Genomic DNA, 57,671 nt, shown 5'->3' on the forward strand with positions numbered 1-57,671 from the left:
TCTTTTGATGCACTTTTAGTCCAAACTTGTTCACCTGGGTCTTCAAAGTCAGCATCTTGGTTGTAATCTATCCAAACTGCATATCCTTCGTTATATGTAGTTCCAACCCATTTAGGCGTAACTGTAACTGTATAAGCACTACCTTTCTTTAAATCTGTAGATAAACTTGTAAAATCCTGATAGCCATTCCCTCCATTAGAATTGTTATTAATACTTTCTAAAGTAACATTTTGAATATATTCATCGCTAACACTATCTCCTTTTAAATTACAATATGTTGGCACAACAACACTTCCTTCGTTTTTAGCAACTTCTATTAAATATTCCAGTCCAAGTTTGGCAAATTTTGCCGCATGGGTTGCGTTTGCAGTTACAGAACGATTAAAAGTATCGTTTATAGTATGAATATAAGGATTGGAATCGCTAAAAGAAGCTTCAAAAGGGAAAGCAGCATCATATCCTTGCTGAGCCCAACTATAATGATCTGAACATCCATAATTACAACGCGTATAATCATATGTAAATTGATGGTTTCCAGAAGAATTATATTGATCCATCAATTGTGCTAAAAAAGAATTAAGTGTACTACTATTATAACTATCATCAGAAATATAAACATCTTTAGTAGAACCTTTATAATTCGTCATATCAAACTGAACATATGAAACCACATTTACATTTCTGTTTTTATAATCTTGGGCTATTTCTTTAGAACCTCTTAATCCAACTTCTTCAGCTGCATAAGCCATAAACTCAATAGTTTTTTGTGGTTTGAAATTCATTTCAAAAAGCACTCTAGCAACTTCAGTTATTGTTGCTATTCCTGAAGCGTTATCATCAGCCCCTGGAGCATTCGTTTCTCTTTCTGGGCTTACCGAATCTATGTGTCCTCCTAAAATGACAAATTCATTAGGAATGTCTTGCCCTTGAATTGTCATAATAACAGAAGGCATTGTGGTACTATTATGATTTACTAACTTTACTGAAACATCTGATCTACTAGCAGCCATAGTTTCCCATTTTTGCTTTAAATCTAAAACAGCCTGATTTGCTTGTTGTGTTGTATGGTATCTAGTTCCATAATTTTCCAACGTTAAAATATGGTTAGCTATATTCGTATTATCCACTAGAGCAATTGCTTGATTTACTTTTGTGTTTTCAGAAATACTATACGTCGCTTTTTTTTGGTTTTTGCCTCTTTGTGCAAGCTTACGAATTGTTTTTAGAGCATCCTTTTCTGATGCTTCATAAATAAATCCTGGTCCATGAGTTAAAATCATATGATGTAATTTTTCTGCAGCATCGTTTCCTAATTTAACTGCACTAAAACCATTTAAGGAGGAAATTACTTTGATGTCGTTAGGGGCAACTTTTTGGAGTTTTAAAGCATTTTGGGTTTCGATTGTTCCGAAAAACATTTTTTCTTGACTATAAATGTTGGAAACTCTAATGCATAACAATACTAACGAAATTAATAAGTACGTTTTTTTCATTTTTACGGGGGGTTAAATTAATTTTTACGTAATAATATGCTCTAGCATATTACAAAATCTAAGTTACTCAAAATCAACACTCAAAAAACATTTTACATCAAAAAAATATTTTTAAAGCCAATTGTTTTTTATTAAATCATATATGAAAACGATTAAATTTATCTAAAACATTTTTTTTACGGATATTTATAAGCTAAATATTTATAAGGAACTAATGTCTTCTAAAAGTAGAATAACAAGAGCGTTTTTAAATGCAAAAAAATTAGACCTAACTGGACAATCTAAATATATTTTGTTCTCAGATTGTCATAGAGGTGATAATAGTTTTGCTGATGATTTTGCACACAATCGAAAAATATTTCATTTTGCCTTATCTCAATACTTACAAAAAGACTTCACTTATATTGAATTAGGTGATGGAGATGAATTATGGGAAAATAAATTTGTAAATATTTTTAATGCAAATAAAGATGTCTATTTACTTTTAAAAGAATTCCATCAAAAAAATCAATTACATTTTATTTGGGGAAATCATGATATGGATTATAAAAACCCTAAAAAAGTAGCAAAAAATTTAAACTACTATTATGACACAATAGATGGAAAAGACAAAGAGCTTATAAAAAATGCCTCTTATTCAGAAGCTATTAGACTTGAGCAAAAAGATGGGAAATCTGTTTTTTTATTACATGGACATCAAGCAGATTGGTTTAATTATGTTTTTTGGAAGCTTAGTAAATTTTTAGTTAAAATTTTATGGCGTCCATTACAGTTAATTGGCATAGATGATCCTACAAGTCCTGCTAAAAACTTTAAAGAGCTTATAAAAGTTGAAAGTCGCTTAGAAGAATGGATTAAAAACAATAACAATCAAATGATTGTAACTGGTCATACACATCGTCCAAGGTTTCCTTCTCCAAATGAATTACCACATTTTAACGATGGAAGTTGTGTACACCCAAGGTGCATTACTGGACTTGAAATAGAAAATAAAGAAATTACACTCATCAAATGGCATGTAATTACCAATGAAAATGGTACTATGCAAATTGTAAAAACTATTTTAGAAGGACCAGAAGCAATATCACAATACATTTAATACTGAATTAACATAAACAAGAAGCCAAATAACCTTTATTTAAATTCTACTTAATGTTAATACAAAAACTAATAGATATATTTGGAATATCTTATGAGATACTATAATTAGTCATTAGGTATTTATTAGTTTTTGTCAACTATTTATCTGGCTAACTGCCTTTGGCCAAGGCAGTTTTTTAATTTAATATCGTATTAACAATAAATTAACATTAGTATTGGTTATTTGCAGCGACAAAAACAAATAAACAACAACTAATGAATTTTAAAACAGCACTTACTTTTGTAAGTATGCTTATACTATCACATGTATATGCGCAGCAAACAAATGCTCCTAAATTTGGAAAAGGACTATTCAATCTAATAGGAAAAGATAGTACTTGGTCAATGAACATTGGAGCGAGAATGCAATTTTTAACTACTGCTCAATGGGATTCTGATTCCGACGGTTTATCAAACCCTGCTTCTTCTTTTTTAGTTAGAAGAGCAAGACTGAAATTTAACGGTTTTGCTTTTTCTCCAAAATTAAAATACAAAATGGAATTAGGATTATCAAATAGAGATATTGGTGGTGCTTCAGAATTTACAAACAATGCCCCTAGATATATTTTAGACGCTCTTTTAAAATGGAACTTTTATGAAAACTTTGAGTTATGGGTAGGACAAACTAAACTACCTGGTAACAGAGAGCGTGTTGTATCTTCTGGAAATCTTCAAATGGTAGACAGGTCTTTATTAAATAAGAGATTTAATATTGATAGAGACATGGGATTACAATTAAGACATCATTTTAATTTATCAGATAACTTTATAGTTAAAGAAGCTTTATCCATAGCACAGGGAGAGGGAAGAAATGTAACTACAGGAAATCTAGGAGGGCATCAATATACTGCCCGATTAGAGTTTTTACCTTTCGGGAATTTTACTAGTAAAGGAGATTATAAGGGAAGTGATTTAAAAAGAGAGAATGCTCCAAAATTAGCTATAGGTACTAGTTACGACTTTAACAATAACGCCGTTAAAAATAGAAGTAACCAAGGATCGTACATGAAAAATGATACAGGTTTTTATAAAACAAACATTACAACTTTATTTATAGACGCAATGTTTAAGTATAAAGGATTCTCTTTCATGGGAGAATATGCTTATAGAGATGCTAAAGATCCTTTTGCCAAAAACTCAGACGGTACTTTAACTGGTGACATTGTACAAGTTGGTAACGGATTAAATTTACAAAGTGGTTATTTATTTTCTAAAAACTGGGAATTATCAGGACGTTACACAAACATTAAATTAGACAAAACTATTACAGGTAAAGACGCTGAAAACCAATACACCTTGGGCCTTTCAAAATATATTGTAGGTCATAAATTAAAGGTACAAACCGATGTAAGTTACTTAGATGCAACTAATAACACTAACGAATTAATGTACCGTTTACAAGTAGACATTCACTTTTAAAAAAAATAACGTAAACCTAACATGAGCACTCAAATAGTGTTTGTAGATTTGCAAAAAAATTAAAAACTAAAAAATGGGAGATCCATATATTTTAATGCTAGTCGCTTTAGCTGTTTTAGCTATTGTTGATTTAGTTGTAGGTGTTAGTAATGACGCTGTTAACTTTTTAAACTCGGCTATTGGTTCTAAAGCTATTAAGGTTAGAAACATTATGATAATAGCTAGTGTTGGTGTTTTTATGGGAGCTATTACTTCTAGCGGAATGATGGAAGTTGCACGTAAGGGTATTTTTAACCCGAATATGTTTATGTTTCAAGACATTATGTTCATATTTATGGCAGTAATGATTACTGATATTTTATTATTAGATATCTTTAATTCACTAGGAATGCCAACATCAACTACCGTATCTATTGTATTTGAATTATTAGGAGCTGCTGTTTGTGTTTCTTTAATTAAGATCTCAGCAAGTGATTCTCAATCTATAGGAGATATTTGGAATTATATCAATCATAAAAAAGCAATTCAAATTATAAACGGAATACTACTCTCCGTTGTGGTTGCTTTTTCTGTTGGTGCTATTGTACAATTTATTTCAAGATTAATTTATTCTTTTAATTTTGAAAAAAGAGCAAACTATATAAATGCATTATTTGGAGGATTTGCTATTACAGCAATAACTTATTTTATTATTATAAAAGGAATGAAAGGAACTCCTTTTTATAAAGATATTAAGCATTTAATTGAAGGTAATACTGTATTAATTATAGCAGGAAGTTTTGTTGTTTGGAGTTTAATCTCTCAAGCATTAATTAGCTTCTTTAAAATAAATATTTTAAAATTAATTATTGGTGTAGGAACATTTTCTTTAGCTATGGCTTTTTCAGGAAATGACTTAGTAAACTTTGTTGGTGTACCAATTGCCGCATGGAATTCTTATGAAGCATGGTCTATTTCTGGTGTATCACCGGATGCATTTTCAATGGGAATTTTAGCTAAAAAAGTGCCGTCTAATGTTTATTTACTATTATTAGCTGGTGCAATTATGGTGATAACATTATGGACTTCAAGTAAAGCTCAAAACGTAATTAAAACGGGTATTGATTTATCTCGTCAAGGAGATGGTCATGAAAAATTTCAACCAAACCCTTTATCTAGAATTGTTGTAAGAGCAGCAATGGGAATTAACATGGGAATTAGTAAAATTGTTCCTGCTAAAACATTGGCTTTTGTAGATTCGAAATTTCAGAAACCTGTTATTGAATTACCAAAAGATAAAACGTATGAAATGCCTGCTTTTGATTTAGTAAGAGCAGCTGTTAACTTAATTGTTGCAGGTATCTTAATATCAATTGCAACTTCTATGAAACTACCTTTATCTACTACTTATGTAACGTTTATGGTAGCCATGGGTACTTCTTTAGCTGATAGAGCTTGGGGACGTGAAAGTGCTGTATATAGAGTAGCTGGTGTAATTAATGTAGTAGGAGGATGGTTTTTAACTGCCTTAACAGCTTTTGTTGCTGCTGCAATTGTAGCTTACTTAATTAGCTGGAACATGGTTATGATTCCTGTATTATTATTAGTTGTAGCGTTATTAATTGGTAGAAATACATTAATTCACAGAAAAAAATCGAAAGAGGTTAAAAAACAAATGCATATTGAAAGAGCTGAATTAATTACTATTAATGGAGTAATTGAAGAAAGTGCTGATCATATTGCTGAAGTTGCAACTCGTGTTAATAAATTATATACAAACGTTGTTAATGATTTAGCAAACCACGATTTAAACAAATTACGTAAAACTGATAAACACGTTGGTAAGTTAAATGATGAAATTGATGGTTTAAAAGATGGTGTTTTCTACTTTATTAAATCCTTAGATGATACTTCTGTACAAGCAAGTAGATTTTATATTTTAGTGTTAGGTTATTTACAAGATGTTGCACAATCTATTAGTTACATTTCTAGAGCAAGTTTTAAACATGTTAATAACAACCATAAAAACTTAAAGAAAGGTCAATTAAAAGACTTAAAACACATCGACAATACACTATCTAAATTATTAGATGATATTAGTAAAACTTTCGAAAATAGAAGCTTCGATAATTTAGAACATATTATTACCGAAAAGAAAGAATTATTAAAAGATGTGGCTACTTCTATTGAAAAACAAGTTGCTCGTATTAGAACTGATGAAACAAGTCCAAAAAACACTACATTATACTTTAGTGTTTTAATTGAAACACAAGATTTAGTTTCTGGTCTTATGAGTTTATTAGAAACATATGAAGAATTTCATATTAGTACTAAAAACATATAAAGATTAACTTTATAAAAATAAAAAAACCGAGCTTAAAAGCTCGGTTTTTTATTACGCTTATTACTTCTTTATTGCACGCATTAAGCCTTCTTGAGCTACAGATGCAACTAACTTACCTTCTCTTGTATAAATATTACCACAAGCAAAACCACGAGCTCCAAATGAGTTAGGGCTTTCTATTGAAAACAACATCCAATCGTTAAAATCAAAATCACGGTAAAACCACATTGAATGGTCTAAACTTGCCATTTGAGTATTTCCAAAATTAGCTACACTAGCATTTGGATTTAAACAAGCAGTTAGAATATTATAATCGGAAATATAGGTTAGTATTTGTTGTTTTAAAGCTAACGATAAATCAACAGAACCACCTTTTAACTTAAACCATACATCAACAACCGGAGGCAAATTTTTCATATCAAGAGGATTTGCTATTTCCACAGGTTTAAAATCTATTGGACGCTCAATACTTAAAAAAGCTTTTAGTTTTTTAGGCAAGAAGTCTCCAAACTGATCTAACATATCTGTCCAACTAAACAATTCTTCAGGTTGTTTTATATCTTTTTTAATTGGCATTTGATGCTCATACCCATCTTCTTTTTTATGGAATGAGCATGCCAATATAAAAATGGTTTTGTCTTCTTGATGTGCAGTTACTCTTCGCGTTGAAAAGCTTCCTCCATCCCTTATTACTTGTACATTGTATGTAATTGGTTTTTCTAAATTACCTGCTTCTAAAAAATAAGAGTGTAATGAATGTAAAGTTCGTTGTTCTGAAACAGTTCTATAGGCTGCATTTAATGACTGTGCTAATACTTGTCCTCCAAAAACATTTGGACTTCCTATGTCTTTACTTATTCCATTAAAATTATTACCTCCAATATCTTTTAAGGTTAGTATATTTAATAACTCTTGTGTATTTTTCATTATTACAAATTAACTTGCGCTCTTAATTCTTTCTTTTTAAATGGTTGCTTTTGTTTAAATTCTGAAGGTTGAATTCGTTTTAAGAATAAACTTAATATACGATTGGGTATGGTATTTTTATGTCTTAAATAAATAGTTAAATCTTGAGGTTTTGCACCAACTGAACTTTTTATTTCACTTGCTGTTCTACCAAAATTAATTGTATCAACCTTTTTGTCAATTCCTAATTGTATATAATCATATAACATTCTTTGGTATACCGCATACTCTCTATTATACTCATAATCTATTCCAACAAAATGTGCATCTAATGACTTTTTATTAAAGATTCCTGATAAAAAACCTACCAATTTATCTTCTAACCAATAGGCTTTTAAAAAATAATTTTCTCCTAAATTTTCTTTTAAAGATCTATAGGTTTCTAAATTAAAATCCCCCAAATTAAAGCTCGATTTTGCTGAAACTGTTTTATAGAGATTTGTCATTTCTGGCTGTAAATCTTTAAGTCTATCTTCCGTAACATCTTCAACTTTTAAAGAACAACTTAGCTTTAAGGCTCTTCGCGCTTTAACCCTAAACTTAGTTTTTAATGCTGCTAAATAATCATCTAAAGAATTCCAATTTCCGTCTAATTCCAAAACCATATTCGGATCTACTTTAAACGAATTATAGCCTTCTTCATGCAACTCGTGCGTAATATATAACGATTCTTTTTCAAAATCTTTAAGCATAAACGCATCTGCTGAATTCTTCGAGTTAGAATTTGAATAGTTAACTACTGCTTTTGCTATTTGTCGCAAAACTTCCTTTTTATCCTGATCGTTTTTTATAAAAACACCATGTTCTCCACTTACAAATGTATTTCCACAAGTAAGCACTTTAAAAGGTTTTTCTGGAGATATAATTCTTAATTTTCTCCCCATACACTTTACCCAGTCAACTATAGACTGCATATCGTTTTGAACACTATCTAAATAGAAATCTACTATTTGAACATTCGCTAAAGCAACTGCTGCGTTTTTATCATCAAATAATACAATATATGCAAAATGTATTTTTGGATTGTTTTGTTCTAAAGCAACTAAGTATTGTGGAGCAAAATATAAATTGTCTGTACATCCTAAATCTTCCCATACCTCTTTAGATATTTCTTTAATTGAAGAAAAATATTGAGTGTTTGAATTATGCTGTTTACTACAAGATAAAATATTCACGTATGCCCCTTTAATTTTAGTGTAAAATACTAAAACTTTATTTAATAAACTCTATTGCACATTCGTATTCCAAACTGGGATATTAAAAATCTTACTTATTTTAACTACATCACTTAAAAGATACTGTTTATCTCCATGATTTAATAAATTAAATCGTTTCCCCTCTTTAGTTACCAAATTTGCTTCATAACAAAAATACCCTCCTGATGAGTTTCCGGGTATAAATTTTTCAAGTACTTGAAGTGCATATGCATGCTTAAAAGGTATAATTTCTGCTCCAACAACCATCTTTCTTTTTTGGGTATGAAAGTACGCTTTAGCTCCTGTGCTAATTAAAAGAAAAACTCCAACCAATATAAATATCCCTCCTGAAGTGAAAAATGTTTTACCTCCTTGCATAAAAGTCATTGCTTTTTTAGAAAACTCAAAAAATTCAACAAAAGACCATACTGTATAATTTGCTCCTACTAAAAAGAATCCCCAAGCTACAAATTTCATATACGAACTAGAGCTAATTTTATAACCTTTCCTAGTTTTCTTAAGATGTTCGCTTAAAAAATTACTTCCAGATCCTTCTGTAGCTTCCCATGATATTTGCTGACCAATTACATCTTGTGCAAAATCACCAAAATTGAAAGTTATTTCTTTATTATTAGGTGATGTTTTTTTTCTCTTAACTAAATAACTAGACCCAAACATTCCTCCAAACATGAATATAAAAACAACGAACATTCCTCCTATTTTATAAAATAAATATCGTTGCTTACCAAAACTTAGTTTCTTTACATGCGTTGTAATTTCTAATCGTTTTATTTCATTTAAATTCCTTCTTGTAGGTTCTTCTAATTGCTTTAAAGAATCTAACTTTATAATTTGTTCTTGTAACTCTACTTCTTGCTTATTATATGCTTCGTATTTCTTTTGTAGTTCTGGCATAACAACAAAGAATACGATACCTATTGGAATTAATACAAAAAGCCAAGAGTTATTAAAATTAAACTTTTTCATAGTTATTTATTGAGAATAAAAAAGCCATTACAAACAGTAATGACTTTTTTTAATATTGGTTATTTTTTTATTGACAAAATGGAACTGTAAAAGTACCTTCTACTGTATTATTTGTATTTGAATTTGCTCTAACTTTTAATGTAAGCTCGTTATTTGCAAAACTTACCATTTCCACAGTTCCGTTTAAGAAATTTAATGGTGTTTCTCCTTTCTTTGAAAAAACAATATTTTTTTTGAAAACACCTAATTCTATCTCTATATCGGTTGAGATTTCTAATTCATAATCAGAAATATTAGAATCACAAGCTGCAACTAGGTTAGTAATATGAACTGAAAGACTATTTATTCCAGATTTAAAGGCTTTACCCCCTTTTGCTGTAAAACTAGCTCCAAACACTTTTCCTTGTAAAGGTGTATTGGGTAAATTGTCTGAATTACTATCAGAACACGCTACAAAAGCGAACATAGCCATGGCTACAATAAGTTTAATTCCGTTTTTCATTTTTAATTTTTGAATATTTCCGTGAAAGTACTTAAAAAATAAAAAACCACAAACAAAAAATGTTTGTGGTTTTTCATGTATTTATTTAGGTTTTATTAACCTACGATATTTATAATTTTTCCTGGTACTACAATTACTTTTTTAGGAGTTCTTCCTTGTAATTGTGCTTCTGTACGCTCATCTTCCATTACTGCTTTTTCAATTTCTTCTTTACTTAAATCTAATGGTAATTCTAAAGTAAAACGCATTTTACCATTAAATGAAATTGGATAGTTTTTAGCACTCTCTACTAAATGTGATGCTTCAAACTTTGGAAATGCTACAGTTGAAATAGATTCAGTATGTCCTAACTTACTCCACAACTCTTCTGCTATATGAGGTGCATACGGTGAAATCAAAGCTAATAATGGTTCTAAAATAGCACGTTTATTACATTTCTGTGCTGTTAATTCGTTTACAGCAATCATAAAAGTAGAAACAGAAGTATTAAAAGAGAAATTCTCAATATCTTCTTCTACTTTTTTAATCGTTTTATGTAATGTTTTTAATTCGTCTTTTGTTGGCTCAGCATCAGAAACGTTAACACCGTTTTCTCCAACATATAATTTCCATAATTTCTTCAGGAAAGAATACACTCCTGAAATTCCTGATGTTTTCCAAGGCTTCGTTTGCTCTAAAGGCCCTAAGAACATTTCGAATAAACGTAATGCATCTGCTCCAAATTCTTCACATATATCATCTGGATTAACAACATTATACCAACGTTTTGACATTTTTTCTACCTCACGATGACATGAAAACTCATTATCTCTTCCAAAAACAAATTCAGCATTTTTAAAATCATCCCTCCAAGACTTCAACTTATCTATATTAACAACAGTATCTCCCTCTAGTGTAGCTACATCAATATGAATTGGTCTAAAAGACAATGTTTTTTCGTTTTCTATATTAAGACCTGCTTCTTTTAATTTTTTTAATTTTCTAGCATCTAACTTAGCATCTACACTAGTAATTACATTTGGCCCTTGAAAATAATCTGAAGAAATATAAACATTATGTTTTTTTCCGTCAAACAACGCTTCATAAATTAAAGCAGAAGTTCCTAAGATCATTCCTTGGTTAATTAGTTTTTTTGCAAACTCATCAACTGGTAATACTCCTTTATCAAATAAGAATTTTTGCCAAAAACGTGCATATAGTAAATGTCCTGTTGCATGCTCAGACCCACCAATATATAAATCTACTTCTTTCCAATAATCAACCGCTTCTTTACTTACAAATTCTCCTTCATTCGTAGAATCCATATAACGGTTAAAATACCATGAGCTTCCTGCCCATCCTGGCATTGTATTTAGCTCTAATGCAAAAATAGTTTTGTTATCTATTAAATCATTGCTAACTACCTCAGCAGTTTCAGCATTCCAGGCCCAAACCTCAGCATTTCCTAATGGCGGTTTTCCGTCTTCTGTTGGTAAATATTTTTCTACCTCAGGTAATACTATTGGTAAATGTTTTGCTTCAATCATTTGAGGCATTCCATTTTTATAGTATACTGGGAATGGTTCTCCCCAATAACGCTGACGGCTAAATACCGCATCTCTTAAACGATAATTTATTTTTCCGAAACCAATACCGCGCTTCTCTAATTCATAGATTACGGTTTTCATTCCTTTCTTATAATTTAAACCGTCTAAGAAATCAGAATTTGCTAGTTTAATTCCGTCTTTAGCATCGTTTGCTTTTTCAGAAATATCAACATCAGCAAAAATATTTGGAATTTCTAACCCGAAGTTTTTAGCAAAATCATAATCACGTTGATCTCCACAAGGAACTGCCATAACTGCTCCTGTTCCATAGCTTGCTAATACATAGTCTCCAATCCAAATTGGCACTTGTTTACCCGTAAATGGATGTAAAGCATAGGCTCCTGTAAATACTCCTGAAATAGTTTTTACATCTGCCATACGATCACGCTCAGAACGTTTTGCTGTTGCTTTCACATAAGCCTCTACTGCAGCACGTTGGTCGTTTGTAGTGATTTTTGCTACCAATTCGTGTTCTGGAGCTAGTGTCATAAAACTTACTCCATAAATTGTATCAGGACGTGTTGTAAACACATCTATTTTATAGTCATTCTCTATAAACCTCTCTGATACCTCAACAACCGTTTTTTCAGCAGGTTTTGCAAACTGTATTGTATTATTAATTTTAGAGATTACCCCTAAAACATTTTCTAACACCTCTTCATTTGTAAAGCGAACTACATTGAAACCTTCACTCGTAAAATAAGAAGTTCGTGCAGCTTCATCTTCTTTACCTGAAAACTCAACTATTAAATTTTTGGCTAGGCATACATAATCTACTAAAAATGTACCTATCGTATATTTTTTTCTAAATTTTGCTGCTCCTTTTTTATTTTTTAATTCATTCCAAAGTACTTCTTCTGCCTTTGAAAGATTTAAACGCATTTCTTTTAATGCTTCTAATTCTTTAAATGATAATTTTACGTTTCCATCAGGTGCTTCTAGAGCATCTACTTTAAAAGTTACCATGGCTCCTTGACTTCTTCCAATCCAATTCGTTTGAGAATCTTTTAATGGTTGCGGCCAATCTATATTTTGTAATCCATCTAATAAACGCTGTGCATACGCAGAAATACGCATTGACCATTGTGTCATTTTTTTACGCATGACTGGATGTCCTCCTCGTTCTGAAACACCATTTACTATTTCATCATTTGCAAGTACAGTTCCTAGGGCTGGACACCAGTTTACTTCTGTATCTGATAAAAATGTTAAACGGTACTGCAATACAATTTCTTGTTGTTTTTCTGATGAAAAACTTCTCCATTCTTCTGCTGAAAAAACTGTAATATCTTCATCTGAAACTGCATTGACATTTGCATTTCCTTCTGCTTCAAATTTTGATATTAAAGTTGAAACATCTTCTGCCTTGTCTGTATCTTTATTATACCAAGAATTAAATAATTGAATAAAAATCCATTGTGTCCACTTATAATATTCTGGACTAGATGTTCTAACTTCACGAGACCAATCGAAAGAAAATCCAATATTATCTAATTGACGACGGTAGGTTTTTATATTAGTCTCTGTAGTTATTGCTGGATGTTGTCCTGTTTGAATTGCATATTGTTCTGCTGGTAATCCAAAAGAGTCATATCCTTGCGGATGCAATACATTAAATCCTTTATGACGCTTATAACGTGCATATATATCACTAGCAATATATCCTAATGGATGTCCTACGTGTAGTCCTGCTCCAGATGGATAAGGAAACATATCTAAAACATAGTATTTAGGTTTGTCCGATTCATTACTGGCCTTAAATGTTTGGTTCTCTGCCCAAAACTGTTGCCATCTCTTTTCTATTTCTTGGTGATTATATTGCATTGTCTCTCTTTTAAGAAGCTGCAAATTTACGGTTATTGTTTGGAAGATTAAAGTAAAAAAATTGCTTAAACCATTATAGTGAAATACTATAAAATGAACAAAAATTGCACTCTTGTTAATCTTTGATTGGAAATAGTTTATTTTAAATAAATGAATGTTCTTTGCAACTTATTAAATTCATTATTTTGAAGAACAATATTTTAAAAGCTCATATTGCACTATTAAGTGCTAATATTATTTATGGCGCTAATTATTTAATTGCTAAAGGTGTGATGCCCAATAAAATTGGTCCTTCTGCTTTTGTGTTTTTAAGAATTTTAGGTGCGGGTATTCTTTTTTGGGTCATTAAGTCATTCATTAAAGAAAAAATTGAAAAGAAAGATTTTCCTAAATTAATTTTATGTGGATTATTAGGGGTTGCTGCAAATCAATTACTATTTTTTCATGGTTTAAATTTAACCTCTCCTATTGATGCTTCTATTATTATTACAGCGGTACCCATTGTTGCTGTTGTTTTTAGCGCAATATTGTTAAAAGAAAAAATAACACTTTATAAATTACTTGGTATTACTGTAGGTGGTATTGGAGCTATATTATTAATTTGGTATGGAAATCAATCTAAAGGAACTAGCTCTTTATTAGGAAACCTTTTCATTTTTATTAATGCTATTTCTTATGGCTTGTATTTAGTTATTGTAAAACCCTTAATGAAGAAATATAATTCTATTACTATTATTAGTTGGGTGTTTTTATTTGGTTTTCTTTTTATGTTTCCTTTTGGTATAACTGATATTGTTACTGTAGATTTCTCTGCATTTACCACCCAAACATATTTAGCTATTTCTTTTGTTATTATTGGAACTACCTTTTTAGCATACTTGTTTAATATTTATGCTTTAAACTATGTTTCTCCTGCTGTAAATGGAAGCTATATTTATCTACAACCTGCTGTTAGTTTTATTATGGTAAGTATTTACGCTTATGTTTTAGGGTATACTGAATACGCCCAAGACATTAACCCCGTTAAAATAGCAAGCTGTTTTCTTGTTATTATTGGAGTGTATCTAATTAGTAAGACTCCTAAAAAAATATAAAAAGACAATTTATAATATTAAAAATCCCTAATAAGACTATCAGGGATTTTGTTTTAAAACGAACTATTAGTTTTTATCCTTTTACTGGTACAGATATTATTGTATTTCCCCAACCTAAATGCATTTTAGCTTCATTATTTTCTCCATCAAAAACAATAGAGAAAACTTCTATAGGATTAGATGATTTAGCTGTTGGCACTTTTACTCTTGCTACATCTTCTTTTTCGTTATAAAAATAAGAACCCCAAACATTTTTTGCTGTACTTAAAATTATTGTCCATTCTTTTTTTCCTGGTATTGTAAACAATGTATACGTTCCAGCTTTCACTTCTTTTCCTCCAAAATTTACATCTTTATAAAATGTAATTTCTGCAGCCTCATTTGCTCCAGTACGCCAAACTTTTCCTTGAGATGCTAATTTATCTAAACTACGTCCTTTTAATTGAGGACGACTATAAATTACCTTTACTAACTTATCTGAAACTCTATAATTATCTGGATATGCTGCTGCATCCATTGGGCTTTTATCTAATTTTGAGAAGTTTTGTGCATTAATTGTACTTGAAGAAACTAAAGCAATTACTAAAACTAAAATTGTTAAGATTGATTTTTTCATGAAATATTTATTTAAGGTGAATTATTAATCGTTTGTCATCAAAATTATATAACCTTACGTTAAAATTTATTAAAATTATGTGAAATTTATTCATTTAAAAGTGTGCTAGGCTTTTTTGATATAAACTCAAAAGCTACAATTACCAATAAGCTTATTCCAAAAAGAGGTAATATTACCCCTAACAAGAGTAGTAAAACAAAAATAATTGGTTCTACCTTAAAACTATTAGGTACTTTGGGTATCCCTAAACTTCCTTTTTTCTTTCTTAACACATATGATAATATTGCTGCAACACTCATAAAAGTTAACATAATGGCTACTCCAAACATCAACCACCAATTCCAAACTCCAAACTGACCTTGGTGAAATGCCATTACCCACATTCTTCCTCTCATTAAAAAACCAACATCTTTCCAATTGTGTTTCTTAACTAATTCTCCTGAATACTGATCAAAATGCAACATTTTTTGAGCTTCTAAATCAAATGTTTTGTTAGATACACTAAATGTACTTTTAGAATTTTTAGGTAACCCTATACTTACAACCCCTTTTAAGTTTTGCTTCTTTGCAATCTCAGTCATTTTATCTAAAGATAAAGTCTTACCAGAAACTACTGATACTAATCCTTTTCCATTCCAAGTTTTTGGATAACCTGTATTTGTTAGTTTTTGTAATTGTTTAAAATTAGCTCCAAAAACATCTGTCCATGGCAACCCTCCAGCTATTGTAAGAAGTAACAAGCCTGAAATCCAAAACCCTAAAACTGCATGCAAATCTCTAAATAAAATTCTTTTTCCTTCTTTTAATCGAATTATAAAAACTCCTTTTACCCCTCGTTTAAACGGCCACCAAACATATAATCCTGTAATTATAAGCACTATCATCCAGCAAGCTATTAACTCAATTATCTTTGTTCCTACTTTCCCTCCTAATAATTCTCCATGTAGTTTTCGAACCGTATACATCCAAGTATCTTTAGGTGAAAATGTACCTGAGACCTCAGCTGTATAAGGATTAACAAATAGCGATTTTTTATGACTAAATCTTCCTGAAATAAATTCTGTAGCTATTTCCTTATTTGAAGACAAGATCATACTATTTGGTTTTTTCTTCATTTGGTTTTTTGCTACTTCCCATTGTTGTTGATAAGAGATAGTTTTACCACTCGTCGCTTTTACTTTTTCTAGACTTTCTTTTATTTCATTTTCTACTTTAGGATTAAACAAATAAATAGCTCCTGTTATTGATAATACTAGTACAAATGGCAATGATATAATTCCTGCTATGAAATGCCATTTCCAAATCCATTGATTCAATTTTCTATCTTTCATTTTGAATATTTTTTTAACCTCATTGTTTTTTAAAACCACGAGGTTAATTTTTGATTATCTCTCTGCGATTAAAAATTATACTTTACACCAAAATGAAATGCTCTTGGATTACCAATACTATACGTGTTTTGTTTACTCCATCTACTGTAAGAAGCTCTTACAGCATATAGTTCATTGAAAATATTTAAAGCTTGCCCCCATATTTCAAATTGTTTATAAGTATAATTTGCTCTAAAATTGAAAATGCTATGTCCTTGATATGTAGAAGTACCTAATACATCATTAGCAAGATTATCTTTACCTATAACTGCTTGTCCTTCAAAACTTGTATTATACTTTCCTATTTGTTCATGCTCTAATGTTAAAAGCAAGTCTGATATTGGTTTATAATTTAAAGAAGTTGTACTTATGTATTTAGGAGCCGTTTGCATATTTGTGTTAGAATAATCTATATTATTCTCAAAAAACGAAAGGTATTTATGTGTTGCGTAGCTTCCGCTATAATTAACGTAGACATTATTTAGCACATTATATTTCATTCCTAACTCTATACCCTTTGAACGAGTTTTCCCTGCATTTTTCTGAATAAAATCCCCTGAGTTATCTCTAATTGAAACTAATCTATTGATACCATCTAATTGATAAATTGCTAGATCTAATTTTAATTTTGAAGGTATTGTAAAGTATGCGCCTATTTCATAATTATGAAACTCTGCTGGTTTTAACGTAAATGCATTTCCTGTTTTATTCTTTCCGTTTCTAAATAAAGTTCCCACTTGTGGTGGAGTAAATCCTTTTGAATAGTTAGAATAAATCCCTGCTCTTTTTGTTAAGTTTAGATTTACGCCTAACTTAGGTGAAAAATTTGTATAAGTTATTTTTGTGTCTTGAACACCTGAATTTGCTTCATCTAAATTATCATAATCGTACGTAAAACCATCATAACGTAGTGCCCCTGTTAATTTAACTTTGTCTAATGGTGAAATTTCAAATTGCGCATATCCAGCATAATTGAATATATCTGCTTGGTATTTTAAAATGTAATCTCCTTTTTTAACTGAATAATTTGTGTTTTGAGCAGTTACCACATCTACAATGACATCTATATTTTCTGCTTCGTAATTTTGAGGAGAAAAATCAGTAATTGCGCCAATTATTAAACTTGAATTTGCAAAATTAAAATCTGTTTTATGTTGTACTAAACCTACATAACTTTTAAATTTATTAGAATTAATTTCTCCTTTACCAGTTCCATCTAATACGCCACTTACTCTATTTTGTTTAATTCTATATGATGGTATTTGATTCATTTTATTATTCCTATAAATAAAATTGAACGATGTTTTATTAGAATCATTCCAATGTTTATCTAGTGTTGTACGAAACCTAAATGCTTTAGCTTCTCTTTCTGTAAATGTCTGATTACTTTCATAATTACCATCAGTATAGTTCTTTTCTGAAATAGACCCAGACATATCTGATCTATAATCGATATATGTAAAACTGTTTGTCCATTTCAAACTTTCAGAAAAATCATTTACATTTTTAAATGAAACTGCTGTCTTCTCATAATCGGAATGTCCAACTACACCATTATCTCTTCTTATATGATGACCTCCTACGTAAAAGCCATATTTTTCTTTTATAGTCGTAGAAGCTTCTAATTCATATTTTGTTAAGCCCAAATCATTTATTTGCATTCCTATTGAACCTCCAAAATCTTTTCTTGGGTTTTTAGTTATAAAATTAAAACTCCCACCAATAGCTTCACTACCATAAATACTTGATGCTGGTCCTTTTAATACTTCAACTCTCCCAAACGTTGTATTGTTCATTTCTAACAACGCATTATGATTAAATACCGCTACTGGACGTATTGGTAAACCATCTTCAACATATAAAAACAATGATTTTGTTGATATTGGAGAACGCGTAGCCATAAAGTGTTGTTCATTACTAGACGCTTTTGAAGTACTCATAAAGACTCCTGGTACTTGATTTACCAGTTGCTCAATCCCAAAAGCCTTAGTCTCTTTTATCTGATTTTCTGTTAATAACCCTATAGATGCAGAAACTTCTTGTCTTTTTTGGGTTTCTCTACTTGCTGAAACTATTACTTCCTCTAAGCTTTCAATAGCTTGATTTAAAACAATAATGTTATTATTACTTAATACTATTTTTTTTGTTTCGTAACCTATACTTGATATTTGAACGCTCCCTTCTTTTAACTTTATAGAAAAGTTTCCTTCAAAATCTGTTATGGTTCCTTTATTTTTATTTATTAGTGATACAATTGTAGCTCCTACAATTGGATTATTTTGATTGTTTACTACTTTACCTTTGAATATAGTCTGTGAAAAACCGTTAAATATTGGCAATAACAATCCTAGGCATATAAATAATGCTTGTTTTTTCATAATGAAAATAACTTAATATGTTTAATTAAACTCTATAAAGAATATTGTAATCCCGCAGTAATTGTTTCCTTATTTTTTAACTGAATTCCATTTAGGTTTTGATATAATGGTGTACTAAACTCAAATCCAAATCGAAGATTTTTTAATGAACCTTTAAAAGCATATATATTAAAACCTAGCCCTCCATTAACGTACTTCCCTCCTGAATTCATAGTATCAGCTGTAGTAACCATCATAGGGTTTAAATTAGAATTACCTCCATTAATTGAACTCACTATTAACCCTTCTAAACGAGCTGAAAAGCTTAACCACTTATGAGTCTTAACGGCAAACCAAGAATTTAAGCTGTAACGATTTCCTAAAGAATACTCATATTCATTTTTACCAAAACGATAGGTTGCTTTTAATTGACTTCCCCAAGAAACAGTTTCTGCTTGCCCTAAGTATGTTAAACCTAAATCAGCATCGTACGTTCCACTTCCAATTTGCATTGGGTATGGCAATTGATTTTTATTTGGATTAGACATTGGTGTTACACCCTTTGCATTTAGTTCTCCTGTTGGAATAGAAATACCAACATTAGCATGTAGTGAACCTCTATTTTCATTAATAAACTTATATAACATTCCTAATTTTACATCTCCTAAACCTGATGAAGAAGTAGAAAAAGGCATTAGCATTCCTGTCATCATATTACGCATTTGCAAATCCATATCGTTTTCAATATAATTTACCATTGCCATTAATGTAATTTTATCTGATGGTGCATACATAGCTCCAAGCATATGCATTTTCATAGGCATTGAAAGTGGCGTAACCATATAGCCTGCATTATGAGTTTGAGAATTTGTAATTGCTTCACTTCCTTTTTGCAGTCCTTCCATATTCATATACATAAACCGATAAGAAAACATTACTTCTCCTTTATGATGGTAATGATCTCCCATTACACTTATTGGTGCATGCCCGTCTGGTCTATTAGACTTCCATTCGTTATTGTTATGTGTATTCTCTTGTGCGTTTATTATTTGTGATAAGGATATAAGTATCCCTATAAAGATGATTTTTGATAATTTCATCAGTTGTATTTTTAAATTTTACAATATTATTTTAGTCCATTTACTTTTAAAGTAAACAGTTTTTTATTTAAAAGCCTGTATGTAAAATCTATGTAGTAGGAGGGTGAAAGATTGTGTTTGAAAATAAATAAGTATACCTATTACTATAAGAATATAACTTTTTCATATTCTTAAAAAGAGGTTTTTCTTTTTTTACAGAAAGTAATTCAACAAAACCTATTGGGTATTCTTCTATATTTATTCGTAGCGATTTAAAATCATCATCTTGCTGCTTCTCTAGCTTTTTCATTAATTGACATTTACCATTACATCCTAGATCTGGTTTATCTTTATTAATACATAATACCTTTGATATATAATCATAATTTATTGCATACTCTACAAACGGAGTTATCGGACGTAACATCGCAATTGTGTACAATAAAACAAATATATATATGCCTAGTTTATGTAGCAAAATGAGTTTAAATTCTGAAAGAGCAAAGATACTTTAAGTTGTTTTTTTTCTCAATAAAAAAGGGTATTATTATTATTTTAATTTATTCTAAATAAATTAGTATATTTGCCCCATATTTTAGAAAAATGATTGTCTTTTATACTGAAAATAAAAAGGTTACACCAATTGTCCCTATTCAACAAGAAACTATCTGTTCTTCAGTTTGTTCGTCAAATTGTATAAAACCTAAAAATAAATGTTGCAATAAGTACCAAAAAAAAGGCATCAACTGTAAGCGATGCCCTTTAACTTTTGATGTGAAAATCGCTTCTTAATTAAGCTACTTTTAATAAAAAATAACTCTTTTTTCCACGTTGTAATAACACATATTTATTTGCAATTAAATCTTTTGCTGTAATTACAAAATCTTCTTTTACTTTTTCTTTATTTACAGAAACCGCATTTTCTTTTAACGCTCTACGTGCATCTCCATTAGATTTCAAAAAGCTAGTTTTCCCTGCCAATGCGTCAATCATTGACAACCCTTCAGAAATGTCAGATTGAGAAACTTCTGCTTGAGGTACACCATCAAACACATCTAAAAATGTTTGCTCATCTAACGACTTTAAATCTTCTGCTGTAGATTTTCCAAATAATATATTTGAAGCTGCTATTGCCTTATCATATTCTTCACGTCCATGAACTAATACTGTTACCTCTTCTCCTAAACGCTTTTGTAAAACACGTGCATGTGGTGCTTCTTTATGCTCTTCAACCAAAGCATCTATTGTTTCTTTATCTAAGAACGTGAATATTTTAATATACTTTTCAGCATCTTCGTCTGACGTGTTTAACCAATATTGGTAAAACTTATATGCCGATGTTCTTTTAGCATCTAACCAAACATTTCCTCCTTCTGATTTTCCAAATTTAGAACCATCTGATTTTGTAATTAATGGGCAAGTAATTGCGTATCCTTTTCCACCACCTATTCTTCTAATTAATTCTGTCCCTGTAGTAATATTCCCCCATTGATCAGAACCTCCCATTTGTAAGGTTGCTGAGTTTTCTCTAAATAGATGTAAGAAATCATACCCCTGAACCATTTGATATGTAAACTCTGTAAAAGACATTCCTTCTTTTGATTCTGAACCAATACGGTTTTTCACAGAATCTTTTGCCATCATATAATTTACTGTAATATGTTTACCAACATCACGAATAAATTCTAAGAATGAAATTTCTTTCATCCAATCATAATTATTTACTAAAACAGCTGCGTTTTTAGCATCAGATTCGAAGTCTAAAAAATGCCCTAATTGAGCTTTTACACACTCTTGATTATGACGTAATGTTTTTTCATCTAATAAATTACGTTCTGATGATTTTCCTGAAGGATCACCAATCATACCTGTTGCACCTCCAACTAACGCAATTGGTCTATGTCCACATCTTTGATAGTGTGCTAATAACATAATAGGAACTAAATTACCAATATGAAGTGAATCTGCAGTTGGGTCAAAACCAACATATGCACTACGCATTTCCTCTAGTAAATGTTCTTCTGTTCCAGGCATGCTATCATGTAACATTCCTCTCCATTGTAACTCTTCAATAAAATTTTTCATCGTCATAAATTTATCAGTCAGCAAAGATAACTTTATCAACCAAAAAAAGCTAAATTCGCTTTATGATTTTAGTTACTGGTGGAACTGGCCTTGTTGGCTCACATTTATTATGGTATTTAGCTCAAAAAGACAGTGCTATTAAAGCTATTTATAGAACCGATGAAAAACGAGAATATGTAAAAAAAATATTCTCATACTACACCGAAGATGTTGATGCTATTTTTTCTAGAATTGAATGGGTACTTTCTGATATTACTGATGTTTTTTCTCTTGAATCCGTTTTTAAAAACGTTACAGAAGTATATCATTGCGCCGCATTAGTCTCTTTTAATCCAAAAGATTACAGGAAAATGCGCCAAGTAAATATAGATGGAACAGCTAATATTGTTAATTTTTCCATAGAGAATAATATTAAAAAATTCTGTTTTGTAAGCTCAATTGCTGCTGTTGGCGACTCGATAAATAACAAATCTATTACCGAAGAAAATGAATGGTCTGATAATAGTGATAACAACGATTATTCTATTACTAAATATGGAGCTGAAATGGAAGTTTGGAGAGGTAGCCAAGAAGGATTAAACGTTGTAATTGTAAACCCAGGTGTTATTTTAGGTAGTGGGTTTTGGAATGAAGGTTCAAGTAAATTATTTACACAAGTTAACAATGGCTTCAAATTTTATACTGAAGGTGTTACTGGTTTTGTACACGTACAAGATGTTGTAAAAGCTATGGTTTCTTTAATGAAATCAACTATTAAAAATGAGCGCTTTATTCTCGTTTCTGAAAATAAATCTTTTAAAGACATACTATTTACTATTGCTGATAACTTGAATAAAAAAAGACCTTCGATCAAGGCTAGTAAATTGTTAACATCTATTATCTGGAGAATAGATTGGTTTTTAACAAAGCTTACAGGTAAAAAGCCATTATTAACTAAAAACTCTGCTAAATCTTCCCATAATAAATCTTATTATTCATCTGAAAAAATAGAAAGAGATTTAAATTTTAAATTTACTCCGATTAATAAAGTTATTATGGATGTTTCTAAAAATCTTACTCTTTAATTTTAACACCCTTTCCGTCTTCTTTTTTCTTATTGTTTAATAGTTTTTGATTTTTATCTACTAACTTAGAAGAGAGCTTCTTATTTGGTTTTTTATTCGTTTTATTATTTAATGAATCTTTAATTAAACGCTGTTCTGTAAAAACTTTCTGAAGAGAGTCTATGTTATGTTGAACTTTTTTAAGCATATCTGTATATTCTTCAATTTTAGAAGTATAATAATCGTTACTTACATCAAAACGAGTACTATCAATCTTATACTTTTCATATACCAAAGCCATATAATTCTTCTCTCTCTTCAAAAATTTATTTTTTACATTTTTAGCAGATGAAGCTATATACATGTCTGTTAATAATGCAATCATAGAGTCTTTAGATACTAAGTTTTTAGGTTTTTTATATATAGTATTACTCGTACAAGAAACTAAAAACAAAAGAATCGCTATGTAAAAAAAATGTTTCATTTATCTATTAAATTCTAATCTAGCCCCTTTAGTTTCTTCATTAAAAACACCATTATTATACATTAAGTTACCATTAACAAAGGTGTGTGTTATTTTATTTGAAAACTCTGTTCCTTCAAATGGAGACCAACCACATTTATACAAAACATTATCTTTAGAAACCGTCCATTTATCATTATCCACTAAAACTAAATCTGCATAAAAACCTTCTTTTACAAATCCTCTTTTATCAACTTTAAAAAGCTTAGCTGGATTATGACACATTTTTTCTACTGCTTTTTCAATAGATAAAACTCCTTCTTTAACTTTCTCTAAAACTGCAATAACTGCATGTTGAACCAAAGGTCCACCACTTGGTGCTTTAGTATATACATTATCTTTTTCTTCTAATGTATGTGGTGCATGATCTGTAGCTATCACATCTATTCTATCATCTAATAACGCTTTCCATAACCCATCTTTATCTTTCTGAGTTTTTACAGCTGGATTCCATTTTATATGTGTTCCTTTTTTATCATAATCTGCATCGGTAAACCATAAATGATGCACACAAACTTCTGCCGTTATTTGTTTTTCTTCTAAAGGAATATCATTTCTAAATAAATGTGTTTCCTTTTCTGTTGATAAATGAAAAATATGCAAGCGCGCTCCTGTTTTCTTTGCCAACTCAATTGCTTTTGACGACGAAAGGTAACAAGCCTCTTCACTTCTAATAATTGGATGGTATTTTAAAGGAATATCATCCCCATATTTTGCTTTATATTCTTCTGTATTTTTTCTAATAGTTGCTTCATCTTCACAATGTACTGATATTAACATATCTGTTGATGAAAATATTTTTTCTAAGACTTCTTCATTGTCAACTAGCATATTTCCTGTTGAAGACCCTAAAAACAGTTTAATTCCCGCTACATTTTGAGGATCTGTTTTCAATAACTCCTCTAAATTATCATTTGTCCCTCCAAACATAAATGAATAATTAGCATACGATGTTTTTGATGCTATCTTAAATTTATCTTCTAACAATTCTTGTGTAGTAGCTTGCGGAACAGTATTTGGCATTTCTATAAAAGAAGTAATTCCTCCTGCAATTGCTGCTTTACTTTCTGTCGCTATATTTGCTTTGTGTGTTAAACCTGGTTCACGAAAATGCACTTGATCATCAATCATACCTGGGATTAAATACTTCCCTTCAGCCTCAATTACCTCAACATTAGGTTTATTTATAATCTCTTCAGAAATTTGTTTTATAAAATTCCCTTCTATTAAAACATCTCCTTTGAAAACCTTGTTTTCATTAACAATGTTTGCGTTTTTAATTAAATATGATTGCATAATTATTTCGGTAACCCTTTTAATCTCATTTTTATAACTCCAAATAAAGCTTCAGATACAATACCTCCACTCATTTTTGATTCTCCTAAAGTTCTATCAGTAAAAATAACTGAAACCTCTTTTATTTTAAATTTATGCTTCCATGCTTTATACTTCATTTCTATTTGAAAAGCATATCCAATAAATTTTATTTTATCAAGTTTTATAGTTTCTAACACCTCTCTTTTCCAACACACAAAACCTGCTGTAGTATCATTTACTGGAATTCGAGTAATAAAACGAACATATTTAGATGCGAAGTAAGATAATAATACTCTGCGCATAGGCCAGTTTACAACATTAACTCCTACTGAATAACGTGAACCCACAGAAACATCTGCCCCTTCAATTGCGCAAGCTTTGTATAAGCGAATTAAATCTTTCGGGTTATGAGAGAAATCAGCATCCATTTCTATTATAAAATCATATCCTTTACTTATTGCCCATTTAAAACCATGAATATAAGCAGTACCAAGTCCGTTTTTTCCTTTTCTCTTCTCTATATAAAGTCTTTCTGGAAATTCTTTTTGTAAGCTCTCAACTATGCTTGCCGTACCATCAGGAGAATTATCATCAACAATCAAAATATCAAATTCTTTTTCTTGAATAAAAGTTTCTCGAATTATTGCTTCTATATTTTCTTTTTCGTTATATGTAGGAATTATAACTAAAGCGTCTGACTTCATGTAATTTCATCTAAATCTGAGCAAATATACACTAAATTATCACTAATTTTGTATTAATTAAAACGATAAAACAAATACAATTGCAAGCTATTGAACGTATAATAACTAATGATAACTGGATTACTTTAGTAATTATTTTTGTTATTGTTTTATTAGCTATAATGAAATTAGTAAAACCAAATAAATTACTAGGATATATATTAGCTTTTTTTACTCCTGGTTTTTTTCAGAAAAAAGTTCAAAATAATACTTCATTATATTCCCCTTTTCATTTACTATTATTTGCTTTTTCCTCTATAGTAATTTCGTTATTCCTTTTTTTTATTATAACTCCTACAATTTACACTCAAAACTTTTTAAATTACTTAATACTACTATCTATAATTAGTGTTTACTTCTTTGTTAGACAAATATTAGATTTTATATTATCTAATATTTTAGGTCTTTCTTTAGTAACTAAATATTTCTTGTATACAAAATCAGGTTATTTATACACTCTTAGTTTATGGTTATTTCCTGCTATAATTCTCTATCAATATGCATTTAATAAAAGTATCTATTTACTTGTTATTTTCTTTATATTATTTGCTTTCAGAGCTTTTTTAATTTTACATAATAACAAAAGATTAGTTATAAGTAAGTTGTTCTATTTTATTTTGTATTTTTGCGTCCTTGAAATAGCGCCGCTATTGATTCTTTATAAAACAACAACAACAACTACGTAAAGAGAAAGTTATATGAAAGTGAAAACTATTTTAGTGTCTCAACCTGCTCCTAAGACAGAAACCTCTCCTTATTTTGACTTAGCTGAAAAACAAAAAGTAAAAATTGATTTCCGTTCATTTATTCATGTTGAAGGGATTTCTGTAAAAGAAGTTAGAACTCAAAAAATTGACTTAAACAACTATACAGCAATCATTTTAACAAGTAGAAACGCTGTAGATCATTACTTTAGAATTGCTGAAGAAATGCGTTTTACCGTTCCTGATGACATGAAATATTTCTGTCAATCAGAAGCAGTAGCTTATTATTTGCAAAAGTATGTAGTATATAGAAAACGTAAGATTTATGTTGGTAACAGAACATTTCCTGAATTAACTAAGTTAATTAAGAAACATAAAGATGAGAAGTTTTTACTACCTTCTTCTGACAAGTTAAAACCATTAATTCCAACTGAATTAGATAAAATGGGAGTTGATTGGAAACGTGCTGATCTATATAAAACCGTAGTAAGTGACTTATCTGACTTAGAAAATGTTTTTTATGACATTTTAGTATTTTTTAGTCCTTCTGGAATAGACAGTTTATTTAAAAACTTTCCAAACTTTAAACAGAACGATACAAGAATAGCTGTTTTTGGTAATACAACAATAAAAGCTGTTGAAGACAGAGGTTTACGTGTAGATATTGCTGCACCAACACCTGAAACACCTTCTATGACTATGGCTTTAGATAAATATATTAAAGGTATTAATAAAAAGTAATTATTACTTTTATAACAATAAAAAAACCATCAAAAATATTTTTGATGGTTTTTTTATTTATACTCCGTAAGTATAAATAAAAATATGCGTCGAAATTAGAATACTAAAAAATTCTAATTCAATGATATTAATTTTCCTTTTTATTGCTGCTATTTTTCTAGCTTATAGCAATGGTGCTAATGATAATTTTAAAGGTGTAGCTACTTTATTTGGTTCTGGAACTACAAATTATAAAAAAGCAATAAACTGGGCTACAATCACAACTTTTTCAGGCGCAGTAGCTGCTATATTCTTAGCAAAAGAATTAGTGAAAAATTTTTCAGGAAAAGGTTTAGTACCAAATGAACTAATACAAACTCCCACTTTTGCTATTGCTATAGCATTAGGGGCCGCAATTACCGTTTTTTCTGCAACTAAAATAGGAATGCCAATATCTACAACCCATAGTTTGGTTGGTGCCCTTTTTGGTGCTGGTGTTATGGCTGTTGGTTCTCAATTTAATTTCTCTAGACTTGGTAACACTTTTCTAATACCGTTAATAGTAAGCCCACTAATGGCTGCAGTTTTAAGCTTAATTGCTTATCTCTTATTTAAATTTATCCGAAAACAAATACCAAGTTTAAATACAACTAATCCAACTTTACTGGGTATAAGCTCACCAAAAGTACTAGACAGCTTACATTATTTAAGTTCGGGAGTTGTTAGTTTTGCTAGAGGGTTAAACGACACTCCAAAAATTGTTGGCTTACTTATAATTATAAATGCTTTTGATATTAAATGGAGTATGCTGTCTGTTGCTATTATTATGGCTCTTGGTGGCTTACTAAACGCAAAAAAAGTAGGAGAAACTATGAGTAAAAAAATCACAAAAATGAATTCAGGTCAAGGTTTTACCGCTAATATGATTACCGGATTATTGGTAACTACTGCAAGTATTCATGGTTTACCAGTTTCAACAACTCATGTTTCTGTTGGCTCTTTATTTGGTATCGGTACTGTAACTAAAAAAGCAGATTATAAAGTAATTGGAAAAATTATTTTATCATGGATACTTACTTTACCTATAGCAGCAATTATAAGCGCTCTAATTTTTAAATTATTAGAAGTAATATAAAACTCTTTAATTATATATTTTACTATTTTTATACAACAAGAAAACAATTAAAATTCAATGGATAAATATCTAGAAATCATAAAAACATCCTATTCTAATTATTGGAATTACATTAAGCAATCTGTTTTAATGGAATTGAATTGGGAAAACTATTTTTATGGTTTGATTATTATTTCGCTAATAGTCTGGACATTAGAAATTGTATTCCCATGGCGTAAAAATCAACCATTATTCAGAAAAGACTTTTGGCTAGATGCATTTTATATGTTCTTCAATTTTTTTCTATTAAACCTAATTGTATTAATTGCACTTTCCAATACAGCTGCTGAGTTATTTAACGATATATTAAGTAGTATTGGTTTGTCTATTTCAAGTTTTCAATTGTTTGACATTAATACTTTTCCATATTGGATAAGATTATTTGTTTTCTTTATCATAATTGATTTTGTACAATGGTTTACACATACACTCTTACACAAGTACGAGTTTTTATGGAACTTTCATAAAGTACATCATTCTGTAAAACAAATGGGATTTGCAGCTCATTTACGTTATCATTGGATGGAGCCTGTTGTATACAATTCTATGAAATATATTCCATTAGCTATTATGGGCGGATTTACAGCTCAAGATGTAGCCATAATTCATTTCTTTAATATCATGATTGGTCATTTAAATCATGCCAATATTAATTGGGATTATGGTTGGTTGAAATATATTTTAAATAACCCAAGAATGCATATTTGGCACCATGCCAAAGAACTACCTGAAAACAGAAGAACAGGAGTAAACTTTGGAATTACCTTAAGTATTTGGGATTATTTATTCAAAACAAATTACATTCCACATAACGGACGTAACATTGAAATAGGCTTTGATGGTGATGAACATTTTCCAAAGGACTTTATAGGACAAGAAATATACCCTCTTAACAAAAAATAATTTACGTCTTTGTATCTTTATCTAATTAAAATTAACATTCGATGAAATATATAAAAATTCTATTCCTTTTTATTGTTGTTCAAGTTTCGGCTCAACAAGGTGGAATGTGGATTCCTTCTCTATTAAAGGGAATGAACGAACAAGAAATGAAATCTTTAGGTGGTAAATTATCTGCCAAAGACATTTATAACGTAAACAAATCTAGTTTAAAAGATGCTATAGGACACTTTAACGGTGGTTGTACTAGTGAAGTAATTTCTCCTAAAGGATTAATTCTTACAAATCATCACTGTGGTTTTGGACAAATTCAATCACATTCATCATTAGAAAACGATTATTTAAAAGACGGTTTCTGGGCAATGAATGAAAAAGAAGAATTGCCTAACGAAGGTTTATATGTCGAATTTATTGTTCGTATTGATGATGTAACTAAAAAAGCTTTGGCTGGAGTTTTAACTACAATGACTGAACGCGAAAAGCAATCTACTATTGATAAAAACATCAACAATCTTAAAAAAACAGTAAAAAAGAAAGATTGGCAAAATGTAAAAGTTCGTCCTTTTTATAAAGGAAATCAATATTTCTTATTTGTTACTGAAAAATTTGAAGATGTTCGTTTAGTTGGAGCTCCACCTAGTAGTATTGGGAAATTTGGAAGCGACACTGATAACTGGGTTTTCCCACGTCACACAGGAGATTTTTCTTTATTCAGAATTTATGCTGATAAAAATAACCGTCCAGCTAAATACAGTAAAGACAACGTTCCTTATAAACCAAAACACTATTTACCAGTTTCTTTAGACGGTGTTGAAGAAGGAGACTTTACTATGGTATTTGGATTCCCTGGTAGAACAAATGAATATTTACCAGCTGTAGCAATACAACATACTACACAAGAGTTTAACCCTAGTAACATTGCTATTAGAGAAGCAGCATTAAAAGAGATAGATGCTCAAATGAAAACTAGTGATGCTATTAGAATTAAATATGCATCTAAACAAGCTCGTATAGCTAACGCTTGGAAAAAATGGATTGGTGAAAACTTAGGAATCAAAAAAAGTAATGCTATTGCACAACGTAAAGCCTTTGAAGAAACATTTAAAAAAGCGTTAAAAGAAAAAGGTTTAGAAGCTAAGTATGGTAACATTTTACCTGAGTTTGAAAATTTATATAAAGACTTTGCTTCTATAAATATTAAAAGAAGAAATTTTATTGAAGTCTTTTTAGTTACAAATGAGTTAATGCAAATGGCATTTAGAGCTTATCAATTAGAGCAAGTTGCTTTAAATAAACCTGAAAATTTTGAAAAAACTAAAAAAGGATACATAGCTCGTTTAAAAAGAATTCATAAAAACTACGATGTAAACGTAGATAAAGGTGTTTTTAAAAATGTAATGCCATTATATTCTAAAAACGTTGATGCTACGATATACGATAAAACTAGTTTTACCGATTTAGACAAAGCCTTAAAGTTATTGGAAGGTGATGCTAAGCAAGTCGTTGAAAATTTAAATAACGATACTGCTTACCAATATGCTAAACCAATGATTGAAGAATTTTATAAGAAAATCAATCCTGAGTTTCAGCAGAAAAATCAACCGATTGTAGCCTTGCAAAAACAGTACATGAAAGCACTAATGGAAGCATTACCAAATGCACGTTATTTTCCAGATGCGAATAGTACTTTACGTGTAACTTATGGGCAAGTTCGTGGATATTCTCCAAGAGATGCAGTATATTATAATCCTGTAAGTTATTTAGAAGGTGTTATTGAAAAATATGTTCCTGGTGATTATGAATTTGACGTGCCAAAAAAATTACGTGATTTATACGACGCTAAAGATTACGGGCAATACACTGATAAAAATGGAAAAGTTCCTGTATGTTTCTTAGGAACCAACCATACAACTGGTGGAAATTCTGGAAGTCCAGCGATTGATGCTCAAGGAAATCTAGTCGGTTTAAATTTTGACCGTGTTTGGGAAGGTACTATGAGTGATATTAATTACGATCCAGAAATTTGCAGAAATATAATGGTAGATGTACGCTATGTACTTTTTATTGTCGATAAATATGCTGGCGCAAAACATTTAATTGATGAAATGAAATTAGTACACCCTAAGAAAAAATAAATTCTTTTTATAAAAGATATAAAAAAGTGAAGCTAAATTAAGCTTCGCTTTTTTTATTAAAAATATTGTCCAATTCCAAAAACAAATCCTTTGGATGCATTTTTGGTAAGTCCATATCCATAATCTATCCTAAACACAGCATTGAATATTTTTTTATTAATAAACCTCAATCCAACACCTGAATAAATTCTAACATTATCAGACTTTAAAAAATCATTTAAACTACCACCTGGAGTTCTCCATGTTCCAAAATCATTAAAAATATTACCTTGTAATACAAGCCAATTGTTTTCATATAAAGTATGTCTGTATTCCGAATTCCATACAATACTTCCTGTTCCTCTATCAACTAAGATTCCAACTCCACGTAGGTTTACATTATTATCTAATGCAAATGGCGCAAATGGACTTTTTATGTTTGATGATAATCCAACACGCAGCCTATTTGCCCAATTCCCTTTTTTTCCAATTCTTTTATAATAAAACAAATCATTCCAAAAAATTAAAAAATCATCTTGATATTCATTTTCAGAAATTACATATTGTCCGTATAATTGATTCTTAAAACCACTTATATATTGGTAATAATAATCTAAAACATCGTAGGTGTAAATACTTTTAAAAAGCCATTTATTTACGTTGAGTTTTAATGGAATATTTGGAGCTGTATCACCTGTTAAATAATCATACTTTTCTTTAAAATAATTTACTCCAAATTGTAAATTATTTTTAAAATCAATTTGATACAATCCTAATACTTCATATGAAGTATTTTGATATTTATAATTTGCTGTTTTATCTTCAAAATATAAAGGTTCTTCACTTATCCAATTTTGGTGATTTAGAGCAATTCCCCATTTACTAGAAAATAAAGTTGGAGCTCGAAAATTTATTCCATAAGAGTTAAATCCGTTATTCTGATAAAAACCTCCAAGGGCTATATTTCTGCCTAAAAAATTATACTCATAGAGCCCAATTTTATATGCCGTTTTTTTGTTAGTAGTAGTCCAAAGATTAAATTCGGGTATTATTGTAAAATTTTCTTCTACATTAATAAAAACATTGTATTTATTCTCATGAGAATGAAAAACTTGGAAATAAGCATGGGATATTGCTGGCAATCTTTTCAAACGAACCATATCATTGAGCAATAAAACAGAATCAATTTTAGTATTTACCTTCGTTTCTATTATCTTTTTAATCTCTGATACTTTTGTTTTTGTTGCGCCTTTTACTTTTACATCAACAATAATTTTTTCTTGTGAAAAAGAAAAAAAACCATATAGCATTAAGATTAAAAAAAATAGTTTCTTTTTCATTACTCAGCTTTATTTTTTTTTTGAATAACTAAATTCACCCAATTATCTTCACTAACTCCCATCATTGTAAAGCCATAATCTTCTCCCTGAATTAAATTAGGAGGCGTACTTCTTGTTACGTTTAAAACCACATTAGCAAGATTATAATATTGAAACCACTTATCATACGTATAGGTTCCTGACAATAAATTATTTTCAGAATCTGTTATAACTTGAAAATAAATTGCATTTTCTTTTACCAATCCATCATCCCATAAAAATTTAGGCATTAAACTCGTTGAATTATCTATTGTTATCACGTCTGTCCATTCAGTAGGCTTTGATACATTCTTTAATCGAATCGGATTCGATTTATGAAATTTTCCTTTTGTTTTATAGGTAACTATACACCAACCCTCCGTAGAAGAGTCCCTTAGAAAACGGCCTAAATATCCATTAAAAACATTTTCTTTTAACAATTCCTTTTCTTTATAAAGAGAAAAGTTATTTTTATTATCTTCTATACTGGAAGTTTCAAAATATTTAATTTCTGATGCACCTAGTTCTGGATAATAAAAAATATAGGATATATTATTTTCAAAATTCTTACTAGCAGCGCATGCAATCACTTCATCTATAAGTAAATTAGAATTTATGTTGATATGGTCTTGTAAGGTTTTAGGTACAATTTTCTCATTATTTTCTGAGCAAGAAAAAATGCTTACTAAAAAAATTAGAAAAAAGAAAAACCTATTTCGCATATAATTTTTGAATTAACTTTTCTGCTGGTTTATTTTGTGGAGTAAACCGATTATTATTTTCCCCTCCAACCTCTTTGTGTTTATGAAACCATTTCCAAAGAAACCCTCCTGCAAACCAATCTTCACTCCAAAATTGATTATACAATGCCAAAGTTGCATTCTTTTGGTTTTCTAAATTTATCTCCCCTTCAACCCTATTTGCCTCCCATGGTTTCTTTCCTGCATAATTCACACTTCTGTAACCATACTCTGTAAATAAAACAGGCTTATTTACTTTCTCCCTAACTTTTAAAATTTCCTTTTTATGGGGTTCCCACCCCTTTTCAAACTCTTCTAATGTAGGCGTTTTTTTATCGCTTAAAGGAAAATATGCATCTATACCTATGTAATCAATTTCATTCCAAAAAGGAACTCTTTTAAATTCATCCCAATTTGCTGCGTAGGTTAATTTTCCTTTATAAACTTTTTTTACTTCTTTAATTAGTTTATTCCAAAACTCTGGTCTGTTTATTACAAATTTTTCCAACTCTGTACCTATACAGAAAACATCTGCTTTTAACTGTTGTGCTGTTTTTGCATAAGTTAAAATAAAATCCAAATATGAGTTCTCTAAAATTCTCCAATTCTCTTCAGAGTTCATTTTTATATACCCCGTAAACTCACCTTTCCAAACCCAAATCTGAGGTTTAATCATCAAGTTAATTCCTTTTTTCTCAAATTCTTTTCCATATTGGATAACTCCTTTTTCAGTTTCTCCAAACCATTGCCTATTTGTATTATGAATTATTTTTGGCGATGACAAATCTTTTATAAAACCAAAAGGCATCAGCGCTACATAATTCGCTGATGCCTTTATCAAAGGGGAAACATGTTCATGACTAATTTTTTCTGGGGATGCCACAAAACTAATTCCGTTTATTTTCTTTGTTTGACTTTCACAAGACAAACATATAAAACATATTAAAAGGAGTCTATAAATTTTCATAACTCCCAAGTTACTATTTTTTAAAATAATGCACGTAAACCTAAATTAAAACTTTGCCCTAAACCATTATTGTTTCCTCTAACAAAATTGCTATACAAAACTTCTAAATTTAATACTTTAGACAATTGATATTTCCCTCCTAAACCCAGAGCTGTATAATCTTGTGAAAAATCTCCAAAACGTTGAGCATGCTGTACAAAACCTAAAACTGTTGATTTACTACTAGGGAAATAACTTAAAAATACTCCAGGTGCTAATAAAAAAGTATTGTTAGCAAAACTAGTATCTTCTCCAAAGTTATATTCAGTATTTAATTCGGTAAATAATTGCCAATCTCCACTAGCAAAAGTATAATCGTAAAAAAATCTATTTTGAAAAGACCATGCTGTTTGATCTAAAAACACGCCATTTTCTGTTTCATTAGTAACCAAAGGTATGTGAATTGCCGATTGAACAGAAAAATTACTAACACTTTTAAATGGTTGAAATTTAATAGCTGGTGCTATTGATGTAATTCCTTTTCTATCCGTGTTAGAATCATCTAAACTAAAAACAGATAATGCCTGTCTACCTCCAATAGTATTAGAACGAAACTCTACAATTGCACCTATGTTGATTCTATTATTATCCGAAACACCTGTAAAAGCCTCAATAGTAGACGTAAAGTAATTTTCTCTTGCTTTATTTACACTATTCCCATTAGCATCAGCAAATTTATTTTCTGTATAAAGATTATTAAACCATTTTATATCCCATTGCCCTTTATTTAATAATTTAGATGGAGTATAGGTTTGAATATTTGATTTATCACTTTCTTTTTCCTCTTGAGCAAAAGAATTTAGCCCAATAAATAAAAATATTAGAAGAATACTTTTAAAATTATTTTTCATGTTGGTTATTTTTCAATTACAACATCCGTCGATAAAAAGTAAAATGTCTTACAGAACCTCTCTATTTAAATTCATTCTAAATTTATTTTTCTAATTAAGTTATTAACTTTAGCTACGACATAACTCGCAAATCAACTTTTTATGGAACACGTTGTTATTATTGGTAATGGAATATCTGGTGTAACTGCTGCAAGGCACATTCGAAAACTATCTGATAAAAAAATTACTATTGTATCTGCAGAAACCGATTATTTTTTCTCAAGAACTGCTCTTATGTATGTATACATGGGGCATATGAAGTTTGAACATACACAACCTTACGAACCTTGGTTTTGGAAAAAGAATAATATTAACTTAAAAAAAGGTTATGTCTCTGAAATCAATACTGATCAAAAAGAACTCTTTTTTGCAGAAGGAGATACTCTTGCATATGATAAACTAATTATTGCAACTGGTTCTAAACCTAATAAGTTTGGCTGGCCAGGGCAAGACTTAAATGGAGTTATGGGCATGTACCATAAACAAGATTTAGAGAATTTAGAAAAATATGCTCCCGATAATAAAGCATGTAAAAGAGCTGTAATTGTTGGGGGAGGTTTAATAGGGATTGAATTAGCAGAAATGTTACATAGTAGAAATATTCCTGTAACATTTTTAGTTCGTGAAAATAGTTTTTGGAACGGTGTGTTACCAGCTCAAGAATCTGCAATGATTAACCAAGAAATTATAGATAGTCATATTGATTTACGATTAGGTGTTAATTTGAAAGAAATCAAATCTGATGAAAACGGAAAAGTAAAATCAATTGTAATAGCGGAAACTGAAGAAGAAATAATTTGTGATGTAGTTGGTTTAACTGCAGGTGTTTCTCCTAATATAGATTTTATTAAAGATGCAGATATTGAAACTGGTAGGGGTGTAAAAGTAAACCGCTATTTAGAAACCAATATAAAAGACGTTTATGCTATAGGTGATTGTGCAGAGCAACATGAAGCTATTGACCAACGACGCCCTATTGAAGCTGTTTGGTATACTGGAAGAATGATGGGAGAAACTGTAGCTCAAACCATTTGCGATAATAAAACAGCATATAAACCAGGTCATTGGTTTAACTCTGCAAAATTTATTGATATTGAATATCAAACCTATGGATGGGTTTGGGCACAACCAAAAGAGAATGAAGCTCGTTTTTATTGGGAACATCAAGATGGTAAAAAGTGTATTCATATTAATTATGATAAAAAAACGCATGAATTTATTGGGATAAACAATTTTGGAATTAGAATGCGTCATGAATTTTTCGATAAAGTTCTAACTGAAAAACGTTCTGTAGAACACGTGTTAGAACATTTATCTGATGCAAATTTCGATCCTGAGTTCTACAAACTTCATGAACCAGAAATTGTTGCAAAATTCAACAAAGAAAATAATACAAACATCCAATTAAAAAAGAAAAGCTGGAAACGAATTTTTAGCGCGTAATAAAATATGAAAGCAATAAAATATACTGGGTTATTCCTTTTTTTAATTGGGTTAACAATTTTTACAGGGACTATTTTTTTAGGAACATTTAGTTTAACTTCTAATGAATTAGAAACTTTTGTTAAAGAAAAAAACTATAAAAGTGAAATTATAAAAGAAGAGCTTGAAAAAGCGATTGTTACTTCTGACGAATTAAATATTTTCGAATTCTCTAGTCGTGTTCGTAATGCATACAAAGCTAATAATGATCATTACGAGGCATTAATTGCTAAATACGAGGCAGAAAAAAACTGGGATGAAAAAGGAAAACAATTCCAATATAAAATATATGGAAAACCACATACTTTAAGCTTTGAACTAGCAAAAAAAGCAGGAAAAGGATACATCAAAGAAAATGCAGGTTTTGTTTGGTGGCTTACTTTTGGGTTAGGGATTATTGGAGCGCTATTATTCATTTTACCAAACTATGTTTTATTAGGAAGAGCCGGAATAAAAAACAATGGAATATTTTTAGAATCAAGTACAAATAGAGGTTTCATTGCTTGGTTAGTTCTTATCTATTTAGTTTCTTTTTATTTGTTATTATATTTCATGCCAGATTATGTTGTGAATTGGACATTTATTTTCGATCCAATTAGCAAGTTTTTAAACGGAGGGACAGCAAGTCAATGGTTTGTTTATGGATTCTTATATTGTGTTTTAATGCTAGTTATGGCTACTAGAATGTATATTAAATACAGACATAATAAATATCAAATAATACGAACAACTTCTGTTTTATTTTTTCAAATTGTTTTTGCTTTTTTAATTCCTGAGATTATGACTAGCTTAAATATGCCTGGATATGATTTTAAGAATGCTTTTCCTTTAGATTATGATTTTTTCTTTGAATGGAATTTAGAAAGTTTAAAAAATAGTGGAGCTATCGGTTTATTTATTTTAGTTTGGGGAATTGTACTTACATTAATTATTGTTCCTGTTATGGTATATTTCTTTGGAAAAAGATGGTACTGTTCTTGGGTTTGTGGTTGTGGTGGTTTAGCTGAAACTTTAGGAGATCCTTATAGACAACATTCTAATAAAAGTTTAAACGCATGGAAATTAGAACGCTGGTTAATCCATTCTGTTTTAGTTTTTTCTTTACTAATGACCATTGTTACCCTTTATTGTTACTTTACAGGAACTCAAACATTTTTAGGAATAAATTCTCAATGGATTAAAGACACTTATAGTTTCTTAATTGGTGCTTGGTTTGCTGGAGTAATTGGTACAGGATTCTATCCAATTTTTGGAAATAGAGTATGGTGTCGTTTTGGCTGCCCATTAGCTGCATACTTAGGTTTAGTGCAACGTTTTAAATCACGTTTTAGAATTACAACTAATGGTGGACAGTGTATTTCTTGTGGAAATTGTTCTACTTATTGTGAACAAGGTATTGATGTAAGAGCCTATGCACAAAAAGGTGAAAATATTGTTAGATCTAGTTGTGTTGGATGTGGTATTTGTTCAGCAGTTTGTCCACGTGGAGTATTAAAGTTAGAAAATGGTCCAGAAAAAGGAAGAATTAACCCTACTGATGTATTATTAGGAAATGATGTTGATTTAATGGAATTAGTGAATGAAAAGTAATATACTTTTATTCTTCTTACTTTGTTATGTAGTTACTTTTTCTCAGAATAAATATCATAAATCATATTATGATAACGGTAACTTAAAAGAAGAAGGCTGGGTAAAGAGCAATAAAAAAACAAAATATTGGAAATTTTATTATGAAAACGGAGTTCTTAAAAAAGAAGGACGTTTTAAAAATAATTTAAAAGTAAAATATTGGTACTTTTACCGAGAAAATTCTTCTAAAGAAAAGGAAGGTCATTTTATAAAGGGGAAGCAAAACAAATGGTGGTTATTTTATGACAAAGAAGGAAATGTAAACCATAAATGTCAACTTAAAAACAATCAAAAAAATGGTTATTGTTTGCTTTATAAAAAACAAAAACTAATAAAAGCCGTTAAATTTAAAAACGGTAAAAAAGTTAATGAATGGTCTGACTTTTCTTCCTTTAAAGAAGAAAACAGTTTAAATGATTTAAAATAATCAATGAATCAAATTATTAAGGTTATTATCCCTGCTTACAATGAGCAAGACTCTATTGCTAATGTAATTAATGATATCCCCTCTCTTGTTAATGAAATAATTGTTATTAGTAATAATTCTACTGATAATACTGAGATAAATGCTAAGAATTCTGGTGCTACTGTTTTAAAAGAAAATAGAAGAGGATATGGCTATGCTTGTTTAAAAGGAATGGAGTATATTAAAGCTTCAGCAATACATGACCCTTATCATATTCCAGATATTATTGTATTTCTTGACGGGGATTATTCTGATTACCCTGAACAGCTAACAGAACTTATTAACCCCATTGTAAATGATAATATAGATTTTGTAATTGGAGCGCGTATAAAACGACTACGAGAACAAGGTTCCATGACACCTCAACAAATTTTTGGTAATTGGTTAGCTACCTTTTTAATGAAACTATTTTTTAACGCTAAGTTTACAGACTTAGGACCTTTTAGAGCAATAAAATATAATAAATTACTAGCTCTAAACATGGAAGATAAAACATATGGATGGACTGTTGAAATGCAATTAAAAGCTTTAAAACAAAAATTTAGTTATGTTGAAATACCAATGAAATATAGAAATAGAATTGGTGTTTCAAAAGTTTCAGGAACCGTAAAAGGTAGTATATTAGCCGGCGTAAAAATTTTAGGTTGGATATTTAAATATAGCTTTAAATAATGATTTTAGAATACGTTATAATTGCAGTATACACTATTTCGTTAGTACTTATATTACTATACGCTTTAGCTCAATTAAATTTGCTTTTTAATTATTTAAAAGCTCAAAAAAAAGAGGATACCTGTCCTAAATTTGATTTTTCAAATCATGAAGAAATACCTTATGTAACTATTCAACTCCCGGTATTTAATGAGTTATATGTTATGGAGCGTTTATTAGCCAATATAGCTAAACTAAAATACCCTAGTGAAAAATTAGAGATCCAAGTATTAGATGATTCTACAGATGAATCAGTTATCAGTACTAAAAAACAGATTGAAGAGCTACAGAAAGAGGGATTAGACATTCAACATATTAGAAGAGAAAACCGTCAAGGATTTAAAGCTGGAGCATTAAAAGAAGGATTAAAAATAGCTAAAGGAGAATACATTGCTATTTTTGATGCTGATTTCTTACCTCAAGAAGACTGGTTACAACAAACTATACCCTATTTTAAAAACTCAGAAATTGGAGTTGTACAAACAAGATGGGGACACATCAACAGAAATTATTCTACATTAACAAAGATTCAAGCTTTTGCATTAGATGCGCATTTTACATTAGAGCAAGTGGGTAGAAATAGTCAAGGTCATTTCATTAATTTTAATGGTACAGCTGGTATTTGGCGTAAAGAATGTATTTATGATGCTGGAAATTGGGAAGGTGATACTTTAACGGAAGACTTAGATTTAAGCTATAGAGCTCAATTAAAAAAATGGAAGTTTAAATATTTAGAAAATGTTGAAACTCCAGCTGAATTACCCGTTATAATTAGTGCTGCAAGATCTCAACAATTTAGATGGAATAAAGGAGGTGCTGAAAACTTTCAGAAAATGTTAAAACGAATTATCTCTAGTAAAAACATACCAATTAAAACTAAAATACACGGGATGTTGCATTTACTAAACAGTTCTATGTTTACGTGCATTTTTTTAGTTGCTGTTTTAAGTATTCCAATGTTATATATAAAAAACGAGTATGCACATTTAAAAGTGTACTTTATAGTAATGAGTTTTTTTATAATTAGTACCATAATTTTCTTTATTTGTTATTGGTTTATGTACAAACGAACCTATGGTGGTGGTTTTTTAAACTTTATTAAATACATAGGAGCTTTCTTTTCATTTTTCTCTATAGCTATGGGCTTTTCATTACACAATACTATTGCTGTTATTGAAGGACATATAGGAAAGAAAAGTGAATTTGTAAGAACCCCAAAGTTTAATATAAAATCATTAAAAGATAGTTGGAAAAACAACAAATACATTCGTAAAAAACCTTCAATGAATGTAATTATCGAAGGCTTATTAGCTATTTACTTTGCTTTTGGAATGTATAGTGCTTTTATTGTTGGAGATAAAGGTGGAGATTTTGGTTTATTCCCTTTTCACTTTATGCTGTTTTTTGGTTTTGGTTATGTGTTTTTTAAATCTATTTTTTCAAAAGCCTAATGTTTTTATGGAGAAAATATAATGCTAGCATTCTAACTTATGTTAGTCTTTTACTTTACTTTTTTTTTGCATATTTTTTAGATAGAACGGAGTTTTCTAAACTACTTTTTTTATGGTTCTTTTTATTTTTCTCTGCTTATTTATTGTGGAAAAACTGTAAAAGTAATTTTGTTTTCTTAGCGAGCGTTTCTATTCTGTTTCGATTAGTTTTTCTATTTGCTATTCCAAATTTATCTCAAGATTTTTATCGATTTATATGGGATGGAAGAATGATTTTAGAAGGTTTAAATCCTTATTTATCTTTGCCTGAAACTTTTATAGAACAACGACATTTTCCTATAAATCAAGCTGTAGAATTATATAAAGGAATGGGTAGCATGAATGGAAGTCATTACACAAATTATCCTCCAATTAACCAATTATGCTTCTTAATAGCTGCATTGTTTGCTAATAAAAGTATTGTTGGTAGTGTTGTAGTCATGCGTATCATTATAATTTTAGCTGACATTGGTATTCTTTTTTTCGGAAAAAAACTATTAGAAAACTTAAACTTACCTATTCATAACATCTTTTTATATGTTCTAAATCCATTTATTATAATAGAAATGACAGGTAACTTACATTTTGAACCTGTTATGTTATTCTTCTTTATTTGGAGTTTATACATGTTACATCATAAAAAATGGATATGGTCCGCAATCTTATTAGCTTGTTCTGTTTCTGTTAAATTAATACCATTACTATTTTTACCTCTATATTATAAATCTTTTGTTAAAGTAAGCTCAAAAATAAAAGGTTATATAAAATTACTTTCGTTTTATATAGTGATTTTAAGTACTATTTTAGTGTTATTTCTTCCTTTTTATTCACCACAATTAGTTTCAAATTATTCTAATTCTGTTGGACTATGGTTTCGGAATTTTGAGTTTAATGCTAGTTTCTATTATCTAGCTAGAGAAATTGGCTATCTATTTAGAGGTTATAATGAAATAGCTGTAATTGGTAAAATAATGCCTATTCTTACTATTTTATTTTTAATTGGAATAACATTCTTTAGAAAGAATAAATCAACCTTAGAATTAATAACAGCTATGTTATTTGGATTGTCATTTTACTATTTTACTACTACAACTTTTCATCCTTGGTACCTAGCTACATTAATAATTTTAGCTGTTTTTACTAAGTACCGTTTTCCTTTAGTTTGGAGCATTGCTATTATTTTAAGTTATCAAGCATATGCAAACCAACCTTGGAAAGAAAACTTATGGTTTGTTTGTTTAGAATATACCATAGTTTACGGCTATTTACTATGGGAATTATTCATAAAAAAACCCACTCGAAAATTGAGTGGGAAAAATTGCTATGAAAAAGAAAAAGAAAGTGGTTTTACAACCACTGCTCAAATATAAATAACATTTCCTTTACATCAAAAACTTTATTTAAAAAATTTGATATAAATCAAACCTTAAATACTTTATTCTCTTTTAGTTTATATTTTTCGTTACTTTCAATACATATCGCTTCTCCTAATTCGTTAAAATCTAATCTATGTCCATACTCACTAATCCATCCTATTTGTTTAGATGGATTCCCTACTACTAATGCATAAGGTTGCACTTCTTTTGTAACTACAGCTCCAGCACCAATAAATGCATATTCTCCTATGTTATTACCACATACTATTGTTGCATTGGCTCCTATACTAGCTCCTTTTTTAACTATTGTTTGTAAATATTCATTTTGCCTTTTAATTGCACTCCTAGGGTTTATTACATTGGTAAAAACCATAGAAGGACCTAAAAAAACATCATCTTCACAAATAACTCCTGTATAAATAGAAACATTATTTTGAACTTTAACATTACTTCCTAACTTTACATTAGGAGACACTACAACGTTTTGTCCAATATTACAATTCTCTCCTATTATACAATTTGGCATTATATGACTAAAGTGCCAAACCTTTGTTCCATTACCAATAGTACATTCAGCATCTATTACTGCTGTTTCGTGTGCAAAAAAAGAGTTTGTTGTATTCATATTAACAAAAATAAAAAACTCAACTTAAATAGTTGAGTTTTAAAATTTATTCTACCTTAAAAGTAATTGGTAAAGTATATTTTACTTTAACAGGCTTGTTATTTTGCATTCCTGGTCTAAATTTTGGTATTTTATTTACAACTCCATTAGTTTCTTTTTCCAATTTTTTATGTGGCGCTCTTATTTTTACATCTGATACTGCTCCAGACTTATCAATTACAAACTGTGTATAAATTTTATACTTACCCGATCTTAAACCTAAATCTTGTGCTATTTCTGCATTGAAATGTCTTTGTATATGTTTTTGGATTTTTCTTTCAAAACACTTTCTATTTTCCTCTTCAGATAATCCTTCACATCCTCTAAAAACTGGTGTATTTTGTACATTATTTATAGACATTGTTTCCTCATCTGCAGGTTTCTCTGCTTTTAGGGTAACTTTAGTTGGTTTAGAATCTACTATAGGTGTATCATCTATCGGTAAATCAATAACTGTTTCTATATGATTTGCATCATCTACGATAATAGGTTTATTCATTGTTCTAACAACCTTTTGCGTTTTTTTAGGAGTATTAACCTTTTTTTGTTTTTTAACAACAACTTCTTTCTGAAAAGTAAAAACAGGTTCAATAAACTCATTGTAATAAGGATCTTGTATTACCGCTAAATCTTTTTCAGTTTCATATTCAAGAGTAATAAAAACAACAAACAAAGTTAGCACAAGGCCTAGCTGTGTAAATATTGTTGAAAATTTTTCTAATTGTTTTCTCGGATGCTTTTTTTGTGATTTCATAGTTATTAATTTTAATGTTAATACTATGTTAAAGACAAGAAGTGTGCCAATAAAAAAAGCAACCCTAAATAGGATTGCTTTCTTATATTTTATACTGTGGTTATTTATTACTCAACATTAAAAGTAATAGGTAGAGTATAACCAACTCTTACCGGTCTACCTCTTTGTCTACCTGGTTTCATTTTTGGTATTTTTTTAGCTATACGAATAGCTTCTTTTTTTAATCTTGGATGCGGTGCTCTTGCATTAATATTTGTAATTGAACCATCTTTATCAATTTTAAATTGAACATAGATTCTTTTCTTACCTGGAGCCAAACCTAACTCATTAGCCAACTCAGCATCAAAATAACGTTGAACATGCTTTGTTAACTTTTTATTTAAACAAGCTTTCTTTTGTGCTTTTGTTCCTTTACATCCAGGGAAAATAGGCACTTCTTCAATAATTGAAAAAGGCACATCTTCTACTACTTCTTCCTCTTCTTCAACCTCAACGATTTCCTCTACTTCAACAGCTTCAGACTCATCAGTTTCAGTAGACTCTATAATAGTTTCTTCAACTTCTTTTTCATCTTCTACAACCTCAATTTTTTCAGGTGCTGGTGGTGGTGGTGTATTTGGCTTTGGCTTTGGTGGCTCAATTTGAAGCTCAATAGTTTCTTCTTCAATATCAGTAGCCATGTTTGCTGAACCTAAATCTCCGTATGTTTTATCATATGTTTTGTTTTCAATCGCAACATATGTTACAAATAAAGCTAAAACCAAACCTAACTGCATAAACAGTTTGCTATAATTCTCTAAGTTTGATTTTGGATTTTTCTTAATTTCCATCCTAAATGTTTTTAATAGTTCGCTAATTTAATTAATTTATTTCAACTTTTACAAGCTAAATCTTTAAATAGCCTCATTTTTCTTAAAAAAAAGAAAGTAAATAATGTAAGCTATTAAAATACCCGTCGTATTTGCTATAATATCTAAAACATCTCCCGAACGGTATGATGTTATTGTAACTTGTAGAACCTCAATAATTATGCCGTAAATAACACAACAAAAAACAATAATAAAATCATTTATTTTTGCTTTTTTTAATGCTAATAACCAAAAAAAACTTAGAACAAAATAAGCTAATAGATGCTCATATTTATCTAAATTATTTATTTGAATTGGCTGGGGACCTACTTTTATTAAACTAAGAATAGCAATACTTGTTGTTACAAATATTGCTATTATTATTAAATTACCCTTTAATAAGTTCTTGATAAGCTTCTGCACTTAATAAATCTGCTATTTGTGAATCATCTGATAATTTAACTTTTATCATCCATCCATCTCCATATGGATTAGAATTTACCAATTCAGGTTCATCTTCTAACGCTTCATTAAATTCAATTACTTCACCAGATAATGGCATAAAAAGATCAGATACTGTTTTTACGGCTTCTACCGAACCAAAAACTTCTTCAATATCTAACGCTTCATCAAGTGTATCAACATCTACATAAACGATATCTCCTAATTCTCCTTGTGCAAAATCAGTAATCCCAATTGTAGCTACACCTTCTTCTATTTTTACCCATTCGTGGTCTTTTGTGTACTTTAATTCTGTTGGAATGTTCATTATTTTATTTTTATTGTGTTTGTTTTAATTTCCTAAATTATATATTATATTAATTCCGGCATTGATTGATTGTCTAGGGAACGTAGTTGAAACTGCATATTGAAACGTTTGATGATTGTAATAAAACGATGCTGTTAAATTGCTACTTAAATTATAATCAGCTATAAATTTTAATCCGAATAACTTTTCTCCTCCCGTTATTTGACTATTCTGTTCATCAACACTTCGTATTAATGTTAAATTATCTCTTAACGAAATATCTGCTCTTAAATTAATATCTCCTTTTAATGTTTCTTTTTTACCTGTAAATCGAGTTACAAATTTAACATCTCTAATTTTATATCCAAATCCAAAAACAAATTCTGTTCCTTTTATATCTGTTAATGTATTATTATTAAAATTTAATGTTAAACTTCTGTCTCTTCTTATCTCTCCTTTAAATGAGAATGAATTTTTCATTCTAAAATCAACTTTTACTAGTGGCGAAAATTCATCTATTAAAGTTGCCGACGAAAGTAATAGTTCTGGTTGATAATTACCAGAAGTATTTGTATTTGTTGGTGTAGATGAATCATATTGTAAGTTATTTGTATAGTTACCTATGGTATAAGATGATTTGTACCCATGTGACAATGTAAATGAAGAGAATGTTTTTTTAAACCATTTATACTTCATAAACCCATTAAAACGCAAAGTCCAATTTGGTATTGGTATGTTTTTAAATATCCCAGTACTTACAGAATTTGGACTATTTCCTGAATATGCAGCTATAAATGCAGGTAACATGGCTTGCTGTCCAGTAGTCATAAATGCTGCTCCTGGTGAATTAGGTAATCCTGATTCATTAGATAATCTACTAGCAATTGTAGTTCTATAATCTAAGAAGTTTTGATACAACGTTTCATTATCCGTAAAAATAGTTCCTAGCATAAAATGACTTATACTATAATTACCCGTTTCAAACGGTTTTATATTAGGGTCTTGTTCAAATCCTCCATTTCCATCTGAAATTATATCTAATTGCTGATTTAAATTACTAGTTTGAATTCTATTTCCTCTTAAATCTATCGTCAAACTTTTTAACGGTTTTACAGAAATATTATAATCTAACTTTTTATAATTTGTTTTTCCGTAATTCTTGTTATAATATGGCTGATTAGGATCATTTTGACTTGTTCTTGTAACTAGCCAACCATTTTCTATTGCAGTATTTAAGATATCTGTTTGACTACCGAAAACAAAACCTAATGTTGGAGCGGACCCTCCTCCGTAACTATTTCTACCTAAAAAACCAACCGACGGCTTATATCCTTGTAATAAAGTTCCATTATTTTGAGAATAACTAATTTTTGCTCTCTTTACTGATGTTAATACATCATACATTCCTTTCATTACTTTATGACCAAAAGAAGCATTCTTTTTTAGTTTTGCTTTTTGAGTTGGTGCTTTTGAACCTAAAGCTACTGTTCCTTTTTTTACAGGTTTCTTTTTTGTTCCTTTTAATAATAATTTATCTAACCTTAAAGTTTTGTAGAAACGTCCAAAATCAATATTTGTATTTAAATTATGTGTATTTGCATTTTGAATCATATTACCAACTACATCAACATAACTAACGCTTTGTCCATTTGGTAAATCTAAATTACTTTGAGCACTAGCTTTCCAATCGAAGTCAGCAGTATATCCATAATCTGCAGTAATAAAACTTAAATATGGTAATTTATTAATTGGTAATTTATAAGTAGCATTTAATTTTTGGTGGTAATTATCTGGTCTACCTATATTAAAAAACTGATCGTATATTTCTAAATCCTCATCTACTCCAAAACTATCGTAAATATAATTATTAGCAGCATTAAAGTTTAATTGTAACGATTTTGTTAAATCAAACCCTATTGTATAATCCCAATTAAATAAATACCTACGCTGTATTAATTCTGGTTGTGCCGTTAAGCCTTCAATTAAATTACGCGATTGTTGCGAGTTAAAATTCCTATTAATTCTTGAATTAATCGCTATGTTTTTAGGCACTGGATTAATATTTAAATCTTTTATGAATCGCAAATATTTACTCTTAAATGTTTTTGACTTTTTAAATGGCTCAATAACAAAAGGCTTAAAGTTAAAATTATAACTAGCTCCAGCCATTACATTCTTATTTACATATTTTTCAATGTTATAATCTTTATGAAACTCTTCATTATGAGCATAAGAAACAGAAAAGTTTTCTACATCGTAAAACTTCGGTTTTTTCTTACTTTCTGGATTCTTATTCTTCTTTACATTAATAAAACTAATACTTTTTCTACGAGTATAATCCTGAGCGTTTTTACTATTTGGGTTTTTATCTAATGCATCTTTTAATTCTACATCCTGAAATTGTGGGTCATATTTAGGATCTCTAAATTCTTCACCATAACTATAACTCATTGGTACTTGCATGTTCCATTTTTTAGGCATCATTTTACCTAACTGAACATTTGTTGCTACACTATATTGCTTAATTTCTTCTATACTTCTTTGTTGCACTCTGTCTTCAACATTACCAAAACCTATGGTAGACATTCTACCTGCTAAAGAAACATTCATTACATCAGCAAGATTAGCATCTGCATTTACCACAGCAGCCCAACCTCCTTTATTATCAAAACCAACTGCACGTAATTCGTTAAACCAAACTTCTGCTGTTTTATTAGAGTTTGCAGCATTTTTTACTCCTAACATTACTGTTCTTACCTGTGCTAATGTAGGGTTTCCTCTTACAGAAATTTTTAGACCATTAGAACTTACAGACGAAAATATATCTGTAATACTAGTTCCTGCTCCTGTTGGTCTATTAATTTTTAAATTAGCTAATTCTTGCAAGGGTACTTCTAAGTTATTAGCTTCTGGCCAAACATCTAGTGAAGTAGCATTGGATGTTGACAATTCTAATGGCTTCTCTATTTCATAATAATTATCATTTAGATCTGTACCTAAACGAATAATTGCAACCATATCTCCATCTTGAGTATCTGCTGCTGTTGGTTTTTCAGCATGCAAAAACATACGTAGGTTTTTATACCTTCGCATATCGATACTTATATTTTTATAAATAGTTCTTATTTGGTCTGCTGGTAAATCTGTAACTTTTAAAGTTACTGATTGTTCATTTTGACGTTGAATTCTATTAGTTCCTTGTAATTGTTCTCTTTGAATTCCTGGTGGTAATTTATATCTATCTTGATTTTGTTCAATACTTACTACTCCAACTTCAAAATTATTAAGTTGTGTATTATCTAAATCTATAGGAGCTGCTGTATTTGGTAATACTTTAGTATACCTACGCCAATCACCTCTAACTAATTCTAATTCTCCAAATCTTAAAACTACTGGCATTTTAAACTGAGTAAGAAACATTCTTATAAAACGAATGCTATTAAAATCAGTTATTCCATTAATTTTTTGAGCATCGGTTACATTTCTAACAGGAATTCTAAACTGATACCATGTTGTAGTTCTTGTTGAACCATTTGCTAATGTAATTGGTTCACTTTTTACATCTATTATGTTATTTTGTCCTAATTGTAAATCACTTTTATTAAATGAAACCTCGTATTCAAAATAACTATTTACAGGATTCATTGTTTGATCCTTGTTAATATCTTCTACATCTGGGTATGTCGTTGATGAAGTCGGAAAGGCTTCATTTGACTGACTTGCTGTTGGTGAATTACCTTGTGTTCCATTATAGTTTTTATAACGTGATAAAACTGATGGATCTGTTGCTTCAATAGCTCCTCCTCTAAAATATTGGAAATTATCTCCTGCGGGATCATCAAGAGATGCAAATGCAGGGTACAATATTTTTTCTTCTTCATCAGTTAAACCATCCAAACCTATATCTTGATTTGTTCTAGCATCATTACTAGAATCAAAAGCATATAATATTGATGGATTTATTGGCGTATTTCCCCAAGTTGTTGTATTTACATTAGTTCCTGTTACTTTATTTCCATCAGCAGGTAATCCATTTTCATACTGCTTTCTACCATCCTTCAAAATATCTTCTGAAACACTTCCTAAATTAATAAACAGCTTACCTACTTGATTTCCTGGGTCTTGTGGATTTATTCCAGCAGGTAATCCTTCTTCTTGGTTAATCGAATAATTTTCATACGGATCCATTACCCAAAACTGAATGTACTCCACATTAGCTTGTTCAAAATTATTTGTGGTTAATGATCGCATAATTCCACCCCAACGCTCTTCTGATGCTACTGAACTTGCGTTTTGATTATAATTATAAGGACCTCTTTCCGATGGATAATAGGCTAAATCTAAGGTACGTACTAAATTTTGTTGCGTAATATCTAAATCGGTATTTGGAAACAATTCATTGTAACGTATTTGACGTACTTCATTTCTTGACAATTCGTTTTCATCAATATTACCTGGTCTGTTTCCACTACCATAAAAAAGTTGATCAATATTATACCAAGCTATTTTTCCTCTTTTATAATTATATGATAGATCGGCTGTTCCTCCATCAAACCCTTGTGATTCTGGTGTACTTGCTAAAAACCATTGTTGTGGTGAACTTAAATTAATTGGAATTTGTGATGCTTCAAAATCATCTAAATATGATGTTGCTGTTCCATCTACGTTGATTCCACTCGGTGAACCTGGCAATAAATAAGCCATATCTGCTCTTACCGACACATTCGATGGAGCATCTGTTTCTACAAACGGTAATTTGTTTGCTAGCTTTGTTAAATAAGGAACTTCTGCAGAATAATCTAAATTCAAACCTAACATTACATTATCTATAGGTTCTCCTCCAAAATTTACTTTCGGTGTAATAGGCTTTTCACTTACATTTAAAAATGTACCTCCTAAAATAAATTTTTCTGAAAAACGATGTTCTACATCGATACCTATAAATGTTTTTCTCTGTTGATTAAAAAAAGTATTATTCTCAACTGTTGCGTTAATTGGTGTTCCTGAAGCTTCTAAACCTGGATCTAAAATCTGAACACGCCCCAACTGATAATCAACCACATAATCTATCCCTTCAACTAATTGTCTTCCTCCTGCTGTAACACGTACAGAACCTCTTGGAACATTAAATGCTCCTAATGAAATCCCTCTACTTGTTTCAGATTTGAAATATCCTTTTAAAAAGAATTTATCTTTATTTTGATATTCGTTTTTTGCTTGAATCTTTGTAGTTAAATATAGTTCCTCAAAAAGGTATTTATCTTGATCGGTAGTATTAGTCAATTCATCTTTTAAATCAATACCAAAAGGTTCTGGTTCTGGAAACAAAACATATCCTCTCTCTGAATTTACTGTTATTCCATCAACATAATCGAAAAAACCATCTCCATTCGGAACGGCATATTGACTTTGATCTAATTTATCTAAATTTAATATTCGTAGTAAAGGTTTATCTGTTATACCAGGTGTCAATGCATTTTGCAATGTATTTTGTAAGGTTCCTGTTTCATCATCACGATATAATAATTCAAAACGAAAACCTTCTCGTTGTAACGGAAATGCACCTAAAGCATATACGTTTTTCATCATTAAACGCCATGTTGGAAATGCTTCTGCAGGTGTTCCTGAAGTTCCTCCAGTTCCAGGGCGAACTGTATTTAAAATTTCACTACGTAATAATTTTACTACAAGATTTGAAGGAGCTACAACTCCATCGTTTGAAAATTCTCCTACTTTAAAAACTGTTTCGCCATTAGATGCTCCAACAACTGTATATTCATATGCTACCGCTAAGACTTCTCCATCATTTAATCTTCTATTCAAAGAAATAAAACCTAATTGAGGATGCATTCTAAATTCATTAGGCTGTAACCTACGTGCGTTTTGTAAATACGAATAGTTAAATCCTTGTTGTGGTGTAATACCTATTCCGTTAATTGCAGTATCAACCGAAGCAACATCTCTAATTCCCCCTGTTGTAGTAGCTAATAATGGATTTAAATTATTTACTCCATTATAAGGTAATATTTTAGAATTAACTGATATCGCTCCTGGAATTGCATTAATTTCTGTTGGATTTACTTCATTTGCATCACTAGATTCTCCTAAATCGGCAAGACCAACTATACTACGATAATCATTTACATTTTGAGTCCTGTTTGTAATCCAAACCTCAACTCTTGTTATATTAATTGGGCTACTTACTAATGGGTAATTATTTAACGCTTCTTTATAATTTTCTCTAAAATATTGTGATAAGAAAAAGTGGCGATCATTATCATAATCTGATGCTCTTAACTCAAAAGGTTCAATAGTTGCTCCTCCTTCAGCTACTACCGTTTTAGATTGCGAATTTTGTTGTGAAAACGCTGCTGTTATAAATGTTTTACCAAACTGCAATTCTGTTTTTACACCAAATAATGATTGCGCTCCATTAATTAATGAATTTTTAATTGGCATACTTATATTACCTGCCTCAATATTTCTTATAATATCATCTTCGGTTGGTGTATACTCTAATTTAATAATATTTTGGAAATCAAACGTAGATTGTGTGTCGTAATTTGCTGTAACTTTTAATCGCTTTCCAACCTTAGCTTGTAAACTTGCACTAATCTGTTGATCAAAATCAAAAGTAAAACTACTTTGATTTTCAATGGAGATTTGTGGGTTTTCATTTTTCTGATAAATTCCTCCTAATTTTATATTCACTTGACCTGAAGGAACAACCTCAACTGTATTTCCTCCAAAGACAGATTCAAAAAACTTAGAGTTTACATAATATTTTGGCAATAAATTTTTTCTAGCATTCTTACTCCCTTTTTTCTTTGGGTTGGTAGCGTCTATTTTTTCTTTAAAGTATCCTTTTAAATCATTTTTTAAAACATACTTATCGTATTCTTTTGGAGTCATAAAAATAGGTGTTCCAACATAGTAGTCTCCTATTTTTTCCACTAAGACAAATTTGTTTATTGCCTTATCGTAGGTTACGATTTTTTTGACTGGATTATTTAGAAATAATGTTCCGTTTTGAGTGTATTTAAAATTATATTTTAAAGGTACAACCGTATCTTGCTTAACAGTATTTGAACTGTTTTGTGAAAACGAAACAACACTTACTAAAAGAGTAAGTGTTGCCAGTAATCTATTCATAACTTTTTTTTCCAACCTTGTCTATAAGTTTTTCAACGCCTGTTTTATTAGCTTTTCAACACTAGCATCAGGTGTTTCTTTTAATATATTTCCAATTACTTTATCAGCTTGTTTACGGGCAAAGCCAAGAACCTCTAATGCAGATAACGCTTCTTCTTTATTTGTATTGTTTTGTACAACCGAAACTTCATCTAAATCAAACGTTTTTAGCATTTTGTCTTTTAAATCAACAATTACACGCTGAGCTGTCTTAGCTCCAATTCCTTTTACCGACTGAATCAGTTTCACATTTTCTGAAGCTATTGCTTGCTGTATTTCTTCTGATGTCATAGAAGATAACATTGTTCTAGCTGTGCTAGGACCAACTCCTGAAACTGAGGTTAATAATCGAAATATTTCTCGCTCTACTTTATTTGAAAACCCATATAAAGTATGTGCATCTTCACGCACTGACAAGTGAGTATATAGTAATACATTTTCATCATTTGGTAAAGATGAATACGTATTTAAAGAAATATGCATTAAGTACCCAACTCCATTACAGTCAACTACTGCATATGTTGGATTTTTTTCAACAAGTTTCCCCTTAATCTGTGTAATCATTCAACTGATTTTCTAGATGTCTAAAATAGATAAAAATATTTCTTTTTGAAAACCTTATTTATCAAGACTTTAAACTTAATTTATTTCTTATGTTTTCTTGCCTTGTTTTGAGCATCAACAACAGCTACAGCTGCCATGTTTACCATCTCATCTACACTAGCTCCTAATTGTAAAATATGAACTGGCTTGCTCATTCCTAACAAAATAGGCCCAATTGACTCTACTCCATCAACTTGCTTCATTAATTTATAGGTAATATTTGCCGATTCTAAATTTGGAAAAATTAAAATATTTGCTCTTTTACCGTTTAATTTTGAAAAAGGAAACTCTTTTGCTAATAACTCTGGGTTTAAAGCAAAATCAGCTTGTAATTCTCCATCTACAATTACACTCGGATTATGACGATGGATATAAGAAACAGCTTCTCTAATTTTTACAGATGTTTCAGATATTGATGATCCAAAATTTGAAAAACCTAACATTGCTATATGTGGTGTCATTCCAAACATTTTTGCTAATGCTGATGTTAACTGACTAATTTTTGATAAATCTTTAGCTGAAGGGTTTATATTTATAGTTGTATCTGCTAAAAACATCGGTCCTTGCTTGGTTAGCATCATATTTGTTGCGGCAACACGAGTAACCCCTTTGTCTTTTTCAATTAACTTCAACATTGGCTTCACCACTGATGAATACGATCTTGAATACCCTGTTATTAATGCATCTGCTTCACCTGTATTTACCATCATAGCTGCAAAATAATTACGCTCGCGCATCCATTTTTGAGCTTCTAAATATGTAATTCCTTTACGTTGACGTGTTTTCCAAAAAGTTTCTGCATAGCGATCTCTTCTTTCTTTTTCTACATCCGTTTTAGGATCAATAATAAGAACATCAGCATCAAATCCTAATTCTTTTTTTAATTCTAAAATAACCTCTTTCCTCCCTAATAATATAGGAATTCCTATTTTTTCGTCATTTACCCTTTGAGCTGCTTTAAGAACATCTAAATGATCTGCTTCTGCAAAAACCACTTTTTTAGGATCTTTTTTAGCTCTATTATGCAATAAACGTATTTCTTTACTTCCTGTTCCAGAACGATCCATCAATTCCTCTCGGTACTTATCCCAATCAGTAATTGGCTCTCGAGATACTCCAGATTCTATTGCTGCTTTGGCTATCGCTGGTGGAATTTCATATATTAATCTAGGATCAAAAGGTTTAGGGATAATGTAATCTCTACCAAATGACAAGCTCACTTCATCATATACAATATTCACTTGTTCAGGTACTGATTTCTTTGCTAGATCTGCTAAAGCGTGTACAGCTGCCATCTTCATTTCTTCATTAATTTTAGTTGCTTTAACATCTAAAGCTCCTCTAAAAATAAATGGAAATCCAAGTACATTATTCACTTGATTAGAATGGTCTGATCTACCAGTGGCCATAATAATATCATCTCGAGTTGCAATTGCTAAATCATAACCTATTTCTGGTTCTGGATTTGCCATAGCAAACACGACAGGATCTTTACCCATTGATAATAACATTTCTGGTGTTACAACATTACCTTTAGACAATCCTATAAAAACATCTGCATTATGCATTGCTTCTTCTAAAGTATTTACATCTTTATCTGTAGCAAATTCTGCCTTCTGTGAAGTTAAATTACCTCTATCTTTTCTTATTACCCCTTTACTATCACACATTACAACATTTTCTCGTTTAGCACCAAGTGCTAAATATAAACGTGTACATGAAATTGCTGCTGCTCCTGCTCCATTAACAACTATTTGAACCTTAGAAATATCCTTTTTTATAATTTCTAATGCATTTTTTAATGCTGCTGCAGAAATAATAGCTGTACCATGTTGATCATCGTGCATAACTGGGATATCCAGTTCTTCTTTTAACCTTCTTTCTATTTCAAAAGCCTCAGGTGCTTTAATATCTTCTAAATTAATCCCTCCAAAAGTAGGAGCAATTGCTTTAACTGTTTCTACAAATTTATCTACATCAGTTGCATCAACTTCGATATCAAAAACATCGATATCTGCAAATATCTTAAACAACAACCCTTTCCCTTCCATCACAGGTTTTGATGCTTCTGGTCCTATATCACCTAAACCTAAAACAGCTGTTCCATTAGAAATAACAGCTACCAAATTACCTTTAGCTGTGTATTTATAAACGTTATTTTTATCTTTTGCTATTTCTAAACAAGGTTCTGCTACTCCTGGAGAATATGCTAAAGACAAATCGTGTTGGGTAGCGTACTTTTTTGTAGGTACCACTGCAATTTTCCCTGGCTTTGGTTTTGCATGATATAGTAAAGCTTCTCGCCTTTTTCTAGAATCACTCATAGGTTTGATATTGTTTGTTTGAACCTACAAATATACGTTTTTGTTATTTAGTAAAAATAATTTCTAACATGATAAAAGTCATGGTTGCCATTTATTTTTCAGTTTAATTTTGCAGTATTATTCAATCTAAACTTTCAAACTATGAAAACTCCCCCAAGTCAAATAATTGACGAAGAAGTCAATTGGGACAAAACTAAAACCATTGTAAGTAAAACAGATACTTATGGTACTATTTTATATGCTAATGATGTTTTTGCCAATACTTGTGAGTACAACCCTATTGAGTTAATTGGTGAACCGCATAATATTATTAGACATCCTGATATGCCTAAAGTTGCTTTTAAAGCATTATGGGATGCTTTGAAAAAAGGAAAAAACTACCACGCAATTGTTAAAAACCTAACTAAAACAGGTAGGTACTATTGGGTTATTACAGATTTTACTATTGACAAAAACGAAGAAGGTATAGTTACCGGATATACTGGCCGTAGAAAAGCGGTACCAAACAGTGTAATTAAAAAAATTGAACCTTTATATAAAACACTTTTAGATATAGAAAATTTAAAAGGTGAAAAAGCAAGTGAATTGTATTTTGATGCTTATTTGAAAGAAGAAGTTGGTAAAAGCTACGATGAATTTGTTGTTGATTTATTTGAACAAGAAAAATCTAAAGAAGAAAAAGCAACTATAAATACTCCAAAAGAAGAAGACGAGCCTAATAAAATAAAAAAAGGTTTGAACTGGTTTTTCTTCGGTGATTTTCTTTAAGTTTTAAAACTTCTCAAAAACTATAAAACAGTAACTTTTTATTTAAAATTTAAGGTTGCTGTTCTGTTTGTTTTACTATTTTTGTTTAGACTAAATAAAAGCTAAATGACAAAAATATCCCTCAGACCAACAACCACTATTAATGAAGAAGTTAAATGGAACAAAAAAAAAATTATTATAAGTAAAACAGATTTACACGGTACAATTTTATACATGAATGATACTTTTGAAGAAGTTTCTGAGTACAATAAAATTGAACTGATTGGTGAACCTCACAATATAATTAGGCATCCAGATATGCCTAAAGTAGCTTTTAAAACTTTATGGGACGCATTGAAAAAAGGAAAAAACTTTCATGCTATTGTAAAAAACTTAACTAGAACCGGAAGGTATTATTGGGTAATTACAGATTTTACCATAGACAAAAATGACAAAGGTGAAATTACTGGATACACTGGTCGTAGAAAAGCTGTACCAGATAGCGTTGTAAAAAAGATAGAACCTTTATACAAAACTCTATTAGATATTGAAACAATAAAGGGTGAAAAAGCTAGTGAATTATATTTTGATGCTTACTTGAAAGAAGAAGGTAAAACTTATGATGAATTTGTTGTTGATTTGTTTGAACAAGAATCTTTAAAAGAAAAAAACAACATTCAATCTAAAACTGAAGAACAACCTAATAAAATTAAGAAAAGTTTAAATTGGTTTTTCTTTGGAGATTTTCTCTAAAAAGAGATAAAAACTATCTGAATTATAAATTCAGATAGTTTTATTATTCACTTAAAAAAGAAATATTTCTAGTTAAACCTAAAAATTTAGTTCTTTTTACCGCAGATTTTTTAAACACTTTACTAAACGTTTCTTGAGTTAATTCTTGCCAATCTCGTTGTGTCATTTCTAGCAAATTTTCTTGTGGTGTAAATAAAGGTTCTGAATGTGGTTTTGAAAATCGATTCCATGGACATACATCTTGACAAACATCGCAACCGAACATCCAATCTTCATTCATACCTTTAAATTCAGTTGGAATAGCATCTTTTAGTTCTATAGTAAAATACGATATGCATTTACTCCCGTCTACAGTATTATTTGGCAAAATTGCTTGCGTTGGACAAGCATCTATACAGCGGGTACATTGCCCACAATGATCTGTTTTAAACGACTCATCATATTCAAGTTCTAAATCAATTATTAATTCAGCTAAAAAGAAAAATGACCCTTGCTGTTTTTGTATTAAAAGTGTGTGTTTTCCATTCCAACCCAATCCAGCTTTTTCCGCCCAAGCTCTTTCTAACACTGGTGCAGAATCAACAAAACAACGGCCAGAAACCTCACCAATTTCATC

The 57,671-nt window shown here is 30.0% G+C and carries 46 protein-coding genes (2 of these 46 cut by a window edge); 18 read left to right on the forward strand and 28 right to left on the reverse strand.

The genetic code is table 11. From position 1 onward, the window contains the following. Positions 1–1,493, reverse strand: the 5' portion of a protein-coding gene (locus Q0881_RS00285) for a M20/M25/M40 family metallo-hydrolase (protein WP_299155857.1). It extends 580 nt beyond the left edge of the window; only the first 1,493 of its 2,073 coding nucleotides appear in the window; the start codon lies at positions 1,491–1,493; the stop codon falls past the left edge of the window. A gap of 214 nt (positions 1,494–1,707) precedes the next feature. On the opposite strand from Q0881_RS00285, the gene Q0881_RS00290 reads away from it, so the two are divergent. The 3 genes from Q0881_RS00290 to Q0881_RS00300 all read left to right on the forward strand — a co-directional run bounded on the left by Q0881_RS00290 (position 1,708) and on the right by Q0881_RS00300 (position 6,375). Beyond that, a complete protein-coding gene (locus tag Q0881_RS00290; protein WP_299155858.1) occupies positions 1,708–2,592 on the forward strand; it encodes a metallophosphoesterase in 885 nt (294 codons plus the stop codon). 257 nt (positions 2,593–2,849) lie between these two features. Continuing rightward, the gene (locus Q0881_RS00295; RefSeq protein WP_299155859.1) at positions 2,850–4,052 is read left to right on the forward strand and encodes a porin; all 1,203 of its coding nucleotides are present in this window, start codon (positions 2,850–2,852) and stop codon (positions 4,050–4,052) included. Between the two features lie 73 nt (positions 4,053–4,125). Then, a complete protein-coding gene (locus Q0881_RS00300) occupies positions 4,126–6,375 on the forward strand; it encodes an inorganic phosphate transporter (RefSeq protein WP_299155860.1) in 2,250 nt (749 codons plus the stop codon). 60 nt (positions 6,376–6,435) lie between these two features. Here the strand turns inward: Q0881_RS00300 and Q0881_RS00305 are convergent, their stop codons facing one another. The 5 genes from Q0881_RS00305 to Q0881_RS00325 all read right to left on the reverse strand — a co-directional run bounded on the left by Q0881_RS00305 (position 6,436) and on the right by Q0881_RS00325 (position 13,436). Further along, complete coding sequence (locus Q0881_RS00305; RefSeq protein WP_299155861.1) at positions 6,436–7,302, reverse strand: acyl-CoA thioesterase II; 867 nt, start codon at positions 7,300–7,302, stop codon at positions 6,436–6,438. 2 nt (positions 7,303–7,304) lie between these two features. Next, positions 7,305–8,516 (reverse strand): GNAT family N-acetyltransferase, encoded by a 1,212-nt coding sequence (locus tag Q0881_RS00310; protein WP_299155863.1) that lies wholly within the window; start codon positions 8,514–8,516, stop codon positions 7,305–7,307. A 51-nt stretch (positions 8,517–8,567) separates the two neighbouring features. Beyond that, positions 8,568–9,524, reverse strand: a complete 957-nt coding sequence (locus tag Q0881_RS00315; RefSeq protein WP_299155865.1) for a hypothetical protein — start codon at positions 9,522–9,524, stop codon at positions 8,568–8,570. 67 nt (positions 9,525–9,591) lie between these two features. Beyond that, complete coding sequence (locus tag Q0881_RS00320) at positions 9,592–10,026, reverse strand: hypothetical protein (protein ID WP_299155867.1); 435 nt, start codon at positions 10,024–10,026, stop codon at positions 9,592–9,594. A 95-nt stretch (positions 10,027–10,121) separates the two neighbouring features. Beyond that, a complete protein-coding gene (locus Q0881_RS00325) occupies positions 10,122–13,436 on the reverse strand; it encodes a class I tRNA ligase family protein (RefSeq protein WP_299155869.1) in 3,315 nt (1,104 codons plus the stop codon). 185 nt (positions 13,437–13,621) lie between these two features. Here Q0881_RS00325 and Q0881_RS00330 point away from each other — a divergent pair, with 185 nt between their 5' ends. Then, positions 13,622–14,530, forward strand: a complete 909-nt coding sequence (locus Q0881_RS00330) for a DMT family transporter (RefSeq protein WP_299155871.1) — start codon at positions 13,622–13,624, stop codon at positions 14,528–14,530. 73 nt (positions 14,531–14,603) lie between these two features. Here Q0881_RS00330 and Q0881_RS00335 read toward each other — a convergent pair whose 3' ends face one another. The 6 genes from Q0881_RS00335 to tyrS form a co-directional block, all read right to left on the reverse strand. Then, positions 14,604–15,146: a DUF2911 domain-containing protein gene (locus tag Q0881_RS00335; RefSeq protein WP_299155873.1), complete on the reverse strand. Its 543-nt coding sequence runs from the start codon at positions 15,144–15,146 to the stop codon at positions 14,604–14,606. A gap of 86 nt (positions 15,147–15,232) precedes the next feature. Further along, entirely contained in the window at positions 15,233–16,477 is a 1,245-nt protein-coding gene (locus tag Q0881_RS00340) for a PepSY domain-containing protein (protein ID WP_299155875.1), read from the reverse strand. 68 nt (positions 16,478–16,545) lie between these two features. Then, entirely contained in the window at positions 16,546–18,894 is a 2,349-nt protein-coding gene (locus Q0881_RS00345) for a TonB-dependent receptor (RefSeq protein ID WP_299155877.1), read from the reverse strand. A 32-nt stretch (positions 18,895–18,926) separates the two neighbouring features. Further along, entirely contained in the window at positions 18,927–19,973 is a 1,047-nt protein-coding gene (locus Q0881_RS00350; protein WP_299155879.1) for a transporter, read from the reverse strand. Between the two features lie 88 nt (positions 19,974–20,061). Continuing rightward, on the reverse strand, positions 20,062–20,379 hold the full coding sequence (locus Q0881_RS00355) for a hypothetical protein (RefSeq protein WP_299155880.1): 318 nt from the start codon (positions 20,377–20,379) through the stop codon (positions 20,062–20,064). 365 nt (positions 20,380–20,744) lie between these two features. Continuing rightward, the gene (gene tyrS / locus Q0881_RS00360) at positions 20,745–22,037 is read right to left on the reverse strand and encodes a tyrosine--tRNA ligase (RefSeq protein ID WP_299155882.1); all 1,293 of its coding nucleotides are present in this window, start codon (positions 22,035–22,037) and stop codon (positions 20,745–20,747) included. 62 nt (positions 22,038–22,099) lie between these two features. Between tyrS and Q0881_RS00365 the strand changes: the two genes are divergently transcribed. Continuing rightward, the gene (locus Q0881_RS00365; RefSeq protein ID WP_299155884.1) at positions 22,100–23,101 is read left to right on the forward strand and encodes an NAD-dependent epimerase/dehydratase family protein; all 1,002 of its coding nucleotides are present in this window, start codon (positions 22,100–22,102) and stop codon (positions 23,099–23,101) included. Here Q0881_RS00365 and Q0881_RS00370 read toward each other — a convergent pair. The 3 genes from Q0881_RS00370 to Q0881_RS00380 are packed head-to-tail and all read right to left on the reverse strand — an operon-like array spanning position 23,091 to position 25,624. After that, a complete protein-coding gene (locus Q0881_RS00370) occupies positions 23,091–23,564 on the reverse strand; it encodes a DUF4296 domain-containing protein (protein WP_299155886.1) in 474 nt (157 codons plus the stop codon). The two genes, Q0881_RS00365 and Q0881_RS00370, sit on opposite strands and share 11 nt — an antisense overlap. Then, positions 23,565–24,899, reverse strand: coding sequence for a dihydroorotase (locus Q0881_RS00375; RefSeq protein WP_299155888.1), 1,335 nt, complete (start codon positions 24,897–24,899; stop codon positions 23,565–23,567). A 2-nt stretch (positions 24,900–24,901) separates the two neighbouring features. Then, on the reverse strand, positions 24,902–25,624 hold the full coding sequence (locus tag Q0881_RS00380) for a polyprenol monophosphomannose synthase (protein WP_299155889.1): 723 nt from the start codon (positions 25,622–25,624) through the stop codon (positions 24,902–24,904). Between the two features lie 80 nt (positions 25,625–25,704). On the opposite strand from Q0881_RS00380, the gene Q0881_RS17860 reads away from it, so the two are divergent. The 5 genes from Q0881_RS17860 to Q0881_RS00400 all read left to right on the forward strand — a co-directional run bounded on the left by Q0881_RS17860 (position 25,705) and on the right by Q0881_RS00400 (position 31,296). Further along, positions 25,705–26,349: a DUF4271 domain-containing protein gene (locus Q0881_RS17860; protein WP_366139550.1), complete on the forward strand. Its 645-nt coding sequence runs from the start codon at positions 25,705–25,707 to the stop codon at positions 26,347–26,349. Positions 26,350–26,361: 12 nt separating this feature from the next. After that, positions 26,362–27,108: a uroporphyrinogen-III synthase gene (locus Q0881_RS00385; RefSeq protein WP_299155891.1), complete on the forward strand. Its 747-nt coding sequence runs from the start codon at positions 26,362–26,364 to the stop codon at positions 27,106–27,108. A 121-nt stretch (positions 27,109–27,229) separates the two neighbouring features. Then, the gene (locus Q0881_RS00390; protein ID WP_299155893.1) at positions 27,230–28,222 is read left to right on the forward strand and encodes an inorganic phosphate transporter; all 993 of its coding nucleotides are present in this window, start codon (positions 27,230–27,232) and stop codon (positions 28,220–28,222) included. Between the two features lie 57 nt (positions 28,223–28,279). Next, positions 28,280–29,164, forward strand: coding sequence for a sterol desaturase family protein (locus Q0881_RS00395; RefSeq protein ID WP_299155895.1), 885 nt, complete (start codon positions 28,280–28,282; stop codon positions 29,162–29,164). Positions 29,165–29,205: 41 nt separating this feature from the next. Further along, positions 29,206–31,296 carry a S46 family peptidase gene (locus Q0881_RS00400; protein WP_299155896.1) on the forward strand — a complete coding sequence of 697 codons (2,091 nt, stop codon included), beginning with the start codon at positions 29,206–29,208 and terminating at the stop codon, positions 31,294–31,296. 56 nt (positions 31,297–31,352) lie between these two features. On the opposite strand, the gene Q0881_RS00405 is transcribed toward Q0881_RS00400, so the two are convergent. The 4 genes from Q0881_RS00405 to Q0881_RS00420 are packed head-to-tail and all read right to left on the reverse strand — an operon-like array spanning position 31,353 to position 35,230. After that, complete coding sequence (locus Q0881_RS00405; RefSeq protein WP_299155898.1) at positions 31,353–32,615, reverse strand: outer membrane protein assembly factor; 1,263 nt, start codon at positions 32,613–32,615, stop codon at positions 31,353–31,355. Continuing rightward, positions 32,615–33,355, reverse strand: a complete 741-nt coding sequence (locus Q0881_RS00410; protein ID WP_299155900.1) for a hypothetical protein — start codon at positions 33,353–33,355, stop codon at positions 32,615–32,617. Before Q0881_RS00410 ends, Q0881_RS00405 begins: the two co-directional genes overlap by 1 nt. Further along, positions 33,345–34,340: a glycoside hydrolase gene (locus Q0881_RS00415; protein WP_299155902.1), complete on the reverse strand. Its 996-nt coding sequence runs from the start codon at positions 34,338–34,340 to the stop codon at positions 33,345–33,347. The genes Q0881_RS00410 and Q0881_RS00415 overlap by 11 nt, the downstream gene beginning before the upstream one ends. A 20-nt stretch (positions 34,341–34,360) precedes the next feature. Further along, positions 34,361–35,230, reverse strand: coding sequence for a hypothetical protein (locus Q0881_RS00420; RefSeq protein ID WP_299155904.1), 870 nt, complete (start codon positions 35,228–35,230; stop codon positions 34,361–34,363). Positions 35,231–35,371: 141 nt separating this feature from the next. Here Q0881_RS00420 and Q0881_RS00425 point away from each other — a divergent pair, with 141 nt between their 5' ends. Genes Q0881_RS00425 through Q0881_RS00450 form a run of 6 tightly spaced genes read left to right on the forward strand, consistent with a single transcriptional unit; the run spans position 35,372 to position 42,417 of the window. Beyond that, positions 35,372–36,712, forward strand: coding sequence for an FAD/NAD(P)-binding oxidoreductase (locus Q0881_RS00425; protein WP_299155906.1), 1,341 nt, complete (start codon positions 35,372–35,374; stop codon positions 36,710–36,712). Between the two features lie 6 nt (positions 36,713–36,718). Then, complete coding sequence (locus tag Q0881_RS00430) at positions 36,719–38,341, forward strand: 4Fe-4S dicluster domain-containing protein (RefSeq protein ID WP_299155908.1); 1,623 nt, start codon at positions 36,719–36,721, stop codon at positions 38,339–38,341. After that, on the forward strand, positions 38,331–38,807 hold the full coding sequence (locus Q0881_RS00435) for a hypothetical protein (protein WP_299155910.1): 477 nt from the start codon (positions 38,331–38,333) through the stop codon (positions 38,805–38,807). Before Q0881_RS00430 ends, Q0881_RS00435 begins: the two co-directional genes overlap by 11 nt. Positions 38,808–38,810: 3 nt before the next feature. After that, a complete protein-coding gene (locus Q0881_RS00440; protein WP_299155912.1) occupies positions 38,811–39,518 on the forward strand; it encodes a glycosyltransferase family 2 protein in 708 nt (235 codons plus the stop codon). Then, positions 39,518–41,008 (forward strand): cellulose synthase family protein, encoded by a 1,491-nt coding sequence (locus Q0881_RS00445; RefSeq protein ID WP_299155914.1) that lies wholly within the window; start codon positions 39,518–39,520, stop codon positions 41,006–41,008. Before Q0881_RS00440 ends, Q0881_RS00445 begins: the two co-directional genes overlap by 1 nt. Next, positions 41,008–42,417, forward strand: coding sequence for a mannosyltransferase (locus Q0881_RS00450; RefSeq protein ID WP_299155916.1), 1,410 nt, complete (start codon positions 41,008–41,010; stop codon positions 42,415–42,417). The genes Q0881_RS00445 and Q0881_RS00450 overlap by 1 nt, the downstream gene beginning before the upstream one ends. Positions 42,418–42,466: 49 nt before the next feature. Here Q0881_RS00450 and Q0881_RS00455 read toward each other — a convergent pair whose 3' ends face one another. The 8 genes from Q0881_RS00455 to Q0881_RS00490 form a co-directional block, all read right to left on the reverse strand. Next, the gene (locus Q0881_RS00455) at positions 42,467–43,048 is read right to left on the reverse strand and encodes an acyltransferase (protein WP_299155917.1); all 582 of its coding nucleotides are present in this window, start codon (positions 43,046–43,048) and stop codon (positions 42,467–42,469) included. Between the two features lie 46 nt (positions 43,049–43,094). Continuing rightward, positions 43,095–43,841 (reverse strand): energy transducer TonB, encoded by a 747-nt coding sequence (locus tag Q0881_RS00460; RefSeq protein WP_299155919.1) that lies wholly within the window; start codon positions 43,839–43,841, stop codon positions 43,095–43,097. Positions 43,842–43,948: 107 nt separating this feature from the next. Next, positions 43,949–44,671 carry an energy transducer TonB gene (locus Q0881_RS00465; RefSeq protein ID WP_299155921.1) on the reverse strand — a complete coding sequence of 241 codons (723 nt, stop codon included), beginning with the start codon at positions 44,669–44,671 and terminating at the stop codon, positions 43,949–43,951. Positions 44,672–44,734: 63 nt separating this feature from the next. After that, the gene (locus Q0881_RS00470; protein ID WP_299155923.1) at positions 44,735–45,112 is read right to left on the reverse strand and encodes a VanZ family protein; all 378 of its coding nucleotides are present in this window, start codon (positions 45,110–45,112) and stop codon (positions 44,735–44,737) included. Beyond that, on the reverse strand, positions 45,078–45,458 hold the full coding sequence (gene gcvH / locus Q0881_RS00475; protein WP_299155925.1) for a glycine cleavage system protein GcvH: 381 nt from the start codon (positions 45,456–45,458) through the stop codon (positions 45,078–45,080). The genes Q0881_RS00470 and gcvH overlap by 35 nt, the downstream gene beginning before the upstream one ends. 24 nt (positions 45,459–45,482) lie before the next feature. Then, positions 45,483–52,589: a cell surface protein SprA gene (sprA, locus tag Q0881_RS00480; RefSeq protein ID WP_299155927.1), complete on the reverse strand. Its 7,107-nt coding sequence runs from the start codon at positions 52,587–52,589 to the stop codon at positions 45,483–45,485. 21 nt (positions 52,590–52,610) lie between these two features. Then, positions 52,611–53,192: a Holliday junction branch migration protein RuvA gene (gene ruvA, locus Q0881_RS00485; protein ID WP_299155929.1), complete on the reverse strand. Its 582-nt coding sequence runs from the start codon at positions 53,190–53,192 to the stop codon at positions 52,611–52,613. A gap of 80 nt (positions 53,193–53,272) precedes the next feature. Next, entirely contained in the window at positions 53,273–55,555 is a 2,283-nt protein-coding gene (locus tag Q0881_RS00490; protein WP_299155931.1) for an NADP-dependent malic enzyme, read from the reverse strand. A 141-nt stretch (positions 55,556–55,696) separates the two neighbouring features. Between Q0881_RS00490 and Q0881_RS00495 the strand changes: the two genes are divergently transcribed. Both Q0881_RS00495 and Q0881_RS00500 read left to right on the forward strand, forming a co-directional pair. Then, positions 55,697–56,323, forward strand: a complete 627-nt coding sequence (locus Q0881_RS00495; RefSeq protein ID WP_299155933.1) for a PAS domain-containing protein — start codon at positions 55,697–55,699, stop codon at positions 56,321–56,323. Between the two features lie 105 nt (positions 56,324–56,428). Then, on the forward strand, positions 56,429–57,055 hold the full coding sequence (locus Q0881_RS00500) for a PAS domain-containing protein (protein ID WP_299155935.1): 627 nt from the start codon (positions 56,429–56,431) through the stop codon (positions 57,053–57,055). A gap of 43 nt (positions 57,056–57,098) precedes the next feature. Here Q0881_RS00500 and queG read toward each other — a convergent pair whose 3' ends face one another. Next, positions 57,099–57,671: the 3' portion of a tRNA epoxyqueuosine(34) reductase QueG gene (queG, locus tag Q0881_RS00505; protein WP_299155937.1), read on the reverse strand. 354 nt of this gene lie beyond the right edge of the window; only the last 573 of its 927 coding nucleotides appear in the window; the start codon falls outside the window, past its right edge — the gene reads right to left on this strand; the stop codon is at positions 57,099–57,101.

Source organism: uncultured Tenacibaculum sp., from assembly GCF_947494125.1.
GTDB lineage: Bacteria > Bacteroidota > Bacteroidia > Flavobacteriales > Flavobacteriaceae > Polaribacter.

What these genes read in the sequence shown, in the direction of transcription:
- gcvH (WP_299155925.1), bottom strand. Translation starts at nt 45,458, where the DNA reads ATGAACATTCCAACAGAATTAAAGTACACAAAAGACCACGAATGGGTA.
- Q0881_RS00375 (WP_299155888.1), bottom strand. Translation starts at nt 24,899, where the DNA reads ATGCAATCATATTTAATTAAAAACGCAAACATTGTTAATGAAAACAAG.
- Q0881_RS00420 (WP_299155904.1), bottom strand. Translation starts at nt 35,230, where the DNA reads ATGAAAAATAATTTTAAAAGTATTCTTCTAATATTTTTATTTATTGGG.
- Q0881_RS00405 (WP_299155898.1), bottom strand. Translation starts at nt 32,615, where the DNA reads ATGAAAAAGAAACTATTTTTTTTAATCTTAATGCTATATGGTTTTTTT.
- Q0881_RS00385 (WP_299155891.1), top strand. Translation starts at nt 26,362, where the DNA reads ATGAAAGTGAAAACTATTTTAGTGTCTCAACCTGCTCCTAAGACAGAA.
- Q0881_RS00435 (WP_299155910.1), top strand. Translation starts at nt 38,331, where the DNA reads ATGAAAAGTAATATACTTTTATTCTTCTTACTTTGTTATGTAGTTACT.
- Q0881_RS00440 (WP_299155912.1), top strand. Translation starts at nt 38,811, where the DNA reads ATGAATCAAATTATTAAGGTTATTATCCCTGCTTACAATGAGCAAGAC.
- Q0881_RS00315 (WP_299155865.1), bottom strand. Translation starts at nt 9,524, where the DNA reads ATGAAAAAGTTTAATTTTAATAACTCTTGGCTTTTTGTATTAATTCCA.
- Q0881_RS00320 (WP_299155867.1), bottom strand. Translation starts at nt 10,026, where the DNA reads ATGAAAAACGGAATTAAACTTATTGTAGCCATGGCTATGTTCGCTTTT.
- Q0881_RS00465 (WP_299155921.1), bottom strand. Translation starts at nt 44,671, where the DNA reads ATGGAAATTAAGAAAAATCCAAAATCAAACTTAGAGAATTATAGCAAA.
- Q0881_RS00460 (WP_299155919.1), bottom strand. Translation starts at nt 43,841, where the DNA reads ATGAAATCACAAAAAAAGCATCCGAGAAAACAATTAGAAAAATTTTCA.
- Q0881_RS00380 (WP_299155889.1), bottom strand. Translation starts at nt 25,624, where the DNA reads ATGAAGTCAGACGCTTTAGTTATAATTCCTACATATAACGAAAAAGAA.
- ruvA (WP_299155929.1), bottom strand. Translation starts at nt 53,192, where the DNA reads ATGATTACACAGATTAAGGGGAAACTTGTTGAAAAAAATCCAACATAT.
- Q0881_RS00370 (WP_299155886.1), bottom strand. Translation starts at nt 23,564, where the DNA reads ATGAAACATTTTTTTTACATAGCGATTCTTTTGTTTTTAGTTTCTTGT.
- Q0881_RS00390 (WP_299155893.1), top strand. Translation starts at nt 27,230, where the DNA reads ATGATATTAATTTTCCTTTTTATTGCTGCTATTTTTCTAGCTTATAGC.
- Q0881_RS00350 (WP_299155879.1), bottom strand. Translation starts at nt 19,973, where the DNA reads ATGAAATTATCAAAAATCATCTTTATAGGGATACTTATATCCTTATCA.
- Q0881_RS00340 (WP_299155875.1), bottom strand. Translation starts at nt 16,477, where the DNA reads ATGAAAGATAGAAAATTGAATCAATGGATTTGGAAATGGCATTTCATA.
- Q0881_RS00425 (WP_299155906.1), top strand. Translation starts at nt 35,372, where the DNA reads ATGGAACACGTTGTTATTATTGGTAATGGAATATCTGGTGTAACTGCT.
- Q0881_RS00430 (WP_299155908.1), top strand. Translation starts at nt 36,719, where the DNA reads ATGAAAGCAATAAAATATACTGGGTTATTCCTTTTTTTAATTGGGTTA.
- Q0881_RS00500 (WP_299155935.1), top strand. Translation starts at nt 56,429, where the DNA reads ATGACAAAAATATCCCTCAGACCAACAACCACTATTAATGAAGAAGTT.
- Q0881_RS00345 (WP_299155877.1), bottom strand. Translation starts at nt 18,894, where the DNA reads ATGAAAAAACAAGCATTATTTATATGCCTAGGATTGTTATTGCCAATA.
- Q0881_RS00365 (WP_299155884.1), top strand. Translation starts at nt 22,100, where the DNA reads ATGATTTTAGTTACTGGTGGAACTGGCCTTGTTGGCTCACATTTATTA.
- Q0881_RS00335 (WP_299155873.1), bottom strand. Translation starts at nt 15,146, where the DNA reads ATGAAAAAATCAATCTTAACAATTTTAGTTTTAGTAATTGCTTTAGTT.
- Q0881_RS00495 (WP_299155933.1), top strand. Translation starts at nt 55,697, where the DNA reads ATGAAAACTCCCCCAAGTCAAATAATTGACGAAGAAGTCAATTGGGAC.
- Q0881_RS00395 (WP_299155895.1), top strand. Translation starts at nt 28,280, where the DNA reads ATGGATAAATATCTAGAAATCATAAAAACATCCTATTCTAATTATTGG.
- Q0881_RS00325 (WP_299155869.1), bottom strand. Translation starts at nt 13,436, where the DNA reads ATGCAATATAATCACCAAGAAATAGAAAAGAGATGGCAACAGTTTTGG.
- Q0881_RS00355 (WP_299155880.1), bottom strand. Translation starts at nt 20,379, where the DNA reads ATGTTACGTCCGATAACTCCGTTTGTAGAGTATGCAATAAATTATGAT.
- Q0881_RS00445 (WP_299155914.1), top strand. Translation starts at nt 39,518, where the DNA reads ATGATTTTAGAATACGTTATAATTGCAGTATACACTATTTCGTTAGTA.
- Q0881_RS00295 (WP_299155859.1), top strand. Translation starts at nt 2,850, where the DNA reads ATGAATTTTAAAACAGCACTTACTTTTGTAAGTATGCTTATACTATCA.
- Q0881_RS00400 (WP_299155896.1), top strand. Translation starts at nt 29,206, where the DNA reads ATGAAATATATAAAAATTCTATTCCTTTTTATTGTTGTTCAAGTTTCG.
- Q0881_RS00490 (WP_299155931.1), bottom strand. Translation starts at nt 55,555, where the DNA reads ATGAGTGATTCTAGAAAAAGGCGAGAAGCTTTACTATATCATGCAAAA.
- tyrS (WP_299155882.1), bottom strand. Translation starts at nt 22,037, where the DNA reads ATGAAAAATTTTATTGAAGAGTTACAATGGAGAGGAATGTTACATGAT.
- Q0881_RS00290 (WP_299155858.1), top strand. Translation starts at nt 1,708, where the DNA reads ATGTCTTCTAAAAGTAGAATAACAAGAGCGTTTTTAAATGCAAAAAAA.
- Q0881_RS00300 (WP_299155860.1), top strand. Translation starts at nt 4,126, where the DNA reads ATGGGAGATCCATATATTTTAATGCTAGTCGCTTTAGCTGTTTTAGCT.
- Q0881_RS00305 (WP_299155861.1), bottom strand. Translation starts at nt 7,302, where the DNA reads ATGAAAAATACACAAGAGTTATTAAATATACTAACCTTAAAAGATATT.
- Q0881_RS00450 (WP_299155916.1), top strand. Translation starts at nt 41,008, where the DNA reads ATGTTTTTATGGAGAAAATATAATGCTAGCATTCTAACTTATGTTAGT.
- Q0881_RS00455 (WP_299155917.1), bottom strand. Translation starts at nt 43,048, where the DNA reads ATGAATACAACAAACTCTTTTTTTGCACACGAAACAGCAGTAATAGAT.
- Q0881_RS00410 (WP_299155900.1), bottom strand. Translation starts at nt 33,355, where the DNA reads ATGCGAAATAGGTTTTTCTTTTTTCTAATTTTTTTAGTAAGCATTTTT.
- Q0881_RS00415 (WP_299155902.1), bottom strand. Translation starts at nt 34,340, where the DNA reads ATGAAAATTTATAGACTCCTTTTAATATGTTTTATATGTTTGTCTTGT.
- sprA (WP_299155927.1), bottom strand. Translation starts at nt 52,589, where the DNA reads ATGAATAGATTACTGGCAACACTTACTCTTTTAGTAAGTGTTGTTTCG.